Raw genomic sequence first — 57,671 nt, 5'->3', positions numbered from 1 at the left:
CGGGTTGCGGCAAGACCACCACGTTGCAGATGATCGCGGGCTTCGTCGAAACGACGCGCGGCCGCATCACGCTCGACGGCCGCGACATCACGCACATGAAGCCGAACAAGCGCGGCCTCGGCATCGTGTTCCAGAGTTACGCGCTGTTTCCGCATATGAGCGTCGCGGACAACGTCGGCTTCGGTCTGGAAATGCGCAACATCGACAAGGCCGAGCGCAAGGAACGTGTGCGCGACGCGCTGGCGCTGGTGCGACTCGATACGCTCGCGCACCGCTTTCCGCGCGAGTTATCCGGCGGTCAGCGGCAACGTGTAGCGATTGCTCGCGCGATCGTGATCGCGCCGCCCGTGCTGCTGCTCGACGAACCGATGTCGAACCTCGACGCCAAGCTGCGCGAAGACATGCAGTTCGAACTGCGCGCCATTCAACGCAAGATCGGCACGACCACCATCATGGTCACGCACGACCAGTCGGAGGCGCTGTCGATCAGCGACCGCGTGGTGGTGATGGAGGCCGGCCGCATTACGCAGATCGATACACCGTACGAAGCATACGAGCGGCCTGAAAACAGATTCGTCTCGCAGTTCATCGGCAAGGCAAACATGCTGGCGGGCACCGTGGTGGCACGCGACGGCGACGCGATCCGCATCGACCTTGGACATGATCTTGCCGAGACGGGCCACACCGAGCAACTACCGATGCGCGAACGCGTGATCGGCGTCGGCGACGCGGTCACGTTGTGCATTCGTCCGGAAAAGCTGCGCCTGTGCGCGCCGAACGCAGGACGTCTGGCGGCCACCGTGACAAGCCGCTTCTTCCTCGGCAGCCAATGGCTCTACCGCGTGGACAGTCGGCTCGGCGAAGTGCTGGTGTGCTGCCAGAACGAAGGCACCGAACCGCTGCCGGAAGGCGCGGCGGTTGGCGTCGACTGGAACAGCGAGGCGATCCGCTTCATTCAACGGGATGCGCATCATGGCTAGTACGCTGCCCGCTTCGAACAACGACAGCATGAAGACCGGCAATGCGCGCCGCGCGCCGTGGCATGCGTTCCTACCCTTGTGGCTGATGTGCGCACCGGCTTTCCTGCTGTTTGCGACGCTGGTGCTGGTGCCGCTCGTGATGACGCTGGTGCTGACGTTCTACCGCTTCGATCCGGCGAGCGGCCCGCTCGCCGCATTCCAGTTCGGCAACTATGCGGAAGTGCTGCAATCGTCGTATTTCCATACGATCTTCCTGCGCACCTTCGGCATCGCCTTTCTGACCACCCTGCTGTGCATCGTGATCGGCACGCCCGAAGCCTACGTGCTGTCGCGCATGCGCGATCCGTATCGCTCGATGTTCCTGCTGATCATTCTCGCGCCGCTGCTGGTCTCGGTCGTGGTGCGCGCGTTCGGCTGGAGCATGCTGCTCAATAGCAACGGCCTCGTGAATCAGGCGTTCGGTCTTATCGGGCTCGGACCGTACAAGCTCGAATACACCACGTTCGCAATCGTCATCGCACTGGTGCACGTGATGCTGCCATTCATGGTGATTCCCGTGTGGACCGCGTTGCAGAAGCTCGACCCGCAAACGGAAAATGCCGCGCTCTCGCTGATGGCGTCGCCCGCCACCACGCTGCGCCGCATCGTGTTACCGCAACTCACGCCTGGCATCCTGTCGGGCAGCCTGATGGTGTTCGGCCTGTCGGCAAGCGCGTTCGCGATTCCCGGTCTACTCGGCGGACGGCGCCTGAAAGTGGCCGCCACCGCCGTCTATGACGAATTCCTCGGCTCGCTGAACTGGCCGCTCGGCGCGACCATCGCGCTCCTGCTGCTGGTCGCGAATCTGATCGTGATGCTCACTTACTACCGGGTTCTGGAACGCAAGTACACCAGAAGCCTCGGCTGAACCTCGCGAGATCATCATGAGAAAAAACGGCCCCATTGCGCTGATTTTCCACACCCTCGTCATCGCGTTCGTGCTCGCGCCGCTCGTGATCGTGGTGCTGGTCGCCTTCACGCCCGACGAAACGCTCACGCTGCCCACGCACGGCGTATCGCTGCGCTGGTTCCGCGCGATCCTCAACTACCCGGACTTTATCTCCGCGTTTTTCAATAGCCTGAAGCTGGCGTTTGCCTCAGCGACGTTGTCTTTGATCGTCGCTTTGCCTGCTGCGTTGGCCATTGGTCGTGCGCGCTTTCCGGGGCGCGGGTTTCTTAACGGCTTGCTTCTGTCGCCGCTGGTGATTCCCGGTCTCGTGCTCGGCATCGCACTGCTGCGCTTCTTCGCGCTGATCGGCGCGACCGGTTCGTTCGCGTGGCTCGTGCTCGCACACATGATCATCATCACGCCGTTCGTGATGCGGCTCGTGCTGGCCTCCGTCAGCGGTCTCGACCGCAGCGTCGAACACGCCGCGCACTCGCTCGGCGCTGACGCATGGACCACGTTTCGCCGCATCACCTTCCCGATGATTCTGCCGGGCATTACCGGCGGCTGGTTGCTCGCGTTCATCAACAGCTTCGACGAACTGACCATGTCGATCTTCGTCACTTCGCCGCAAACCGTCACGCTGCCGGTGCGCATGTACATGTACGCGACCGAATCGATCGATCCGATGATGGCATCCGTCTCCGCGCTGGTGATTTTCATCACGGCCGGCGCGATGCTGCTGCTCGATCGCGTGTATGGGCTCAACCGGATTCTGATCGGTCAGCACTGATGTCTTCTACTGCTCTCTCTAACATGCCGTCGAATTTGCCGTCTTCCGAATCCGCCGCGCCGAAACGCGAAGCGCAATTCGTTCGCGTTGCGGAGACGCAGCGTGAACCGCTTAGCTTTTTCATTGATGGTCATGAAGTCACTGCGTTGCAGGGCGATACGCTGCTCACTGCCGTGCTGATGCAACAACGTCGCGTGCGCGAAAGCGAATTCAGCGGCGCGCCGCGCGCCGGCTTCTGCCTGATCGGCGCTTGCCAGGATTGTTGGATGCGTACAGAAGAGGGTCTGCGTTTGCGCGCGTGTTCGACACTGGTGACGCAGGGTATGCGTGTGGTCACACGGCTCGCTGAGGTTGCTTTCGTTGCCGGCCTTCCTTCCGCTGCCAGCTCCGCCGTGACGGCAAACGGAGACACGCAATGAGCAACGAACACCGCGTGGTGATCGTCGGCGCGGGACCGGCGGGCGTGCGCGCCGCCGAAACACTCGTTGCCGCGGGCATCAAGCCCATCGTGCTGGATGAAAACGCCCGCTGGGGTGGCCAGATTTATCGTCAACCGCCCGCGAACGGCGCGTTCCAACGCTCGAAGAAAACGCTCTATGGTTTTGAAGCGCACAAGGCCGAAGCGTTGCACACGACGATGGCCACACTGCTTCCGCACCTCGACTATCGTCCCGACACACTGGCCTGGGCTTGTGCACCAGGTCGCCTCGATACGTTGCACGCAGGACGCGAAATCAGCGTGCCGTTCTCGCATCTGATCATCGCGAGCGGCGCCACAGATCGCGTGCTACCGGTACCGGGCTGGACCCTACCCGGCGTCTACACGCTGGGCGCGGCGCAAGTCGCGTTGAAGGCGCAAGGCTGTGCGATCGGTCAGCGCGTGGTGCTCGCGGGTACCGGGCCATTGCTCTATCTCGTGGCCTATCAGTACGTAAAAGCAGGTGCACAGGTGGTAGCCGTACTCGACTCGAGCCCCCTATCGCAGCAGATTGCCGCGACGCCGAAGCTCGCGCGGCAACCTGCTACGTTCGCCAAAGGGCTGTACTACGTCGGCTGGCTAAAGATGCACGGCGTGCGGATCGAACGCGATGTGAACCTGATCGGCATTCATGGCGACCAAGGCGTGAGTGCGATTGAATGGCGCTCTTCAACCGTTGGCTCGAAGACCGAAACCCTCGCATGCGACGCCGTCGGCATCAGCTTCGGCCTCAAGCCTGAAACCCAACTCGCCGATCTTGCCGGGTGCCGCTTCCGCTTCGATACGCACAACCGTTGCTGGCTACCCGAACTCGACCCGGCCGGCCGCAGCACCGTGCGAGGCATCTATCTGGCTGGCGACGGTGCGGGCATCGCGGGCGCCGACGCTGCCGAACTCGCCGGGCGTCGCACGGCATTGGCGCTACTCGACGACCTCGGCATCGCGCATCCACGTAGTCCCGGCATGCGCGACGCAGCGGCCCTCGAGCGAAGCCTTCAACGTATCGCTGTGTTTCGCCAAGGTATCGAAGCGGCATTTGCGCCGCCCGCAAAATGCGCAGCGCAGTGGCCCGACGACATGACCGTGTGCCGCTGCGAGGAAATCGATGCAGGCACCTTGCGGCGCTGCATTCGCGGAGGCGAAGCGAACGAGATCAATCGACTGAAAGCGCTCACGCGTGTCGGCATGGGCCGTTGCCAGGGCCGCATGTGCGGTGAAGCAGCATTGACGCTGCTGGCCGAAGAAACCGGCAAACCCCTCGAAGCCGTTGGCCGTTTGCGCAGCCAGCCGCCTGTCAAACCGATTCCGCTATCGCCCGCTATGTATGCCGACGACGTCGCCGAGATTCCCGAGGAGGCGCGCGATGAGTGACACCCTGCACTACGACGTTGCGATTGCGGGCGGCGGACTGGTCGGCTCATCGGCAGCGTTGGCGCTCGCGCGACGCGGCTTGCGCGTGGGCCTGTTCGAGCGGCGCTATTGCGGCGCACAGGCAAGCGGCGTGAACTACGGCGGCGTGCGCGTCCAGGGACGGCCGGCCGAACAGATGCCTCTCGCCATGCGTGCACGGCGCATCTGGGACGGCCTGCCGGAGCTGATCGGCATCGACGGAGAATTCACCGTGTCGGGACATTTGCGGCTCGCGCGCAGCGAAGCCGATCTTGCCGCGCTCGAAGCATGGGCGGACATGGCGCGCGGCCACGGACTGCAAGCGCAGGTCATCAGCGGCGCTACGTTCCGGCAACGCTATCCATGGCTAGGTACTGCAGCGGTCGGCGGCTCGCTATGTGCGACCGATGGCCAAGCGAATCCACGTCTGGTCTCACCCGCGTTCGCCCGTGCCGCGCGCGCCGCAGGCGCGGACGTGCGCGAGCAAACCGAACTGACCGACATCCATCACGACGGCACGCGCTTCCAGCTACGTGCCGGCGACACGCGCATCAGCGCCGACTGGCTGATCAATTCCGCCGGCGCCTGGGCGAATACGGTTGCCGGGTACTTCGGCGAAACCGCGCCGATGAAACCGATCTACCCGAACATGTGGGTCACCGAGCCGCTGCCGCATTTCATCACGCACAACCTCGGCGTGTACGGCGGCGGCATCTACGCGCGGCAAGTGGCGCGCGGCAATTGCGTGATCGGCGGCGGGCGCGGACATGGCGACGGCGAATACGGTCAACCGTCGACGGAAACCACCCGCGCCGTGATGCGCGATGCGTGCGCCCTGCTGCCCCCGCTGCGCGAGGCGCTGCTGATCCGCACATGGAGCGGCGTGGAAGGCGAGACGCCCGACAGCAATCCGATCATCGGAGCGAGCCGCACGGTGCCGCGTTTGCTGCATGCGTTCGGCTTTTCGGGCGGCGGGTTTTTGCTGGCGCCGGGCGTCGGCGAAATACTTGCGGATCTTGTGATCGACGGCGCCACGGTCACACCGCTCGACGCGTTTTCGATCAATCGCTTCGCTGCTGTTGCTGCGCCATCTGTCGCCTAGCTATCGCTTATTGCTTATCGCTTTGCTATCGCCCAGTCATCGCCTCGTTATCGTTTAATGAAACTCAGGAGCCCCACAATGAAACTGTTCAAGACGATCGCGGCGCTGGCCGCATTGTGCGCATTCGGTGCGGCCGCGCCGGCATGGTCGGAGACCAAGACCATTTACATCGGCATGAACGGCGGTCCGATGGAAAAGGCCTATACGAGCCAGGTCCTGCCCGACTTCGAGAAAGCCAACAACGTCAAAGTCGTCGTGGTGCCCGGCACCTCGTCGGACATTCTCGCCAAGCTGCTCGCCAACAAGGCCAATCCGCAGATCCACGTGGTGTTTCTCGACGACGGCGTGATGGCGCGCGCGGTCAGCATGGGCGTGTGCAAGAAGCTCGACGACGCGCCGGTACTCAAAGAGCTCTATCCGTTCGCGCGCATGAAGGACGACATGGGCGCGGGCGTGCAGCTCGGCATGACCGGTATCGCGTACAACAAGAAGCTGTTTGCTGAAAAAGGCTGGGCGCCGCCGACTTCATGGATGGACTTTGCCGATCCGAAGTACAAGGGCAAGGTGGTGTTCCAGTCCGCTTCGAGCAGCACCTTCGGCCTGCACGGCTTTCTGGCGATCAACCGTCTGATGGGCGGCAGCGAGCAGAACGTCGAGCCGGGCTTCACGAAATGGGCCACGACAGTTGGCCCGAACGTGGTGGAGTACGTGCCGAACTCAGCGAAGATTTCCGAAATGGTCCAGACCGGCGAAGCGGGCCTGTTCCCGTTGACGCCGACTGCCGTCAGCGATCTGCAGGACAAGGGCATTCCGGTCGGCTATGTGAGTCCGAAGGAAGGTCCGGTGTTGCTGCTGGTCGATCTGTGCGTGGTCAACAACAACCCGGATCCGCAATTGGCGCAGAAACTCGCGCAGTTCCTGCTGTCCGCGCCGGCTCAGACCAAAGCCGCCGAGGCGGGCAAACAGATTCCGACCAATCGTCTCGCGAAGATGACACCGCCGATGCAGCAAAGCCTGGGTAACGTCGACGATCTGGTGAAGAAGGTGACCGTGGTGGATTGGGACACGATCAATGCGCACCGCGCGCAGTGGGATACGCGCTGGAACAGGCAGATCGAGCGTTAATCAAAAGATCACCGAAATCGCCACGCCCAGCCAGATTGACAGCACGCCGACAAGGAACATGTGCCGCGCAACCCGGATGCGGACGTCGCTGTTTTCCGGTTCAACGGGGCTCGTCGCCATCCAAGGCACGAGCCCGAGGCAGCCGAAGCCGATCATCGCAAACACGAAGACGAAAACGTCGGACACGTGCCATTTCGTTTGATCGTACAAGCCCCAGTAGCCGAGAAAGACGATGCCGATCGAGAAGATCGTCGCCGAAGCGGCACTGAGCGCGGGTACGGATCCGGTTGGACTCGGCATGCTTCACCTCCGAAACGTTAGGCTGCTGTTGCCGTCTCCGTCGCCCGCGTTCCCGTCATTCAGGATGTACGGGCCTGCCTTGCTTCATACGTCTTCAGATGACTATAGGCGATACGCAGCAACGATAGGCCGTGCTCGCCCTTCTGCGCATCGCCGCCGCGCGAGATCAGATCGCCAAGAATGTGATCCGCCTCGGTATGCGAGTGATTTTCGACGTCGCGCAACATCGAAGCTGTTAGCGGCGAAGGCGTGAAGAGCGTTTGGGTAGCCCGGGCATCGAAGTCCGCGCCCATCGTAAAGCTGTTGTGCTCCGCGACGCCACGGCACTCGCCGAGCAGGTTTTCGATGATGCGCTTGCCGTCCGGCGCAGCCAGAATATCGCCGACCGAACCGCGCATCAAGCACGTACTGGCCGCGAGTGTGGCCAGGAACACCCACTTTTCCCACATGCGCAGCAGGATGTTGTCGCTGACCACCGCATCGAAATTCGCGTCGGCCATCGCATCCGCAATCGCCTCCACGCGCTCGGACGTGCCGCCGTCCAGTTCACCGAATGTGATCGCGTGCGTTTCGTTCAGATGCATGATGTGCTGCTCGGGGCTGAGCGTCGCCGCAATCACGCATTGACCGCCCAGTACGCGTGACGCACCGAACTTTTCCTTGAGCACATCGATATGGCGCATGCCGTTGAGCATCGGCAGAATCAGCGTGGATTCGCCGACCAGCGGTGCAAACGAATCGATCGCGTCGTCGAGGCTGTAGGCTTTGCAACTGAGGAGCACCAGATCGAACGGCTCCGCGGCGACACCGGCGAGTATCGTCTTGACGTCGCGCAAGGCGAGATTGCCGCGCGCGCTGTTGATGACCAGACCGTCACGTGCAAGCTTTTCCGCGCGGCCAGGACGCACGAGGAAGGTCACGTCCTGTCCCGCCGCTGCGAGACGTCCGCCGAAGTAGCCGCCCACGGCGCCCGCCCCTACTACTAGAATTCGCATCTTTTGCCTCTTGATAGATTTGGGTCACGCGCGCCGGGTCGGTATGCCAAGGCCTCGAAGACCGCCTGCGCAGCACGTCTGCAGAAATGTAGCAAAGATTGACGATATGCATCGGCCACAATGACGGGCCGGTTTGCTGCATTGCACAGCGGCCTCGCCGTTTCCGCTTTATTCCTTACGTCAGATCAATCGCCGCGCCGCCGGCCGCCCGCTACGCGCCGGCTTGCGCAAAGAGCGGCACTGAAAAAGGCGACTCGCTTAGCAAACGGCGGCGGCGTCACACGATCCCCCTACAGCGTGCCGCAAATGGTGCGCTCGTAAAGCGCGAGCATCCCGGGCACATCCACGTTCAGGCAGACTGTACTGTCCGGCCGGCTGTCCCAGTCCGGCGCGGGCACCGGCATCGTAGAAGGCTTCTGGATGGTTTGGCCCACAGCAATACCCTCCGTCAGCACCCGTACGGGACCACTGCGAGTCGTATAAAGATGCGGCGCCAGCACATAAGTGACCGCCGACGAGTCGTGAACGTAAATGCCTTCAAGTTGCGCGCTCTGCTCATGAAAGGCTTCGTAGTGCCGCGACACGTCCCATACGAACTGTCCTGCCGCGCCGCCGCGCTCACGCAGCGACGCCAGATAATCCTGGCTCATGATGGTGCGCTGCGTGACGTCGAGTCCGACGATCGCAACTGGCCACGATGCGCCGAACACGATATCGGCGGCATCGGGGTCGCCGAGGATGTTCGCTTCGGCGGCCGGCGTCACGTTGCCGAGCACGCCGTCCGTGCCGAACGCACCGCCCATGATGACCACCTGTTTGACGAGCGGCGCGATCTGCGGATCGTCGGCCAGCGCCAATGCCAGGTTCGTGAGCGGGCCCACCGCGATCAACGTGACTTCGCCGGGATGGGCACGCACCGTGTCGATGATGAAACGGTGCGCGGGACGTACATCGAGCGCTGCTTCAACACCGGCTTCGATCGCGATGTTGCCAAGCCCGTTGTCGCCGTGAATCCATGCGAGCGGTTCGGGTGCCGCACGCTTGAGCGGTGCAGCGGCGCCCTGCGCAACCGGCACGCCCGGCGCGAACCGTCCAGCCAGGAACCGCGCATTGCGCGTAGTGGTTTCAATCGTGGCGTTGCCGAATACACTCGTCAGACCCAGCAATTCGATGTCCGGATGCAGCGCCTGAAAAACGAGCGCCATCGCATCGTCCACACCAGGATCGGTGTCGTAGATAACCTTGTGCTTGCTCATAGATAAAACGCGTCCGGCAATTGTTCACGCGCGGTGGTGTCGCGAGTGGCGCCATGCAGATTGCCGAGCCTGATCGGCAATTCGGGGCCGCCCAGTTCGATGATCACCTGGCGGCACGCGCCGCACGGTGCGATCGGTCCATCCGTATCGCCAATCACCGCAAGCGCGGCGAACTGGTCGCGCTGATAGCCCGCGGCAATCGCGCTGAAAAACGCCGTACGTTCAGCACAATTGCACAATCCGTACGAGGCATTCTCGACATTGCAGCCGTCGAATACGGTGCCGTCCTTGGTCAGGAGCGCAGCGCCGACCTTGAACTTCGAATAAGGCGCATAGGCTTTTTCTCGCGCGACGCCCGCGCGCTCCAGCAGTTGTTCCATGTTCATTCAACGATCCTCAATTCGATTCAATTCAGCGTCAGGAACATGCCCGCAATCGTGGCGCTCATCAGGTTCGAGAGCGTCGCGGCGAGCACGACACGCAGGCCGTAGCGCGCGACTTCGGCGCGGCGTTCCGGCGCGACGGCGCTAAAGCCGCCCGTCAGCACCGCGATCGACGCAAAGTTGGCGAAGCCGCACAACGCAAACGACAGAATAGCAAGGGTTCGCGGATCGAGCGCCTGCAGGCCGGCCGCGCTCACGCTGGCGGCGTCTTTCAGGTACGGCGACAGCGACGCATACGCGACGAATTCATTGAGAATGATCTTCTGGCCGAGGAAATTGCCGGCGATTGCGGCTTCGCTCCACGGCACACCGATCAGATACGCGAGCGGTGCGAACACCGTGCCGAGCACCGATTGCATCGACAGTTGCGGATGGCCGAACCAGCCGCCTATGCCACCCACAATGCCGTTGAGCAACGCGATCAGGCTGACGAACGCGATCAGCATCGCGCCGACCATTACGGCGATTTTCAGACCTACAGTCGCACCGGAACTCGCGGCTTCGATCACATTCGCGGGACGCTTTTCGTCGAAGCTGAGGTCCTCGAGATGCACGCGGCTCGGCTCGGTAGTCGGGTGAATGATCTTGGCAAACAGCAAGCCGCCGGGCACCGCCATGAACGACGCGGCCAGCAGATATTCAACCCGCACGCCAAGGCCCGCATAACCCGCCAGCACCGAACCGGCAACCGCCGCCATGCCGCTCGACATCACCGCGAACAGTTCGGCGCCGGTCATATCGCGCGTGAACGGTTTGACCACCGCAGGCATTTCGCTTTGCCCGAGGAAGATTGTGGTAACGGCCGAGAACGATTCGAGCTTCGATACGCCGAGCAGCTTCTGGAATATCGTGCCGAGCACAATCACGATCCAGCGCATCACGCCGAGGTAGTACAGCACGGAAATGAGTGCAGTCACGAAGATGATGGCCGGCAGCACCCGCACGGCGAAAACAAAACCGCCATCGCCGAAGACCTGGAACATCTTCGCTTGCACGAGGCCGCCGAACAGGAACTCGATGCCCGCGTTGCCATAGCCGAGTACGTGATTGACGCCGGACGCGGCGGCGGCGAGCACCGTCTTGCCGACCGGCACGAAGAGAATGAAAGCGCCAATCCCGACCTGCGCAAGCAGCGCCGCAATTACAGTCCGTAAGCGGATGGCGCGCCGGTTGGTTGAAAAGACGAAAGCGATGAGTAGCAGTACGGCAATACCGAGGATGTTTCGAGCGATCAGAGCCATGTCTCTTGGTGTTCTTGTGAAAGTGGCAATGATGCTAAACGAAACTGATGCTGGAGAAAAAACTTTCAGCATCGCGCGACGACTGTTTGCTGCGCGGCGCTGCGCGATTGATGCACGTTGCATCTAAACGGCATCAAAATGACTGCGACGCGATCGCAGTTCATGACACCGCCATCGCGTCACCGCCTCCGCAGCCGCTGACCTCAGATCACTTCCAACGCCAGCGCAATCCCCTGCCCGCCACCGATGCACAACGTGACGATGCCGCGTTTCAGGCCGTCGCGGCGCATCGAATGCAGCAGGCGCGTCGTCAATACCGCACCAGTCGCTCCGATCGGGTGACCATGCGCGATCGCGCCGCCCTGCACATTGATCAGTTCATCCGCGATACCAAGTCTGCGTGCTACGGCGATCGGCACGGCTGCGAAGGCTTCATTGATCTCGAAGCGTTCAACATCATTGAGTTGCCAACCCGCGCGAGCCAGGGCCATTTGCACAGCCGGCACCGGACCGAGACCGAACATGCCCGGCTCGACGGCCGCGACGCCAAACGCAACCAGCCGCGCAAACGGTTCGATGCCGCGCGCCTCAGCGAACCCGCGATCAGCGACCAGCATAGCTGCCGCGCCGCTGTTCAGGCCCGGCGCGTTGCCCGCGGTAATCGTGCCGTCCGGCCGGAATGCCGGACGCAGTTTGGCGAGCGTTTCGACGGTGGTATCCGGGCGCGGCTGTTCATCGCTCGCAAAATGCTGCGGGCCTTTGCGCCCCGGAATTTCCACGGCGACCAGTTCAGCGTCGAAATCGCCGCGCGCCTGCGCTGCGGCGAAACGCTGTTGCGAACGCGCGGCCCAACGGTCCTGCGTTTCGCGCGTGAGGTCGAACTGCGTGACGAGGTCTTCGGTATGCCAACCGGAATGCTCGCCGGAAAACGCGTCGTTCAGGCCGTCGCGCAGCAGGCTGTCGTGGATTTGCGCGTTGCCCATCCGGTAGCCCCAGCGGCCGCCGTCGAGCAGATACGGTGCGCGGTCCATGTTTTCCATACCACCGGCCACGGCGGCATCGCCGAGACCAAGCCAGATTTCCTGGGCCGCGGATGCGATCGCCTGCGCGCCCGAGCCACATACACGATTGACCGTCAACGCAGGCACTGCAACCGGCACGCCGCCGCCAATCGACGCCTGACGCGCCGGATTCATCCGGTTGCCGGCCTGAATCACGTTGCCCAGCACCACCGAGGCCAACGCGGCCGGATCGAGGCCGCTGCGCCGCAGCGTTTCACGCACGGCGACCGCGCCGAGTTCGGTTGCGGGTACTTCTTTCAACGATCCGCCGAATGCGCCGATCGGCGTTCTCACCGGATTGCAGATCACTACTTCTCGCGTACTCATCCTTCATCTCCAGTTGGACTACAACTTTCACCGCCCCATCCACGCACATCAATTCGCCGATGCGGCCGTGACCGTTTCGGGGACATCCCAGCCACCGCCGAGCGAGCGGTACAGTGCGACGGCTGCGAGCGCGTGCTCGCGTTTGGCCTGATTCAACGATTCCGCATCGCGCAGATATGCCTCTTGCGCGGTGAGCACATCGAGGAAGTCCGTCGCGCCGCCCTTGTAAAGCTCACTCGACAGACGCAGCGCGTGGTTCGACGCATCGAGCGCGCCGCCCAGGCGTTGCACCTGCACCGCGCCGCTCACCAGGTCGCTGCGGTTGTCCTCGATTTCCTTGAGCGCTTGCAGCATGGTTTGCTGCAAGCCGAGTTGCGACTCACGCATCCGGCTTTCGCTCGCATCGATATTTGCGGTGATGCGGCCGGCGTTGAAGATCGGACTCGTTGCGTTCAGAGCGGCGCTGAAGAGGTTATCGGTCAGCGTCGGCAAGCCGAGATACGACGAGGCCAGCAGACCGTCGGCGAGATTGAGCCTGAACTGCGGATAGCGCTGCGCTTTTGACACGCCCACTTCCGCCGCGCGCTGTTCGACCGTGGCGTAGGCATTGCGCACGTCCGGGCGCTGCAACAGCGCTTCCGACGGCAGCATCTGCGGCACGCTTTGCGCGGGCACTGGAATATCGCGTGCATTGGCAAGCAGCAAGCCGTCGACGCTCTCCGGCGTGCGCCCCGAATACACCGCGATCAGGCTCAGTTGATGCTGCACGGCCGACTGGATGCGCGGGATCTGTGCCTGCAAATCTTCCAACTGATTCTGCGCACGCGCGACGTCGAGTTGCGTCGACAGTCCGAAATGCAAACGTTCCTGCGTGAGTTTCAGGGCGCGGGCGCGGATCTGTTCGTTGTCGCTGAGAATCTGCAATTGCGATTGCGCCCAGCGCAGATCGATATACGCCGCGGCTGTGTTCGCTGCGAGTGCCAGGCGCAGTTGATTCAAGGCCGCCTGCCGACCCGACACTTGCGCCTCGGCTGCGAGAACGGCGAGACGTTCGCCGCCGAAAACGTCCGGCGTCCAGCTCGCCGTCACGCCGACGCCGGCCTGACGCACATAGCCGAGCGGTGGCGGCGTGTTCTGGCGGGAGTCGGATGCAGTCGCGCTAGCGTTCAACTCCGGCAGCAAGGCCGCGCGATTTTGCTTCGCTAGATCCTGCGCCTGCTTGACGCGTTCCACCGCAGCCTGCACGTCGAGATTGCCCGTCAGCACCGATTCCACCAGCTGATGCATGACCGGATCACCGAATTGCGCCCACCACGTGTTGGCGCTGATGCTGTCTTGAGGCGCATCGACATTCCACGCGGTCGGGGCAACGGTCTGAACCGTATGCTGCAGGTCCGCATGCGTTTCAGGCTGCACCACGCAAGCCGCTAGTGTCAGCAGCGCCGCGCTCGCGAGTACTTTCATAACGATTGGTTTCATGCTGAGTTCCTCAATGAGCATCGGGCGGTGGCGCGGAATTGCCAAATGGGCGCGAGAACAGCACGCTCAGCAAGCCCACGACGAAACAGAGCGACAGCGCAAAGAACGTGTCGGAGAACGTGAGCACGAGCGCTTCGCGCATCAGCAGCGAATGCAACGCCCCGAGGCCCGCATTGGCCGCGTTCAGCGCATCGCCGCCGACTGCGGCGAAGTGCGCGCTTTGCTGCTGCAAGACCGACTCGATCACCGGACGGCCCGCGCTCAAATGTTCGTCAAGCCGCTCGTAGTGGAGATTCAAACGATCGTTGAGCATGGTGCTGCTCACGGCAATGCCAATCGCGCCGCCGAGATTGCGCATCAGGTTGAAGAGCCCGCTGGCGGATCGAAGCCTCGACATCGGCAATGAACCAAGCGCCATCGTGACGATGGGCGGAATGCAGAATTGCTGGCCAATGCCGCGCAACGCCTGCGGGATCAGCAATTCCTGCCAACCCCACTGATTGGTCAGCGGCACATACAGATAACAGCCGACGCCGAACAGCACCAGCCCGAACACCAGCAACACGCGCATATCGATGAAACGCGCGACTATCGAATACGCGACCATCGCGACCAGTTGAAAACATCCCACGGACAGCAACGCCACGCCGATCTGCAACGAATCGAAGCCGCGCACGCGCGACAGGAACACCGGTGTGAGGAACACCGCGCAGAAAATCCCGATCCCCGTGATGAAGGACAGCAGACTGCCAATGCCGAAGTTGCGGATCGCCAGCGCGCGCAAATCGACGATCGGCTCTTTTGCGGTGAACGCATGCACGATGAACAGGAATCCGCAGATCGCCGCGATCCAGGCACACGTCACGATCACGTCGTCGCCGAACCAGTTCTTGCGTGGCCCTTCCTCCAGGACGTATTCAAGGCAACCGAGAAATCCGGACATCAACAGGATGCCGAGATAGTCGCCCTTTTTCAGCAGTGAGAGATCGACGTTGTCGAAGTGCACGTACTTCGGCACCAACAGCGTGACGGCGAGACCCGGCACGAGGTTCAGATAGAACAGCCAGTGCCACGACCATTGCGATGTGATCCAGCCGCCGATCACCGGGCCGATCGTCGGTGCGAGCGTGGCGAGCGCGCTGATGGTGGTAGACGCAATCAGGCGCTGCTTGCCTGGGAAAAGCACGAATGCCGTCGTGAACACCGTCGGAATCATCGCGGCGCCGAGCGCGCCCTGCAAACCGCGAAACAGGATCATCGAGTTGATGTCCCATGCAAGGCCGCACAACATACTGGTGACCGTAAAGCCCAGCGCGGAAAACGCGAACACCCAGCGCGTCGAGAACACACGCGTGAGCCAACCGGACATCGGGATCACGAGAATCTCCGCGATCAGATACGCGGTCTGCACCCACGAGAGCTCATCCTGACTCGCGGACAAGCCGCCGCCGATATCCTTGAGCGAAGACGCCACGATCTGGATATCGAGCGTCGCCATGAAAAAACCGAGGCACATCAGCACGAACGCGAACACCTTGGTGCGCGTCGGCAGGTCGGCGGGATTGGCAAGAACCTGAGTCATGATCGTTTAACCGTGAGCTGCGTCGAGGTGCACTTTCACCGTCGCCGACAGGCCCGGGCGCAGCACGCCCTCCATGTCCTTCGGCACCTCGAGACGCACGCGAACCGGCACGCGCTGCACGATCTTCGTAAAGTTGCCGGTCGCGTTTTCCGCCGGCAGCACGCTGAAGGTCGCGCCGGTCGCAGGAGCTAGACTCTCAACCACACCGTGAATCCGTTTGCTCGACGCATCCAGATCGACGTCGACACCATCGCCAACGTGCATCTTCTTCAACTGGTCTTCCTTGAAGTTGGCGTCGATCCACAGTCCGCTCGACGGCACTACGGTCAGCAGCGACACGCCGACGTTCGCCAGCAAGCCGACACGCGCGGTGCGATTGCCGACGTAACCGTCGATCGGCGAGCGGATCGTGGTGTACTCCACATTCAATGCCGCGACCCGTTGCGCCGCCTGCGCGGTGGCGATGCGCGCCTCGGCGTCACCGATCTGCGCGTCGAGCACAGCGATCTGCCGTTGCGCCGCGATCAAGGCCGCGCTGCTGCGGTCGACCGCGGCATGCGCCTTGGTCAGATCGGCGTCCGCGCGTTCCACGACCTGGTTCGATACCGCATCGTCCTTCACCAGTTCGCGATAGCGCGTCTGATCGGCAGTGCTGCGCGTCAACTCGGCGCCGGACGCGCGAACTTCGGCGGCCTGCTCGTTGATGGTGGCAAGCTGCAGGGACTTCTTCGCCTGCAACTCGGTGACCGCCGCCTGCGCACTCTCCACCTCGGCACTGGCCTGCGCGAGACGGGCGTCGTAATCGCGTGCATCGAGCCGGATCAGCACCTGATTCGCATGGACGAACTGGTTGTCGCGCACCAGCACGTCCGTGACGAAGCCGTTCACTTTCGGCGACATCACGGTCACATCACCACCGACGTAGGCATCGTCCGTCGTTTCGACAAAACGGCCGACGAAGAACCAGTACGACGCCGCCAGCGCCAACACCGCGAGCACGGTGATGACCGCAAGCAGCATCCACGGAATGCGCCGTGCCGGTTTGGCGGCGTTCGCCGCGCTGGGCGGAGCAATAGTCGAGGGTGTAGTGGACATGATGGCTGTATGTGTGTATGCACTCGTTAAGCTTAAAAAAAAGCGCGTTACGCTGCGCCGGCTTGACCCGCTTCACGCGGGGCAGATTCAAACGGGGTCTTTTGTAATGGCGAACAACTCCGTACGCAATGCCGCCGCGCGCTGCTCGCCGAAGCGATCTTCGAATTCGGCTTGTGCCGCATACCAATGCTTGCGCCCGGCTTGCAAACGTTCCTCGCCGGCGGCCGTCAGTGCAATCGACAACGCTCGTACGTCCACCCCAAGCGTCTCGCTCGAGACCAGCCCGTTACGCCGCAGCGGCTGGATCGTGCGGACCAGCGTGGTGCGCTGCATGCGCATGGCTTCGGCCAGTTGTTTCATGGTCATCGGACCCACGCGCTTCAAGCGCCCCATCAGCGAAAACTGCGTGATGGTCAAGCCGACATTCTCCAGGTGACGATCGTAGATCTGCGACACATAGCGTGCGGCCTGGCGGATCGCAAAGCAGTCGTCGTCGAAAAGCCCGTCCATCGCTACGCTTCCTTTTCGTGAGTGCGTATGCACATAATCAGGCGTAAAAAAGCTCGTCGAAACGAGCTCATACGCTTTGTTTATCCGGTGATGCCGAAGAGCTCGGAGCGCAGCGCCTTGGCACGTGCGTGGCCGAATTTTTCCTCGAATTCGTCCTGCGCGGCACGCCATGCGATTGCCGCCTGATCGAAGGTTGTTTCGCCCTTCTCCGTGAGACTGAACAGAAACGTGCGGCCGTCATGCTCCGCCGATTCGGCGACCACCAGCCCGTCACGCTGCAACGGTTTCATGGCGCGGACCAGCGTGGTGCGCTCCATGACCATGGCGTCTGCGAGGTCCACCATCGGCAGGTTCGGCGTGCGCGCGAGCTTGGCGAGAATCGTGAACTGCGCAGCCGTCAACCCTACTTCGCCGAGATGGCGTTCGTAGATTTGCGTGACGTGCCGGGCCGCCTGGCGCAGCGCGAAACAGTTGCATTCGTCGTAAGAGAGAGGACGGGTCATGTTGCGGAGTGTATATGTGCATACGCACTATGTCAAGATCACATTCGCTCAGAACGTACCTCGGAGGGCTCGACAGGCCGGTTTGCGGTCTGCTGCTGAAAGGGACGAATCAGCCAGGCATGACCTACGATCCGGCGAACCATGGCGGCAAAGTGCATCCGTTCCTGTCGATTGGGGCGTTGGTGGAGCGAGGGAGCGCTAAAGCAACCGATACGCCAACCTAGCCGCTGCCCTCGCCGTGCGCTTGTCCTGATCGAGCGACGGGTTGTACTCCGCGATATCCGCCGCGCGCAGCTTGCCGGACGCACGCACGCTCTGCACCATCGCTTCGACTACCGACAAGGGCACACCCAATGCGGCAGGCGCCGATACACCCGGCGCGGTGGCGGCCGGGAGCACGTCGAGATCGATGGTCAGATAGACGTCGTCCGCTGAATCCAGCAATTGCCGGAGGTCGTCCAGACGTTGCGGCAATTGCGGTTCCTGCATGTCGACGTCGAGCACGTAGCGCACGCCGAGTTCCTCGGCGTGCGCAAACAGCGCAGCGGTGTTGCCCAGATCGCTAATGCCGAAGCAGGCGTAGTTGAACGGCACGCCCCGCTCGGCGCAGTCGTTCGCGATCTGATCGAACGGCGTGCCTGAATTGGCTGGCCGCTTCTGACGCAGATCGAAGTGGGCGTCGAAGTTGATGATGAGTAGCTTGCGGGTTGCGGCTGCCGCGATCTCAGCTCGAGCCTCAACTACGCAATCCTGATGCAAGCGCAAACCGCCATACGTCCCCCACGCAACCTCGTGACCGCCGCCGAACACCAACGGCCGCCCGCCGCTCGCGAGCACGTCGCTCACCACATTCGCGAGTTCCGCCTGCGCGCCTTCGAGGTCGCCGTCGTCGCACACCACATCTCCCGCGTCGGCGAGCGTCGCCATCGACGTTTTCGCCGGCAGACCGGCCAGCACACGGCGCAATTCCTTAGGCGCATGCGCCGCGCCAACACGTCCCTGATTGCGCCGCACACCTTCGTCAGAACCAAAGCCGACGATCACCGTCGCATCGCTTTCAGCGAACGGCGCGGCGCGTAAAACATCCTCACGCTGCCGCGCGCCGCCGAACGGCACCACCTGATTGAAAATGCGCCGGGTGTCGCCCGGCTCACCCTCATCGGAACGGCCGCTCCACACCTTGTCGTCGAATGGAACTCTCATGCGCGCGACAACACCGCCTGCAGGAAGGCCCGCGTGCGCGGCTGCGACGGCGCCGAGAAAATTTCAGCAGGGGGTCCCGCCTCGACGATCACGCCGCCGTCCATCACCACCACCACGTCGGCGACTTCCTTCGCGAAACCCATTTCGTGCGTGACGACCACCATCGTCATGCCTTCGCTCGCGAGCAGCTTCATCACTTGCAGCACTTCACCGACCAGTTCGGGATCGAGCGCGGAGGTCGGCTCGTCGAACAACATCACGCGTGGTTGCATCGCCAACGCGCGAGCAATGGCAACGCGCTGCTTCTGACCACCCGACAGGCTCGCCGGCATCACATGCGCCTTGTGAGCCAGACCGACTTTCTCCAGCAACGCGGTTGCAGCCGCTTCGGCTTCGGCCTTGCTGGCGCCACGCAACATCCGCGGACCGACCGTGATGTTATGCAGCACCGACAGATGCGGAAACAGATTGAACGACTGAAACACCATGCCCACTTCGGTGCGCAGCGCATTCAGCGAGCGCTCCTTGAGCATCGCCCCATGATCCACCAGCCGATGCCCGCAGATATCGATCGTGCCGCCTTCGGCCTGTTCAAGCCCGTTGCAGCACCGCAGGAACGTACTCTTGCCCGAGCCGCTCGGCCCGATCACGACCACCACCTGCTGCGGCTGAATGTCGAAGTCGATGCCGTTGAGCACGGTATGCGAACCGAACGATTTGGTCAGCCCACGAATGCTGACGATAGGTTCATCTACTTTGGCCACGGTATTCATTGCACCATCCCTCCTGCACGCAAGCGGCGCTCCACACGATGCAGCGCGTAATTCGTCACCTGCGTCAACACCAGATACACCAGCGCGATGGCCAGATACACTTCGAGCGAACGGTACGACACGCTGATGATCTTCTGGCCTTCATGCATCAGATCGTCGATCGTCAGCAGCGACACCAGCGCCGAATTCTTGATCAACGCGATGAACTCGTTGCCGAGCGGCGGGATCATCCGCACGATCGCCTGCGGCAGAATGATTGCGCGCATGGCCTGACCGGACGACATGCCGATCGAACGTGCCGCTTCCATTTGCCCGCGATCCACCGACTGAATCGCACCGCGCACGATCTCCGACACATAGGCCGCCGAATACAGGCCAAGCCCCAGCATCCCGCACACGAAAGCCGGCAACAGAATGCCGAATTGCGGCAAGCCGAAGAACAGCAGGAAAAGTTGCACGAGCAACGGCGTGCCGCGGAAAAACGTGAGGTACGCCGTACAGAAGGCGTACACGATGCGCCGCTTCGGCGTGAGCCGGCCGATACCGATCAGCAGGCCCAGCACACAGCTCAGCGCGAGCGCGGCGGCGGTCACTTCGACCGTCACCAGCGCGCCATGCATGATGTCCGGCCAGCCGGCAATCACCGGCGAAAAATCGAGTTCCATTGTGTCTGCTCAGCCGGTTATTGCGCGGTGGCGCCGAACCACTTCTTGACGATCGCCGCATACGTGCCGTCGGCCTTGATCTTCGCCAGCGCTGTGTTGAATGCGGCCTTCAGTTGCGGTTCGTCTTTGCGCACGGCGATACCGTAGGCTTCGGTCGTCAGCGGCTTCTCGAGCACGCGGAAACCGCCGCGCGTCTTCACCAGCTGATAGGCGGCCGGCTTGCCGGTCACGGCCGCGTCAGCACGGCCAATACCCACCAGGTCGAACATTTCCTGATTCTTTTCGACTTCGACGCGGTTGATCTGCGGGAAGTTGTCGCGCAGGAAGTTGACTGACTTCGTGCCCACCTGGACCGAGACTTTCTTGCCGTTCAGGTCAGCCACTGACTTGATCGGCGAATCGCTTTTCACCAACGCGACAAGGCCGCCCGCGTAGTACGAATCGGTGAAGTCGACCACTTTCGCACGCTCGTCGGTGATGTAGATGCCGGAGATCGCCGCGTCGAAACGATGCGCGATCAAGCCCGGAATCAGGCCTTTAAAGTCGATATCCGTCCATTGCACGCGCTTGCCCATGGCTTTCGCGAGCGCATTCATCATGTCGACGTCGAAGCCGACGCGCGCGCCGTTTTCGGTATATTCCATCGGCGGGAAGGTCGCGTCCGTGGCGACGTTCAGCACGTCCGGCGTCTGTGCGGATGCCGCGCCGGAAAAGCCGGCGAACGTCACCGCAAACGTGACGCATGCGAGGGACAACAGTCGATTCAGTTTCATGGGAGGGCTCCTTGTGGTTCGTTCGGTTCGTTCAGTTCGTTCGGTATCCAGATCGAATACGGCCGCGAGCGGCCCTGCCCGATCAATCGGTTTGCATATGCTCGGAAATAGCGCGGGCCGTACGTAGCGTCCCGTCGATGAATTGGCTTTCGCGGCCGATGGCGCGCGTGGACGGCGCCATCAGCGTGATCGACGCGCTGCTTCCGGCGCCGCGTCCGCTGCGATGAAATATCGGGGCGCTCACGCCCCACACGCCCGGATCGACTTCGCTTTCGCTGACAGCGTAGCCCTGAGCGCGAATCTGTTCGAGTTCGGCTTCGATCGCGGCACGGCCGGCGGGGTCGTTGTCGAACAGGTTGTCGAGCACTTCGGTGCGCGCCTTGTCGGCCATGAACGCCAGCAGCGATTTCGCAGAGGCGCCGGCTTTCAGCGGCACCGCGCGGCCTTTTTCGAACGAGCAGCGCAACGAGTGCTGGCTGTCGACCATTTCAAGGCACATCACCTGATGCTTGACCGCGACCACCAACCCGATGCTTTCCTGCGACGCTCGCGCCAGTTGCTGCATCTCCGCACGGCTCGCTTCGACGAGCAGCGAATTCACATCGAAGCCGAGCGCGAGTTGCAGGCTGATCGGACCCGGCGCGTAATGGCCCGCGTTTTCAGCGACGAAACCCCAGCGCTTGAGCAGCGCGATTTGCCGGTACAGCGTGCTTTGCGCGAGACCGGTGACGGCGAGCAGATCCTTGACCGACATGGCCTTGCCATGACTGGCGAGTGCCGCCAGTACCAGCAGCACCCGTTCAGCCCCTGTCACACCCTGTTCCGCGTTCACGATGAAAACTACCCACAATGAATAACGGAATCAGAATGCCAGAACATTCTCGGATTTCAAAAAATGGATTCCCGACAAATGGGAATGAGGAGAGAGGGTTTTCCCCGAAAGCGGGATAAAGAACGTGCCGCAACGGATGCGCGGCACGCGTCGAACAGATTCGCCTGACCAGAATGTGGTTTGCTGAAGGGGTAAAGCAGGTAAAAGCGGCCGATAAAAGCAGAAGCTTAGAGCGCGAGCACCGTCACGCCCACTTCAACCCGGTGCGCCCCGCCCCCAAGAATCATCCCGCGCAGCAAGGACACGTCGCTGTAATCGCGCCCAATTGCGAGCGTCACGTGATCCATGTCGGCGAGCACATCATTGGTGGGGTCGAGATCGATCCAGCCACTCTGCGGGCAATAAACGGACACCCACGCATGCGAGGCATCCGCGCCGATCAACCGCGGCTGCCCAGGCGGCGGATCGTTGCGCAGATAACCGCTCACGTAGCGCGCCGGCAAACCTAGCGAGCGCAAACAGCCGATCATCACCTGCGCGAAGTCCTGGCATACCCCGCTCTTCAATTCGAAGGCACGCTCGGCGGGCGTGTCGAACATCGTCGCCGAAGGTTTGTACGCGAAGTCTTTGTGAATCCGGTGCATCAGATCGATCGCACCCGCCACGATCGGCATGCCGGGAGGAAAGCTCGGCAGCGCATAAGCGCGCAACGACGGCCGCGGCACGATGTTCGGCGATGCAAAGCAGAACTCCACCTCAGGCCGGAACTCGCCGCCGACCCAGAAACGCAACTCATCCGCCACGTCTTCCCATTCGGGCGTTTCCTCGGGATCGAGGTCGGTCCAACGCGGCATAAGCGCGACGGTGGTTTCGCTGACGAGTTGCAGGCGCTCGTGCGGCGCATCCAGCGCGAAGTACAGGACGTCGTTGCCGAATGCGTCGATACGGCTCGTCTGATACGACGGCTCCGGTTCGATCTTTTCGCTGTGCGAGACCACGCGCTGCCACGCGCAGGCGATCGGGCGGATCGTCGCGAGATGCTGGGCGGTCTCCACATACGTGGAGTAATGGTAGGTCGTGCGATGCGAGACGGACAACACGGTCGGCGCGATCTTCATGACCAGACCTGCGAAGCCACCGTACTGGCATGACTGAAATAGCGCGCACTGATCTCATGCGCCGCCGCGCCGACATAGCCGCCAATCTGATCGCACACCGCAATCAGGTCGGCGTATGAATCGTCTTCGTCGATGGCGCACAGCGATTCGAGCGCCGGCAGGGAAGCGGCGGGCGGCATCAATTCCGCAAACGGACGATGCCGCATGCTGCCCGCAGCCACGGCAATCTCGTCGAGCTTCTTGCGCAGACGCTCATAAACGCCATAGACGCCGCGCGGATTAGTGGGCTCGATCACCAGCAGATCGAGCAAGGCGGGCACTTCGAAACGGCCCGGATACAGCGAGCGATAGGTCAGCGTGCTGTCGAACAATTGCAGCAACAGATCGAACCCGGCCGGTGTCGAGAGCTGGCCATTGTCGGCGACCACCCGCAAAAACGACGTCATCGCCGACACGCGCTCGATGTGCCGCCCGACGAATAGCAGACGCCACGCTTCGTCGCGTGTCATGCGGTCGCCTTGCGCGCCGCTGATCGCCGATAGCTGCACCGACAAACGTTCAAGCGCGTTCATCAGCGTCACGCGGTCATAACGATCGTAGCGTTCGCTGCGCTCAGCGCGACCGTTGCCGTTCGCGCCGGCCTGCGATGAACCACTGCCGCTACTACCGTTACCACCACCATTGCCATTCAACCCCGCAGCCGGCATCAACGTCTGCAATGCATCGCGGAAGTCGTTGCGCGCCGCGAGAATCGTGCGCCAGTGGTCGTTCGACAAACGCCCACGCACTTCGCCGTTCGAACGTGCTTGCCACGCGAGGTTCTGGCCAATGCTCGTGGGGCCGGTGCTCTCACTCAGATTCGCGACCAATGCGCGCTCGAACACTTGCGGCGAGTTCGGCGCAAACATGTCGCCGGACTGCACGAGACCGCAATGCATGGCGAGCTCGACCAGTGTGGGGAACATTGCGTCGGCGTCGTTGCCTTCCAGCGAGCCGAGAATCAGGCGCAACAGCCGCACGTTATTTTCCGCGCGTTCGCCATAACGTCCGGCCCAGAACAGGTTTTCCGCCGCACGGCTCGACACGGTGCGATGCTTGCGCGCGAGGTCAGCGGGTTGCATCGGCGAAGGCAGCAGCGTGAAGGTGGACGTCGGCTGGCTCGACAGCACCCACGTGTCGACGCTACTGCCGCCGTACTGCATCGACACCGTTGCCTGGCGCTCGGCGGCCATCCGCGTGAAGCCGCCTGGCATCACATGCCAACCACCGTTGACATCGGCAATCGCATAGACGCGCAGCACCGACGGACGGCGGCCAATGGTGCCGTCCTCGTAACGCGGCGTGCAGGAAAAGCGCTGCGCCTGCTGGATCGTATAGGCGTCCGGCATCGCTTCGATGCGTTCACGCCACGTCGACAGCCGCTGCCTGCCCTGTTCGATCCCGGGTGGCGCATCGCGTGCCGCGACCGGCCACGTCGGCACGATGAACGCTTCGTCCAGACGCCCGAATGCGTGGACGCGCGCCGCCTTTTCGCCGCACCACCAGGTGGCCACGCTCGGCAGCACGAGGTCTTCGTCGAGTAAAACTTCGGCGATACCTGGCAAAAATCCGTGCAAGGCAGGCGATTCGACAAAGCCCGAACCCGGCACGTTCGACACGATCACATTGCCCGCGCGCATCACCTGCAACAGGCCGGGCACGCCGATGCTCGAATCCGCGCGCAGTTCGACCGGATCGCAGAAAGCATCGTCCAGACGGCGCAACACGACGTGCACGCGTTCGAGACCGGCGAGCGTCTTCAGATACAGCATGTCGTCACGCACGGTCAGGTCTTTGCCTTCAACCAGCGTGACGCCGAGATAGCGCGCGAGAAACACGTGCTCGAAGTAGGTTTCGCTAAACGGACCAGGCGTGAGCAACGCGATATGCGGTAAACCATCGGCACCCGAACTGTCGTGCTGCATCGTGGCCTGAGCGGCCTGCGCAAGCGTCGCGATCAGTTGCGAATAGGTCGGCGCGAGACGGCTCACGCGCATCGCGCGGAACGGTTCGGCGAACAGCGTCGACACGATCAGCCGGTTTTCCAGCGCATAACCCAGCCCGGATGGCGCCTCGGTGCGATGCGCCATGACGGTCCAGTTACCGGCAGGCGTACGCGCCAGATCGACGGCGACCACCTGCAGATATTGGCCGCCAGGCGGTGTGAAGCCCTTCACGGAACGCAGATAACCTGGATGCCCAAACACCAGCGCAGGCGGCAACTGCCCGCGCTCGAGCAAGGTCTGCGGCCCATAAATATCGGCGACGATGGCATTGAGCAGATGCGCGCGCTGCGTCACGCCACGCTCGATATGCGCCCACTCGGCCTCGCTGATCAGGAACGGCAGCAGGTCGAGCGCCCACGGCCGCGGCTCGCCGTTATCCGCGTAGACGTTGTAGCTGATGTCGTTGTCGCGGATCTGCTGCGCGATCGACGCGCGGTGATCTTCCAATCGCGCGATGCCGTCTTCGCCAAGCCGCTCGAAAAATTGCCGCCACGGCTCGCGCAATGCGCCCGAGGCATCGCGTAACTCGTCCCAATGTCCTTCATAGGCCGGCAACAGCCGCAATAAGGACGAAGCGTCCGCGCGCGCCGCGGACGCTTCGAAGGGAAAAGTCGATTGAAAGGCCAAGGTCGTGTCGTTCTTAAAAGTATGCTGCCGCTTTCAGTCTACCAGGTTACCAGTAGCGCAGGTCCAACGTAAACGGAAACTCGAGGCTGCGCTGCGGTTCACCGACCGTGAGCGGCCCCGGCGTATGACCGGATGCGAAGAAGCGTGCGCGCCGCCGGCTTTCGGCCTCGTAGGCGTTGACCGGGAAGGTCTGATAGTTGCGCCCGCCCGGATGTGCGACATGATACTGGCATCCGCCGACCGAGCGGCCAGTCCATGTGTCGACCAGGTCGAAGGTGAGCGGCGCATCCACGCCGATGGTCGGATGCAGCGCCGACGGTTGCGCCCAGGCGCGAAAGCGCACGCCGGCCACATATTCGCTGACACGGCCCGTCGGCTGAAGCGGCACCGGCACACCGTTGACCGTCACCACATGACGGTTGTCGTTCAAACCGAGCGCGCGCACTTCGAGCCTTTCCACCGACGAATCCACATAGCGCACCGTGCCGCCCGGCGAGCCCTCCTCGCCCATCACGTGCCACGGTTCGAGCGCGTTGCGGATCGTCAGCGAGACGCCGTTCACCGTGGTCGCGCCGACCAGCGGGAAGCGGAATTCGAAGTGCGGCGCGAACCAGCTGCTCTCGAAGGCGAAGCCCGCCTGGTTGAGTTCGCCGAGTACGTCGTCGAAGTCCATCTTCGCGAAGGTGCCGAGCAGGAAGCGGTCATGCAGTTCCGTGCCCCAGCGCGTGAGCCGCTGCGTGTACGGCGTGTGCCAGAAGCGCGCCACCAGCGCGCGCAGCAGCAACTGCTGGACGAGACTCATGCGTGCATGCGGCGGCATTTCGAAGCCGCGCAACTCGAGCAGGCCAAGGCGGCCAGTCGGACCATCGGGCGAATAGAGTTTGTCGATGCAGAACTCGGCGCGGTGCGTGTTGCCCGTCACGTCGATCAGAATGTTACGCAACGAGCGGTCGATCATCCACGCCGGCAGGTTCGCGCTGTCGCGGCCGCCGAGCAGATCGATCTGCCGCTGCAACTCGCGGAACGCCACCTCCAACTCGTACACCTGGTCGTTGCGTGCTTCGTCGACACGCGGCGCCTGGCTCGTCGGCCCGATAAAGAGCCCGGAAAACAGATACGACAGCGACGGATGGTTGTGCCAATACGCGATCAGGCTGGCCAGCAGATCAGGACGGCGCAGGAACGGACTATCGGCAGGCGTCGCGCCCCCGAGCACGAAGTGATTGCCGCCGCCGGTCCCCGTGTGCCGGCCGTCGGTCATGAACTTCTCGCTGCTCAGATAGCTCTCGGCCGCGGACTGATACAGGTACTCCGTGTTGTCGACCAGTTGCTCCCAGCTCGAAGCCGGATGAATGTTCACCTCGATCACACCCGGGTCCGGCGTCACCTGCAGGACCTTCAGGCGCGCATCGCGCGGCGGCGGATAGCCTTCGAGCACCACCTGCATCTGCAATTCGGCGGCCGTTGCTTCGATCGCCGCGAGCAGGTCGAGATAATCGTCGAGTTCGGTGAGCGGCGGCATGAACACATGCAGCAGCGAGCGGCCGCTGCCGAACGCTTCGGTTTCCGCCTTCGGACCGGCGGCACGTTTCGGATCGCGGGCTTCGACGCAGATCGCCGTACGCAACGTTTCCTTCGACGACTGCCCGCGCTCCGGCGGCCGCTGGTCGCCTGACTGCGGCGCAAAGGCCAGCACGCCGCTGCCCGCCATGCCGCTCAACAAATCCGCCGCTGACGACGACAACGCTGCCGCACGCCGCGCATCGGCGACGCTCAAGGTGCGCTGTTCGCCGTCGTATTGCATGCGCAATTGCGCGGCCGGGCGCAACGGCACCGGCGGTGCAAACGGATCGTGCGCGTGCTGATACGGATAGTCGGTCTTCGACACCCACGGCAGCGAATCGAGCGGCAAGCGATAACCCATCGGCGAATCGCCGGGGATCAGGAACATGCGTTGGTCGCGGAAGAACCAGCGGCCGCTCACCCACTTCGGCGGCTCGTTCGGCACGTCGCGTTCGCGTGCGAGCGGCAGGACAAAACCGGTCGTGCCGCCAAGGCCCGCATCGAACACGCGCCGCAGGCGCACACGCTCCAGCTCGTCGTCGAGACGCGCGTCGAGCGGATCGACGTTGACCGGCAGACGGCGCTCGCGCCACAGGTAGTACCAGACGTCTTCGAAGCCGGGCTGGATGCAGTCCGTGTCGAGCGCTAGCTTGGTCGCCAGATGAGCGAGGAAACGCTGGGCGTCGGCGGCCGTGTAGGTGCCCGGCTCGCGTTCGTCGGCGAACAGCGTGGGGTCTTGCCAGCACGGCTCGCCGTCGGCGCGCCAGTAGAGCGACATGGCCCAGCGCGGCAACTGCTCGCCCGGATACCACTTGCCCTGGCCGATATGCAGGAAGCCGTTTGCGCCGTAGCGCGAGCGCAGCTTGTCCATCAGCGCGACCGCGTAGCCGCGTTTGGTGGGGCCGAGGGCGTCGGTGTTCCATTCGGCCGCGTCGCGATCGCGCACCGACACGAAGGTCGGCTCGCCGCCCATCGTCAGGCGCACGTCCATTTCGGTCAGGCGCTGGTCGACCTGCTCGCCCATTTTAAGGACGTCGTTCCACACTTCCTCGGTGAAGGGCTTGGTGACGCGCGGCGTCTCCAGGACCCGTTCGATCGACATGGTGTGCTCGAACTCGACTTCGGATTCGTCGACCGCGCCGGAGATCGGTGCCGCGCTGCCGGGTTCGGGCGTGCAGGCGACCGGAATATGGCCCTCGCCAGCGAGCAGGCCGGAGGTCGGGTCGAGACCGATCCAACCCGCGCCCGGCAGGTAGACCTCGCACCATGCGTGCAGATCGGTGAAGTCGATTTCGGTGCCGCTTGGGCCGTCGATGGATTTGACGTCGGGCGCGAGTTGCAGCAGATAGCCGGAGACAAAGCGCGCCGCCAGCCCAAGTTGCCGCAACGTTTCGACCAGCAGCCAGCCCGAATCACGGCAGGAACCCGCGGCGCTCACCAGCGTTTCCTCGGGCGTCTGCACGCCGGGTTCCATGCGGATCAGGTAGCGGATCTCGCGTTGCAGCCGCTGATTCAGTGCGACGAGGAAGTCGGCGGTCACCATCGGCGCGCGGTCGATACTCGCGACAAACTCGGCGAAGCGCGGCGTCATCGGCCGCTTGACGAGGTACGGGGCAAGCTCCAGCGCGAGGCCGGGCGCATACTCGAACGGAAACCGTTCCGCCGACGGTTCGAGAAAGAAGTCGAACGGGTTGTAGACCGCCATCTCGGCGACCAGATCCACGGTCACCTTGAATTCGCGGGTCTTCTCGGGGAAGACGAGGCGCGCCTGATAGTTGGCAAACGCGTCCTGCTGCCAGTTGATGAAGTGTTCAGCCGGTTCGACCCGCATCGAATAAGACAGAATGGGGGTCCGGCAATGCGGCGCAGGCCTGAGACGCACGACCTGGGGCGACAGCGCAACCAGCCTGTCGTAGCGGTAATGTGTGACATGATTCAACGCGACGCGTATGGACACACCGGACTCCTGGACAAGGGATGGCAGCCCGCCAAAAAGCAAGCTTCATGCCGTTTATAGAACAAGCGCGAAAAACCGCGTGAACTGCCTGTACCGCCCGGATTGCCGCCTGCTGCAAAGTTTGCCGCATCTGTGGACCGTCCGGTCGATCGATCAGCGCGCCTTTCCACTACCTTTTCGGCGATCGCGCACCAAAGCGGCGCAGCGCCGATGCACGATCATGCACGTAATGTGCGTTAAACCAGTGACGTCTGGCAAATGCGGCATGAAGATTGCGCGTTGGCTTCGCTCCACGACTGCTCCCTACCACCCAGGCCCGATCGATGAAAACCTTCCACTGCAATCGCTGCTTGCACCTTGTGTTCTATGAAAACGTTCGTTGCGAACGGTGCGAGGCATTGCTCGGATATGTGCCTGAACTGGCCGAAATCAGCGCCTTCGAAGACGCCGGTGAAGGCCGCTGGCGCAGTCTGCATCCGCGTGGCGAGGGTGCATTGTTCCGGCAATGCCACAACTACGCGGTCGAAAATGTCTGCAATTGGATGATCCCCGCCGACTCGCCCGACACACTGTGCCGCGCCTGCCAGCTCACGCGCACGATTCCGAATCTGAGCGCGCCGGACAACCGGCTCTACTGGTACCGGCTGGAAATGGCGAAGCGGCGTCTGCTGTACACGCTGGCCGCGCTCGGCCTCGACGTGCCTTCGCGCAAGGACGATCCCGAATCCGGCCTGGCATTCGAATTCCTCGAGGACGGCGGCGACGGCGAGCGCGTCATGACCGGCCACGACAACGGCCTGATCACGCTGAACATCGCCGAAGCCGAGGACGCCTACCGCGAAAAGGTGCGCAGCGCGATGGGTGAGCCCTACCGCACGCTGCTCGGGCATTTCCGCCATGAGACGGGTCACTACTACTTCAGCCAGCTGGTCGAGAACGACCCGCGCTGGCTCGAGCCCTACCGCAAGCTGTTCGGCGACGAGCGTGCCGATTACGGCGAAGCGCTGACGGCCTACTACCGCGACGGCGCGCCGAAAGACTGGCAGGGCTCGTTTATCAGCGCCTATGCGACGATGCATCCCTGGGAAGATTGGGCCGAGACGTGGGCGCATTACCTGCTGATCGTCGACGTGCTGGATACGTCGACCTCGTACGGCCTCGCCTTGTTGCCCGACGACCCGAGCGAGCCGACGCTGACCGACCGCACGCCCGTCGAAGACGCGAGCTTCGAGAATCTGATGAAACGCTGGTTTCCGCTCACGTATGCGTTGAACAGCCTGAACCGCAGTCTCGGCATGCCCGACGGGTATCCGTTCACGCTGGCCTCGCCGGTGGTGGATAAGCTGCGCTTCGTGCATCGGGTGATTGCGGCAGCCGGCGATAAAACGCAACCGCGTGAAGCGGCGAAGCCGGCGGGTAACGCCGCTACGGGGCAGGCGCCTTTAAAGACGGCACAGGCTGGCGCGTTGCAAGCGGAAGCGGCGCAACCGGTCGCGCAACCGGCGCCACTGTCTGCGCCGCAACCCGCCGCTCAACCTCTTATGTCACAAGAACCCGTGCAGACACCCGTCATGGAGACAATCGCGCCGTCACCGCCGCCCTTGCAATCCGAACCCGCCGCCGCCAAAGCAGCACCCGCCAAGCGGGCCGCACGCCGGCGTTAGTCCAGCCGCAATACTGCACGCGGAACGCTTCGGGAACCCATAAAAAAACCCGCTGCCGGTTGATTCGGCAGCGGGTTTTTTCCTATCGGAGCCAAACCTGGCGATCACTCAATACGCGACATAAGGTCCCGTACCGCCAGGCGTCGTCTGCTGCTCGACGGCGGCGTACACGTTACGCCCGTAGAAGAACGGCAGGCCCCAGTCGAAAATCGACGACGTCACAAAGGCCGGTCCCGCCAGCAGCGGCAACGCTGAATCGCCGCTGTACGTCTGCGAGATCGTCGTAGCATTGCCGACACTGAAGTTCACCGCGCTCGTCGTGCCGTTCACCCCCTGGATCATCGCACTCAGCGATTGAGTCGACACCGGGCAGTAGTACGCGCTATTGGGGCTCGCGCATGTCGGCAATGCACTCGTCTGGAAGAACAGGCCCGTCGAGCCGCTGTCCAGAATACTGCTCGAGTACGTCGTGCCGTTCTGCACCGTCGTAAAGGTACCGTTCGACGGGCTCACGCCGATCACCTGCGCGCTGCCCAGCGTATTGTTGGTCTGCGTGCCGATGCCGAACACCAGTTGCCCGCTGACCGACTGCGCGCCGCCCGACACCGTCGGCAGGCTCAGCATCGAACCGTTGTTGTCGGTCGCGAAGTATGGAATCGGATTGGCGACCTGCAGCGCTTCGGCAAGCGGAATCGACGTGCAGGTCGTGCCGCTGCAGCCGTAATACGTGCCAGCCACCGCCTGTTGCACACAGTTCGCGCCGCAGTCGTGCTTGAACACGCCGATACCCAGAATGCCGTTGGCCTGCAACGTACCCGGCGTGTTGCGCGACGCGCCGACGCTCGCGCAATCCGACGGCACCGAAGCGTAGTTCGGGTCGATCACCTGGATCGGCAGCGAGGCCGCTTTTTCACCGGCGATCTGCAGGTCCGCGAGCTTTACCGAACCCCATGTGTAGCCGTCGAAGAACTGCATGCATTCGGCGACCAGATGGCCCGAGGCGTCCTTCTGTTGCGGCAGCGCCATCGAGGCGGGCAGTTGCGACGCGAACACGCGCACGCCCCACGAACCGGTATCCACCAGGATGTGATCGATGGTTTGACACTGGCTGGTGCCGGGCACGCAAATCGTGATGCTGACGAACGGCATGTTCGGCACGTTGCTCACGCCGGCATCGACCGTGACGCGCACCGCGTTGGCGGCCACCACTTGCGGCGAAGGCGAGGTATTGGTGACGGTGGGACCGGCCGAAAGGCTCGTCGTGCCGGAACTCGATGAAGAGCCCGAGCCACCGCCGCCGCCTCCACCGCCGCAGGCACTGACGAGCAACGCGAGCAGTGCCGCGCACAGGAGGGTAGCGAACGAAGACGTATGACGCATGATTCGCTCCGTTATTGAATGACGCCGACGTCGACGCCCGCAGGCACCGCTTGCGGCAGATAGGCGTAGCCGGCAAACGCGCGCAGGTGCCCGCCGGAGAACACCACCAGATCGCTGCCGGACACCGCGAGCGGCGTGCCACGCCGGGTTGCGGTGGCGGCGACGTACTGGTCGAACGACGCGCCCAGCATGGTTTTCAGATCCGGCAGCGTCGGGCCCTGCCACGCGACACCGAAGACGGTGCCGTTGGGCGCGACGTACTCGCGCACCAGCGTGCCGGACGGCATCGTCATCAGGTGCACCGAATACGCGCTTTGCGTAGTGACCGTCTGAGCCACTGCGTGAAGGCTCGTCTGATCGCTGTCGACAGAACTGACGTTCTGGCCGAGCGTGGCGTGCGCGGCAAACGACAGCGCGCAGCCTGCCCCGAGCATTGCGCGAGCAATGCTTGTAGAAAGCATCGGTTTCAAGAGATTTCCTTCGAGGTGAAACGCTCGTGGCCGGCGGGTGAGCCGATCACGAACGGGAATCCAGGGGCGCACTCCTGACCGGCGGTGCCGGTTCTGCATTCACACCGGTTGGGTTGCGTGAATGCGTCTACGGAGTGGCAGCGCGAAACTTTAGCGATCGCGCGAGGGCATAGCAATCGTTTGCGGGACGATTTAAACCTTCTGCATACTTGACGTCGTTTGAACCTGTTTGATATTTGAGGACAGGATCACCAAGGGGCGTCGCTTGAGCGCAGATTTTGCCGACACGTCCTGTTTAAAGCGAACACACGCATTAAATAACGGGGCCACAGTAGAAAAATTTCAATGCGCGTCGCATGTCACGAGCGATGTAAGCGTCCGCTGAATAATTCACGTCTACAGGCCTATTTCATCTGATCATTACGGCGCGTGCGGACTGCTTTTGTGTGAAGAGAAAATCGCCTGCGTGTGTGGTTCGAAGCGGCAAAAAAAATGCCGCGGATAACCTGTGGTCATCCGCGGCATCGGGTACTTCACTGCTAATTCATTGCGGCTTCATTGCGGCTTCCGCAAGCCGCGTCCGCTACTTTTTCTGCTGTTGCAAGAGCGATTTAAGCTCCTGCACATTTTCTTCTACGCGTTTTGCGATCACCGCATACGACTCGGCCTGCGTCTGATACGCGGCTTGCGCCAACTGCTGCATGTCGGCGAGCGACTTATGCAGGCTTTGCTGGATCAGTTCGGCGGCTTTCGCCGGAGGCGCGGCGCCGCCAGCCGACAATTGCCCGGTGAGCGACTGCAATTCGCCCAACGTGGTACGCAGCATTTCGGTCTGTTTCTGCGCGAGCGACTGCATACCCTGGAATGCCGTCTGATTCGCCTGAACCAGTGCTTCCATGTCCTTGCGTCGCGCGTCCATGATGGCGGGTACGTCGAAGCCGGGAAGCTTGAACTGCTCCAGCATTTTGGTGAAATCGCCAAACGGATTGGCGGCGTCAGGTTGGCTCATGCGAAATCCTCCTTAACGATTGAATACTCGCCCGCAGTGCATCGCCGCGATGGGTTCTCCGGCATAGGCAGCAGTGGCGTCGCGTGTGCCGCGCTTTCCGCAGAGGCGTGCTGCTTCTGGGGTCGGACGGCACATTGCGTCAATCATGCGCCATCCGGCCACATTGCGCCAGCGGGCACACCCTGGCGTCAGGCGTCTCTTTGCCGGAACGTTTTACGCCTTCGGCCACCAAGCATGCAAGGCGCTGTAAGTTACAAGATAGCTTCAGTAACCCGACAAAACGGCATGTCGACTATCGTTTCCAATGCACCGGCGCACGTTGCGCCGGTGCTGTCTCACTGGGAGCGACATCATGAAAAAAGGATTGCTGAGCGCGGCACTGGCCGCCGTTTTGACCGTGGCCGCCACGGGCGCGCTGGCACAGGAAGCGGCCGCGCCGCCGCCCGCTTCGGGCCCCGCGCATGGCGAGCCGCATCACGGCGACGGGCCATCTTTTCCGCATGGGCCGATGGGTCCGGGTTTCGCGGTGGTCAACGACCTGGAACAGTTGCGCCGTCTGTATGCGATGAGCGGACGTGAAGGCGAAATCGTCGCCGTGTATCACGAGGTGTTGAGCAAGACGCAAGATCCGATGCTGCGCCACTACGTGTACGACTCGCTGGCCCGCGAGCAGTTGAAGCCGGCCAATCCAGACCAGGCGATTGCTACGCTACGCACCAGTCTGTCGGAAGATCTCGTGGCGACGAACAGGCAGCCGCGCGGCATGCCGGCAGAGGTGCAAGCGCCCGCTGCGCAATAAAGCGCGGACCCGATCATCACGCCGTCGAACGGCCGGCAATTCCAACCCAGAACAAGGGACACGGCAATTCGTCCCGACACAAAATCGGTTGGAAGCGCTCCCGTCGAAAAGCAGCGCAGCCGTTCGGCGCGCTGCGTTAGCTGTCGCACATTGCCGCCTCACTGCCCACTTTTCATCTTCCCTCAGGTGATTAGGATGAGAGCATCGTAACGCTAGTGCCTGGTGAACAATGCGCTATCCGCTCAATCTGGCCGTCGCCGCCGCCCTGCTCGTCCTCGTTCTTTGCTGCATCGTCAAACTTGCCTTGAGTTGACACTCTGCCGTCGCATTCACCCCATGCCAAACCTGCCCCACAGCCGCATGTTTCGCCGTGACATTGCGCGAAATAATTGTTGAATGGAGTTCGGGAAGTGACTCGCCCATACTTCGTTTCGCTGCCGGTGCGTACGAAAAAAGACGCATGAGATCAAGGGTGCTTTGCGTGAAAACGCGTGTGCGAATGCAACCCCGATGATCAACGATCCCACGGTTGCCCGATCATCGGAAGATGCATTCGACGCTAACGGCACCGCGTGCCGACGACAGGATGAACATGTTCACTTCAGTGAGTTTCCTCAAAAAGAATGCCGCCCGTTTTGCATGCGTCGCCATGGTCTGCGGCAGCGCGCTCCTGACCGGTTGCGCCGGCGGCAGCATCAACAACGCGACCCAGACCAGCGCACAGCCGCAAGTGCGCCCGGACAATATTTATGTCTACACCTTCGACACCAATCCGGATCAGGTCAAACTGGACAACGGCGGCATGCTTAAGAAATTGAAGTCGCAACTCGACGGTTCGTCCGCTGCGGAAAAGCAATCGGCCGATGCGATCGCCGTGCGTGAGCAGGTGGCCAACGAAATCGTGCATCAATTGCAATCGATGGGGCTGCGCGCGATTCGCTCGGACATTCCCGCCCCGGCCGACCAGAACGTCCTGCTCGTGCAAGGCAGCTTCGACACGATCGACGCGGGCAATCGCCGCCGCCGCGTGCTGATCGGTCTGGGCGCAGGCAAGAGCGAAGTGAGCAGCTCCGTGCAGATTCTCTACAAGCCGGCTGGCGGCACCGCGCGGCTGGTGCAAAGTTTCAATGCTACCGGCGACAGCGGCAAAGCACCCGGCATGGTCGAAACAGCCGGCGTGGGAGCGGCAGCCGGAAGCATCGCGACTTCGGCTGCTGTGGGCGGCGGCTTGCACGCAGTCTCCGAAACCAAGAAGGCTGGCGTTTCAGCGGACGCCAAGCGGCTCGCCGACGCGGTGGCAAAACAGGTGGCGCAGATCGGTGTAAGCGGCGGCTGGCTCTCGACGGAGCACGTCAAAGGATAAGCAATCCGCAGCAGGCCTGAACGACAAAAAGCGCGTGGCAGAGTGAATGAAATTCACACCCTGCCACGCGCTTTTTACGTTTTCAGAGCCTTCGCTTAGCGTACGCGTCCTGCAACGTTCAAGCGACGGCGTAACGCTCGAGCCAATGCGCGTACGGCGCCGGCAGCGTCCACGACGGACGCTCAATCCCCAGCTTGCGCGCCGCATGATACGGCCAGTGCGGATCGGCCAGATGCGCGCGGCCGACCATCACCAGGTCCAGTTGCCCGTTCTTGACGGAGCGGTCGGCCAGTTCCGGCGTATCGATGCCCCACGCCGACGAAACGGCGATACCGGCTTCGCGGCGCACACGCTCTGCGATCGGCGCGAGAAACGCCGGCGCCCATGGAATACGTGCGGCAGGCGTGGAGAAGCCCACGCTGACGCTCAGCATATCCAGCCCTTCGCGCTTGAAGTTCTTCGCCAGTTCGATCGACTCGGCGAGCGTTTCCTCGTCACGTCCGTCGTACTCGATCACGCCAAAACGCGCCGTCAACGGCAGATGCTCAGGCCATACCTTGCGCACCGCGGCCAGGGTTTCCAGCAGGAAGCGGCTGCGGTTTTCGAGGCTGCCGCCGTACGCGTCATCGCGTTGATTGGAGTGCGTCGAGAAAAAGCTTTGACCGAGGTAGCCGTGTGCGAAGTGCAGCTCAAGCCATTCAAAACCCGCATCACGGGCCCGTTTAGCGGCGGCGACGAAATCTTCGCGCACGCGGGCGATGTCGTCGAGCGTCATCGCTTTCGGTACTTTCGGCAGGCCGCCGCCAAACGCAATCGCGGACGGCGCGAGGGTCTGCCAGCCACGAGGATCGTTGTCGGCGATGTGGTCGTCGCCTTCCCACGGACGGTTGGCGCTGGCTTTGCGGCCCGCGTGGCCGATCTGGATGCCCGGCACGGCGCCCGCTGCCTTGATCGACGCGACGACCGGCGCGAAAGCCTGCGCCTGCTCGTCGGTCCAGATGCCCGCGCAGCCCGGCGTGATACGGCCCTCGGGCGACACGGCGGTCGCCTCGACGATCACCAGCCCCGCACCGCCACGCGCCAGACCGGCGAGGTGGACGCGGTGCCAATCGTTGATCAGGCCGTCTTCGGCGGTGTACTGGCACATCGGCGGAATGGCGATACGGTTGCGCAAGGAAACGTCCTTGAGCTTGTAGGGCTGAAATAATGCTGACATCGGGCTACACTCCTGTGAACATGCTTGTACGGTAGTTCGACAAACATCGAACTATGGAGTATGGCAGAAACCTTTATCATTTGCACAATGCGCACCTATACCCATCCCGCCGCCGAGGATTTCACGCTCGGACGGCTCTTTCATGCTCTTAGCGACCCCGTGCGCCTCGAGATCGTCCGTCAGCTTTCAACGGTCGACGAGGCCACTTGCGGCGACCTCGACGGCGGTCGTCCCAAGTCGAGCGTCTCCCATCACTTCCGGATCCTGCGTGAAGCGGGGCTGGTGCGCACGCGCGTTGCCGGTACCGTGCATCAGAATTCGCTGCGGCGTGACGAGTTGGACGCCCGGTTTCCAGGCTTGATGGAGGCGATCATCAAACAGATCGCCAATGAACCGGCCTTGAGCGAACCGGCTTGATGGCCGGTTGCAGCAGACTTACGCGCCGCCCTTCTCCATCGCACGCTGGTACGCGGGGCGCGCTTCGATGCGATCGACAAACGCTGTGATATTCGGGAACGCGTCGCGTCCGCAAAACTTGAGGCACGTCTGCGCGACGAACGAGAGCTGGATATCGACGCCCGTTAATTCATCGCCCATCAGGTAATCGCGGCCGGCCAATTCCTGATTCAGAAAGCCGAAGTGATTCTGCAACTCACTTTCGATTCTCGGTTGCAACGGAGCCGCACCGTCGCCAAGACGCGCCGTGTACACCTTCAGCATCAGCGGCAGCATGGCGCTGCCTTCCGCATAGTGCAGAAACTGCGCGTAACGGTCGTACTCGTCGGTTCCGTATGCGGGGGCGAGGCGGCCGTTGCCATAGCGGCGAATCAGATAGTCCACGATCGCACCCGACTCGAAAATCACTTTCTCGCCGTCGCGAATCACAGGGGCCTTGCCCAACGGATGGATCGCCGTCAGCTCCGGCGGAGCGAGACGGGTCTGCGGATTCCGCTGGTATTGAACGAGCGTGTAGTCGAGGCCGAGTTCTTCCAGCAACCAGGTAATGCGGCGCGAACGGGATTCGTTGAGATGATGGACTTCGATCATGGAGTAGGTTGTTGAGTCGATGAGAGAAAGTGCGGCCAACGCCTGCCCCGAAACCGTTCGACGGCTCATGTGGGCAGGCATTGGGGAGCCTTGCGAACGGGCATCAGCATGACACTGCGCGGCACACCTTGGTGCACCGACGCAGCGACACGCTGCTCGTTAGAACCGCAACAGCACCTTGCCCTTGCGCGCGCTCTTCCCGCTCGCCGCTGCCGCTTGCGCCACGTTCTCGACATCGAAGACGGCTTCCACCGGCAGCTTCAGTTCGCCCGACGCAGCGAGCCTCAGCAATTCGCCGATCATTCGCGCTTTATCCGCGCCCGAAGTGACCTCGAAAATCTTGCTTGCCCAGAAACCCTTGACGGTCGCCTGTTTGAAGATCGCATCGCCGGAGCTAAGGCGCATCGGTTCATTGGACATCGCGCCGAACGACACCAGGGTGCCGTTTTCGCCAAGCAGACCGAAGATGTCACCGCTGGCGTCGCCGCCCACTGAATCGACACCGGCCAGAATCGGCGCATCGCCGACGATCTCACGAACCTGCTTCTTCCAGCCCTCGGTTTCGGTCGACACTGCATTGCCGATGCCGACCTCGGCCAATTCCGCAATGCCCGCCTCGCGCCGGACCAGATTGACCCCGTTGATGCCGCGCGCGTTGGCCAGCATCGCCAGAGTCTTACCGACCGCACCGTTCGCCGTGTTCTGGATGAACCACTGACCGGGCTCGAGATGCAGATATTCGAGCAACATGACCGCGCTCAGCGGCATGGCGATCAGTTGGCAACCTACTTCGTCGCTGATCGCGTCAGGCAGCGGGACCACCGCTGCCGCCGGCGCCAGAACGTAATCGGCCCAGCCCTCATAGATGCCGGCCACCACTACGCGCTGACCGGGCTTCAGGTGTTCGACACCTTCGCCGATCGCGTCGATCACGCCGGCGACTTCAGTGCCGCCCACGGCCGGCAGTTTCGGCTTGTAGCCGTACTGACCGCGAATCGTCCACAGGTCGTGATTGTGAATCGGCGACAAGGTCGATTTGATGCGCACCTGGCCCGCGCCGGGATTCGGCGTGGGACGTTCCGCAACCTGCAGCACCTCGGCGGGATTGCCGAAAGAGGAATAGATAACGCTACGCAAAGTCGATCTCCTGGAATGTGCAACGATGAGGACTCCGTTCTGCGCGGAGTGAGGGGTTCTGCGAGTGCTTCTCTGGGTGCTTCTGTAGATGGTTTTCTGAGTGCTTCGGCTGATGCTTCTGTTCGAGGAAACTCATCAGCATCACAGCCGCCGCCATGTCACGCCGCGCGCAGGACGCTCTGTGTGACCGCCATGGCTTGCGCCATCGCGCTTCCGTCCTGTCGCAGCTTGGTGATGAGCGCCGCGCCTAGCCACATGTGGTACAGGAGTTCGGCCGCCTCCCGAGCCCGGATCTCCGGCGAAAGCGAGCCGTCCGCCTGACCTTCTTCGATTACGGAAGCGAGACGCACCATCAAGCGGTCGACGCCGTCGCGCAGCACCACGCGCATCTCATCGGACAAGTCGCCGACTTCCGCGCTCAGCTTCACCACCAGGCACTTTTCGTCGCCGTCCTGATCGAGTTGCTCCTGCTGCCAGGCAGCCCAATAGCTCAGCAGCTTGTCGCGGCCGTTGACACCGGGCCGACCGAACAGTTCGTCGAGACGCACCGCGTAGTCGGCAACGTATTGCTGCAGCAACTCGCTGCCGAACGATTCCTTCGAGCCGAAGTAGTGATAGAAGGAGCCCTTGGGGATCTCGGCGGTTGTCAGGATCTCGTTCAGCCCGACCGCGACAAAGCCTTTGCGTGCGATCAGCGCGCGCCCAGCGTCGAGGATGTGCCGGCGAATGTGGGGATGGCTAGCTCTCATAGGAAGCGGATTATGGCCTCAATTAGACCAGTCGTCTAGAGCGCAGATGTGTGACCCGATCGTGACCGCGTTGCGGGACGGACACACTGTTGTCATGGCCACGCCATAACAACGCGTCACGCTGGGCATGAGCTGTTCCGTCCTCACCCTGGAGACATGCCATGTTGACCGCCCGCGTTGGAATCGTGTCGCAATCCGCCGCCGTACCTTACACCGATGTCGTCCGTGTCGCGCAGGCCCTCAACCTGCAGATCAGCCGCGATCTCGCCCCGATCTGGAACGTGTCGGGCACCGTCGTCGCGCTCGAATCCATCGACCATCTCGACCCAGGCGTCTGGCCAGTTTACGTGGTGGACGAGGTTCAAACGGGAGCCGCCGGCTTTCACCTGACCGAGCACAACCAGCCGTTCGCGGTTGTCCTGGCCGGCAATACGTGGTCGCTGTCGGCGAGTCACGAGATACTCGAAATGCTGGTCGATCCGGGCGGCAACCGCCTCACCGCGGCCAATGCAGTAACGATCATCGACAATGAAGTGCAGGACGGTGACGGCAAGGTCGAATACCTGGTCGAGATTTGCGATCCGCCCGAAGACGCAACCTGCGCCTATCTGATCGACGACGTGCTGGTCTCGGACTTCTACACGCCTAACTATTTCGACCCTGCCGGCACGTCAGGCGCACGCTACAGTTTCAGTGGCAAGATCTCGCGGCCCCGTCAGGTGCTGCCTAATGGCTATCTCACCTGGTTCAACCCGCAGAACAACAAGTTGCAGCAGGTCAGGCATTTCGGCGCGCCCGAAATTATCGATCTCGCATCCGGGCAACCCGGTGGCGGATCGCTGACGGGCGGACGGTCGTTGCGCAGCTTCGTCGACGGCTTGACGCAATTGCCTCAGCCGCTCTCGCAATTGAAAGCCAGCGCGCCGGCGGTGGAACGGCGGGACGCGCGCCGCATGATATTCGCCAGTGCGTTGCCAACCGGCGCGGCTCTTTTCTCGGCGGCGCTCGCTCGCCTCAAGACGGACCCTGCCGACACCGCCGTTTCTGCACGGGAAACTCCAGCGATCAACATCCGGACCGTGCTCGACACGCACGCCGAGTCGTTCCGGCAAGCAGGCGTGCTGTCCGTGCGTAGCGGCTTGCAATGGCCGGCGCCTGGACGCGCTGTGATGCGTGCCATTGTCGTCACCGTGGCGGTGGACAGGCTCACAGCGCTGCAAGCCGCATTGCCGAAGCAGATCGACGGCGTACCCGTCGATGTACGCGCCGCCGACGCCATGGAGTCGATGCAAGCGCTAGACCCCTCGCGCTATTGCGCACTGGCTGAAGCACGCCATGAACTGCGCCAACCCGATTTCGCGGACCAGGTGTTCTTCGACGGACAAGGCAACGCACTCGCGAGTCCGCCTGCGCCTCTCCAGGCGTTCGTCGCTGCCCGTGCGCGCAAGGAGGAGATTCCGTACGTCCCGGCGCCCGGCGCGAGTCTCGATGCGGTGACGGAACAGGTCTCGCTGGTACTGCACGTGAGTCCCGATGCCGGATGGGCGGAGCTATCGAATTTCATCGCCGGCGTTCGCGAAGAACTGGTGGTGGGAATATACGACTTCACATCGGAGCACATTCTCACCGCAGTCGAGTCCGCGTTCGCCGGAGATCAGAAGCTGACGCTCACGCTCGACCATCCCGCCAAGAACCCCACGGCCGACCAGACCGACGAGCAAACCCAGGCCGATCTCTCGGCCAAGCTCGGCGCGCGCTTCGCCGGCACCTGGGCGCTCACCAATGCTGATCCGAAGGCACCCGTCTGGATCTATCCGAACGCGTATCACATCAAGGTCGCCGTGCGCGAAGACGATACCTTCTGGCTCTCTTCGGGCAACTGGAACAACAGCAATCAGCCGGAGATCGATCTGTCGGACGTGGCAGCCGCGCGCAAGCTCGCCGAGAAGAGCGATCGGGACTGGCATGTGATTGTCACGAGCAAGGCGTTGGCCAGCACGTTTCGCGCGTTCCTGCAGAACGACTACACCGTCTCTCACGACGCGATAACTCAAGCCAAGGCCATGGGGCTGGATATTCCGGGAGCCGGGACCGCCGCTCTCGACGTTCCGATCGACGCGTTTGCAGCCGGCAAAGCCCCGCGCCAGTTCTTCGCGCCCAGGACGTTGAGCGATACCGTACAGATCCAGCCGCTACTCACGCCCGACAACTATCAGCCGCATGTTCAGGCGCTCATCGAATCCACCCAGCAGCGCTTCTACATGCAGACCCAATATATCCATCCGAGCGGACGCCCGGACGATGCACAACATGACGCGTTGATTGCGGCGGTGAAGGCGCTGATCGACCGTGGCCTCGACGTGCGTCTCATCACCAGTCAGTTCCAGAATGACGCATGGGTCGAAAAGCTGGTCGCGGCGGGCGTGCCGTCGTCCGTGCTGCGCCGGCAGGCGAACGTTCACAACAAGGGAATCGTGGTCGACGGAAATGTCGTCATGGTCAGCAGTCAGAACTGGTCAGCAGACGGCACGCTGCGCAATCGCGATGCGGGCCTGATCATCCATAGCGCCGACGCCGCGGCTTACTTCGAGCAGATTTTCCTGCACGACTGGAATTATCTGGCTTCGCCGGTGGGGAGCTGAGGAGGCTGGCGAAGCTCGCCTGTGCGGATCTGGCAACCTGCCCTGCAAAACGGCAGCGGCACAACGTGCCAGGCGGATCCACAGGGAAGTTGCTGGCGGTGCGGCGTAATTTGTCCGTCACCTACCAACAATTTGGCGATGGCATGATGATGCTTCGTACCCGCCCCTGCGGCTCGAGAACTTGCAGCCGGATGTGCTGCAGTCCGACACCGCCCGGGCGGGCACGCTTTCTTCTAAACCCTGCATCGGCAGGGTTTAACCCTTCGCGGGACGCCCCGTCTTCACTGTCTCGAGCGACGACACCGCGGCCAGCAGGCGCTGCGGCGCGGCCGACTCCAGCATCATCAGGCCTGCTCGCAACAGCTCGCTCTTCTTCACCGGCACGCCGGCGTCGAGGCACTTCTGCTTGAGCGACGCGATCATGTCGTAGTCCGACTTCGGCATCGTGAAGCTGTCGCGCACGACTTTCTCTTTCTTCGGCTGCTTGGCTTTCTTGGCTTCCGGAGCGCTGACAGGCGCGGCTTCCGCAGTTGCGGAACGCTTCGGCTTGGCTGCCTTCCTGGTGGTTTGCGCCGCTTCGGCAGTTGCCGCGGGCTTGGTTTTGGCTGCTTTTTCGACGACAGGCTTTGCTTCCGCTGCTGCCGAGGACTTCGCCTTAGCTGCCTTCTTGACGACAGGGGCCGCTTCCGCGGTTGCCGAGCGCTTTGCTTTGGCCGGCTTCTTGACAGTGGGCTTCGCTTCCGCAGTCGCCGCGCGTTTCACTTTTTTAGCTGCTTTCTTGACGACGGGCTTTACTTCCGCGGCGGCCGCTCGCTTCGCTTTGGACGCTTTTTCGACGGCAGGCGCCGTTTCCGCCGGCTGCTCCGCCGCGACTACCGGCTCGGCGCCATCTACTGCGCGCTTGGACGAGCTCTTGGGGAAGTGGAACGCCTTCTTGGTGTGCTCTTTCGTAACGGGTGTTGTCATGTGGTCTCTCCGTGTTGATAACCGTATAAACAGTATATACCGTTTATTTTGCTATCGGACATGGAGCGCCATAGGCTGTCGGTTCGGTAATCGGCTTACATACGGAAGGAAATAATGCTGGCCACCGCGGCGCGACGCTGTCATGCAGCGCGCCGCGGTCAAGGCGGTACAGCTTACTTAAGACGCGCCTGCAATTCGTTGGCAAGCTGTCTCGTTGCGGCCTTGGTCGGCGCATCGTTGGCGAGCGCGTTAAGCAAGCCGAAGTCGTGAATCGTGCCGTTGTAGCGGACCGCGGTGACTTCGTCGCCTGCGGCGTCGAGCTTGCGGCCATAGGCCTCGCCTTCATCGCGCAGCACGTCGAACTGCGCGACCTGGATCAGCGCTGGCGGCAGGCCCTTCAGCTGCTCCACTGAAGCGCGCAGCGGCGACGCGTAGATCTCATTGCGCTGCTTCGGATCCTTGGTGTACGCGTCCCAGAACCACTTCATCATCGGCCGGGTCAGGAAGTGGCCTTCCGGATAGGCGTTGTACGAGCCGTCGTTGAAATTGTTGTCCGTCACCGGCCACATCAGGCCTTGAAAGCGGATTGCGGGACCCTGCTTGTTCTTCGCCATCAGGGATACAACCGCGGCCATATTGCCGCCGACGCTGTTGCCCACGACTGCGAGGCGGCTGCCGTCCACACCGATTTCGTTGCCATGTTCCGCGACCCATTTGGTGGCCGCATACGCCTGATTGATCGCCACCGGGTAACGCGCTTCGGGCGACGGCGTGTAATTGACGAACACCGCCACAGCCCCGGATTGCACGACGAGGTCGCGCACCAGCCTCTCGTGCGTCTGGAAGTCCCCGAGGATCCAACCGCCGCCATGGAAAAACATGAACACCGGCAGCGTGCCCGTTGCGCCTTGCGGCCGTACGATCGTGATCGGCACGCTGATACCGTCCTGCTCGATGGTTTTGTTCGACGCATCGATGCCGGACAGATCAACCTTCACGCTGTTCTGCGCGCCGACCAGCACCTGACGCGCCTCTGCCGGTGTCAGCGTGTTGATTGCCGGTCCTGTGCCGCTGTTCAACGCATGCAGGAACTGGCTGGTCACCAGATCGGGCGAGGCGGATGTTGCCGGGCTCGCGGCGATGGCGAGAGTCGCGCTGGTTGCAAGTACGGCGGCCAGCAGCAAAGGCTTGAGGGTCTTCATGATTTTTTCCAGGTTCGTGACGGTGAGAGGCTGAGGCTTAGACGATCGTCAGGGTGACGTCGATGTTGCCGCGTGTCGCGTTCGAGTACGGGCAAACGATGTGCGCCTTGTCGACCAGCGTTTGCGCCGCTTCGCGCGGCATGCCGGGCAGCGAGATCTTCAGTTCCACTTCAATGCCAAAGCCATTCGGGATCGCGCCGATGCCCACGCTGCCGTCAATCGCGACGTCTGCGGGGATGGCGATCTTGTCGCGTGCGGCGACGAATTTCATCGCGCCGAGGAAACAGGCGCTATAGCCGGCCGCGAAGAGCTGTTCCGGATTGGCGCCCTCGCCGCCCGCGCCGCCCAGTTCTTTCGGCGTGGTCAGCTTGAAATCGAGGTTGCCTGCGGGCACCACGGCGCGGCCATCGCGGCCACCGGTGGCATGAGCTTGAGCGCGGTAGAGGACTTTTTCGAGTGACATGGTGAGGCTCCTTACAAGAGTGATTGACTGGATTTGCTATCTACTACTAGATAGATTTATCCGCAAAATTAAACAGACAAACCAGGCTCTTCCTGGCTACTTCACATTTCCTGCTTTACTCCCCACTTATCTATTTACTCAAAGATAGATAAGTGGGCCAAACAAAGAGGCGGCGTACCGCCCCATACCTGACTACCCGACTACAGCGATGCGAGCTTCACTTCGCGATCCGCACCGTTGCCTCGACGTCTTCGAGCCGGGCCTTGGTGTGGAACAGACGGCTTGCCAGCACACTTCCCTGAAAAGCCGCGTACAACGCCCGCGCCGCGTTTTCCGGTTTGCCGTTCACCGCCAGTGTCCCTTCCTGCACGCCTTGCGCGAGAACCTTGGCGAGCCAGTTTTCGTTCGCTTTGAAAAACGCCTGCACGGCCTGGCGGATGTTGTCGGGCAGTGATTCGATGTCTGCAGCCAGCATGCCGCACAGGCAGATCTGATTGCCGTCACCGAGGGTCCTGCCGAACAGCTTCGCGTACTTGCTCAGCTTTGTGTCCGCGGCCAACGAAGCGTTAATACCATGGAGCGCACCCAATACCTCGTTGCTGTACGCATTCACCGCCTCCAGAACCAGATCGTCTTTCGACGGAAAGTAGTAATGGATGCTCGAGGTTTTTACGCCCACCAGACTGGACAGATCACGGTAACTGAACCCGTTGTAACCACGCAGCATGATGAGCGTGATTGCGTGGTCGAGGATCTGTTCGCGCACTGTCGTTGTCGGTTCCATGGAGTGAAATATATCTACTCATAGATAGACTGTCAAGCGGCTTCACGATTTTTTAACCGCGGCGACGTGGTTATCGGACATGAAGGCAGAGCCGCTGTGGCATAGACTGTTTTCTGTCGCCGGCTCAGCCGTTGCCTATCCTGCGAAATACCATGGGAGACAGGGTTCGCAACTGGAACGTCCGGTGACGCTGAAAACGGCATTCCGTCCATCCTTTGTTCCCGTTGGTCGACGAGATCTCATCATGGAATATATCGAAAGCCTACGCATTTTCCGCTCGGTGGTCGAACTGAAGAGTTTCACCCGCGCGGCGGATATTCATGGGCTGGCCCGGCCGGCGGTGTCGCGGGCGATCGCGGGGCTGGAAGAGCGGATCGGATGCCGGCTGTTAAACCGGACGACCCGGCAGGTCTCACTCACCGAAGCCGCGGAACGATTCTACGAAGGCTGCGTGCGTATCCTGGACGATCTGGATCTACTCGAAGCGGACGTAGCCAACCAGACACGTGAAGCGGGTGGCGTCTTGCGCCTTGTCGCCCATACGACGGTGACAGTAAGCCGGCTGGTTCCCCTGATCGCCGGATTCAAGCGGGCCCATCCGAAGGTCACGCTCGACGTGACGCTGACGGAGCGACCGGTCGATCTGGTCGGCGACGGGTTCGACCTTGGCCTCATTCTTCCGTACATGCTAACGAGCGAAACGACGGTCGTGCGTCTGCTCGAACGCATTCCGGTTGTCATCGTCGCGACGCCGCAGTATCTGCAGGCGTCGTCAACGCCGGGAGATCCGTCGGAACTGGCCAGCCACCTTTTTGTGCCGATGTCGCCGTCCATTCGTCGCCCCGCCATCGGCTTCCGGCTTGGCGAGGACGAGCTGAGCGTTCCGCTTCGCTTCGATGTTTCGTCGAACAGCCCCGCCTTCAACCTGGAAATGGTGCTGCAGGGTTTCGGAATCGGTGTCGTGCCAGCAGCCCTTGTCGAGAACGAATTGGCCTCGGGGAAGCTCGTCCAGCTGCTCACCGGCTCGCAGCTTGTCGACGATAGCGTCGAAATCCAGCTCGCTTATAGCAACCGGACCCTGCTGCCTGCCAAAGTGCGTGCGTTTATTGACTATGCGGCTGCCTTCTTCGAAACGCTGGCGACATCGCGCTAGTCGAGCAAAGACGACCTGTGAAGCGCGCCGGAAACAAAAAAGGGCGGGATGAGTCGATTGGTGCACGAAACGACAACAAACTGATAATCCAGCCGGCATCGCTTCCCGGCGGGGGCCGCATTACTCTGTGCGTATGCACTCAAACGATCTTCCGGACGACGACTGTTTTGCTCTCCGTCAGGCATCCAGACATATTTCAAAGCTTTACGAGCGTCATTTGTCTGAGGTCGGCATCACGCCAACGCAGTTCAGCGTCCTCAGAACACTGAGTCGCTGTACGAATCTGACGATGGCCGAGTTGGCCAAAGCGATGGTGATGGACAGAACGACCCTCGTTCGAGCGCTTAAACCCCTGCTCCGGCGCGGCCTCGTGCTTGCTCCTGCCGAACCGCAAAGCAATCGGCGGCTGCGAGTCGTACTCACCCGAAGAGGACTGACGAAGCTCGACGAAGCGGCTGCTCATTGGGCAACAGCACAGGCCAGTTTCGAACGCAGTTTTGGCCAGCAACAGGCAGCGCATCTGCGAAGTGAACTGTTTCGCATGACGAGCTACCTGTCCGAAAGATAACCCCAACGCAACAGACTTATTCACCTCGTAGATCGATAAGCAAATAGTTGAACCCTATTGTGTGCATATGCACTTCAAGCAATGCAAAGCCATACAACCCAGATCAGCCAAAGGAAAACGGAAACCATCATGAACCACGACCGACCCCAACTCCGAGCGAGCGCATGGGTGGCCTCGATAGCCGCGGCGGTAGCGGCGCTCGGCCTGGCCGGCTGCGTCAACTATGCCGGCATCAAGAGCGACAAGCAGATCGAGCCTCCCGCGAAGTTTGAGACGAAGCAAAGTTTGCCCGCCGAAGGCGGACAGTGGCCCGCAATGGATTGGGCCAAACAGTTCGGCGATCCACAACTGCCGGCATTGATCGACGAGGCGTTACAGGGCAATCCAACCATCGAACAGGCCCGCGCCCGCATCGAGAAAGCAACGTCATATGTGGGCAGTGCCAACTCGACCCTCTACCCAAACGTAACGGGCAGCTACGCGTGGACGCGACAGCTTTATACCGGCAACGGCATCGTTCCGCCTCCGTACAACGGCACGTGGCAGAGCGAGAACAATGTGCTCGCCAGTGCTTCGTTCGACCTCGACCTGTGGGGCAAGAATCGGGAGAAGCTGCGTCAGGCCGTCTCGCAGGAAAAGGTGGCCGACGCCGAAGCCGAGGAGGTGCGCATCTCCGTGGCCGCGTCGGTGGCAAGCGCCTACAACCATCTTGCGCAGCTCTATGCGCTGCGTGATATCGAACTGCGCGAAGTGAAGAATCGCGAGGACATCGGGCGAATCACAGATGGGCGCGTGGGCGCAGGACTCGACACCAACGTTGAACGGCAGACCGCCTATGGCGAAACCGCGACGAGCCGCTCCAGTGTCAGCGACCTCGATGGCCAGATTACGACCGTCCGCTACCAACTAGCCGCCCTGCTTGGCGAAGGCCCGGACCGCGGTCTCAGCATCGCCAATCCATCGCTTGGCGACGGTGCGAGCGTCGCGCTTCCCGACAACCTGCCCGCCGACCTGCTCTCGCGTCGCCCGGACATCGTTGCGGCCTACTGGCAAGTTGATGCCGCCATTCACGATGTGAAGGAAGCGAAGGCTGAGTTTTACCCGGACGTCAATCTCTCCCTGGCGGCAGGACTGGACGCGTTTGGCTGGGGCCGGCTCCTTACGGCCGGCAGCCGTCAGCTTCAGGCAGGACCGGCGATCCATCTTCCTATCTTTGATGCCGGCGCCCTGCGCTCACAACTGAAGGGCCGCTATGCGGACTTCGATTACGACGTCGCGACCTACAACCAGACGTTGATCAACGCCTTATCCGATGTCGCCACGCAGGTCACGCAGATCCATTCGACCGACCGCCAACTGATCGACGCGCAGCAGGCACTGGATGCGCAGACCAATGCCTATCAATTGGCGCTCGTTCGATACAAGGCGGGCTTGAACCAGCAACTGCAGGTGCTGAACGCCGACGACAACCGGCTCGCCGCCGAAACGGCCGTCGTGAACCTCGAAATGAATCGCCGCGGCATGCAGATCGGACTGATCAAGGCAATGGGCGGTGGATTCGATGCTTCTCACGCTGGCCTTGCTGCGAACACGGAGACGCCGATTCCTGCGCGATCCAACACCACGACCACTCAATGAACGACCAGATCGACCGTCAAGCGCAGCAGCAGGACGGCGCACCTCAAACCTTATTGGAGCTACCCATGAACGCACCTCAGTCACCGTCGGATAAAGAGCCGGAAAAGAAGCCCGGCAAACGCAAACTCCTGCTCTCGCTGCTTGCCGCTTCGCTCGCGATCGCAGGCGCTGCGTATGGCGCTTTCTATTTCGTCGAAGCGCGTCATCACGTGGATACGGACGACGCCTACGTCAACGGCAACGTCGTGCAAATTACGCCGCAGGTCACGGGAACCGTCATCGGCGTCAATGCGGATAACACGCAAATCGTCAGGAAGGGCGAACCGATCGTCCAGATCGATCCAGCGGACGCCAGGATTGCGTTGCAACAGGCCGAGGCCAATCTGGGCCAAACCGTTCGCAGAGTCCATGGCCTGTATGCCGACGACGACAGATACCGTGCAGATATCGCTGAACGCCAGTCGGATCTTTCGAAGGCGCAGGACGATCTGAAGCGCCGGCTTGCCACTGGCATGACGGGGGCGGTGTCGGACGAGGAAATCTCACATGCACGTGACGCGGTCCGCTCGGCTCAGGCTTCGCTTGAGGCAGCCCGGCAGCAGCTTGGCGCCAATCGCGCGCTGACGGCCAACACGTCGGTCGAGAAGCATCCGGACGTACTGGCAAGCGCCGCCCACGTTCGCGACGCCTACCTGGCTTACGCGCGCACCACGTTGCCGGCTCCCGTGACCGGATATATCGCACAGCGCTCGGTTCAGGTCGGGCAGCGCGTGTCACCCGGCGCGGCGCTGATGTCGGTGGTGCCGCTAGAGCAGGTCTGGGTCGATGCGAACTTCAAGGAATGGCAGCTTCGTCACATCCGGGTTGGCCAGCCTGTTGAGCTGACAGCCGATGTCTACGGCTCCTCCGTCGTTTATCACGGCAAGGTGGTGGGCTTTACGCCGGGCACCGGATCGGCACTAGCGCTGTTGCCTGCGCAGAACGCGACCGGTAACTGGATCAAGGTGGTGCAGCGGCTGCCGGTGCGCATCGAGATTCCACCTGCGGAACTGGAAAAGCATCCGCTGCGTGTGGGTCTTTCAATGAACGTGGATGTCAACGTCAAGGACCCTGCCGGCGCCCAACTCGGTACGCAGTCCACGTCGTCCTATAAGACCGACGTTTTCGCCAAGTACGGCGACGAGGCCGATGCCGCGATCGCGCGAATCATCGCCGAAAACGAATGACCCCCGCTCATCGGACCGCGGCACGTGAAGGATGCCGCGTCTTTCTTGCCAGACACAGGACAGCCGTATCACCATGACCACCAACCATCCCAATCACCCGCCGCTGACCGGGGCGACACTCGCTCTGGGTTCCCTGAGCGTTGGTCTCGCGGGTTTCATGACCGTGCTCGATTCGTCGATCGCCAACGTCGCCATTCCAACCATTTCCGGCAACCTCGGCGTCTCGGTCGACGAAGGCACGTGGGTCATCACTGTCTTTGCCGCTGCGAATGCAATCGCGATTCCCCTGACCGGCTGGCTGACGCAGAGGCTGGGACAGGTCCGGCTGTTCGTCGGTTCGATATTGTTGTTCGTGTTCGCATCCTGGCTGTGCGGCATTGCGCCGACGTTGCCGATCCTGTTGCTTGCGCGCGCGCTGCAGGGAGCCTTTGCCGGGCCGCTCATCCCGATGTCACAGGCATTGCTGCTCAGTTCGTGGCCAAAGGCGAAATCCTCGCTGGCACTCGCGCTGTTCTCGATGATCGTGGTGACCGGGCCGATTGTCGGGCCGTCGCTCGGCGGCTGGGTAACGGATAGCTATAGCTGGTCGTGGATCTTCTATATCAACATCCCGGTCGGGCTGTTCGCAGCCGCGATGGTCTGGCTTCTTTATCGCAAGCGCGATACGCCGGCCAGAAAGCTGCCAATCGACGTTGTCGGGCTAGTGCTGCTCATTGTTTGGGTCGCGTCGCTTCAGGTGATGCTGGACAAGGGCAAGGATCTCGACTGGTTCTCGTCGAGCACGATCGTCGTGCTGGCTATCGTTGCCGCAGTCGGTCTCGCGGCATTCATTATCTGGGAGCTGACGGAAAAGAATCCGATCGTCGACCTGACGCTGTTCAAGCAGCGCAACTTCCTTGGCGGCACCGTTTCGATTGCCGTGGCGTATGGGATCTTCTTCGGAACGCTGGTGCTGCTTCCGCAGTGGATGCAGGAGTACCTGGGATACCGGGCTGTCGACGCAGGGCTTGCTACGGCACCGCTGGGCATTTTCGCGGTGATCGGCGCCCCCATCATGGGCAAGATTCTGCCGCGTTCCGATGCGCGCATTATCGGCACGTTCGCGTTTATCGGATTCGCGATTGTCTACTTCATGCGCACGTTTTTCTATACCGACATCAGCGAGGGGTACATCATCCTGCCGACCCTGTTGCAGGGTATTCCGATGGCGCTGTTCTTTGCTCCGCTCACCGTGATCATCCTGTCAGGACAGCCGCCCGAAAAGGTGCCGGCCGCGGCCGGGCTGTCCACCTTCGGACGCGTGTTCTTTGGCGGCATTGGTACGTCGCTGGCGAACGTCGTATGGAACAACCGGACGATCATGCATCATGAGATTCTGACGCAGCAGTCGAGTCCGACCAACCCGATATTCAATGCGCAAATGAACACCTACCACTCGGCGCTTGGCCTGAGCCAGCAAGCTTCGTATGCGTTGTTCGATCATACGGTGCAGTCGCAGGCCGCCATGTTGGGGCTGAATGACGTGTTCTATGGAGCCGCGATCATCATGATCATCATCATTCCGCTCATCTGGATCACGAAGCCAGGCAAGGCTGGCGGTTCGAGCGACGCGGCCGCGGCTGCGCATTGAAAGGCGGTCCGGTACCGTCGTCCGTACCGGACACCATCCCACAAACCGTATAGGTACTGTACCGGCGTGGTTCGCTAGAATGCTCCGAGGGTCTTATCGACCAACCTCGGAGCCACCCATGTCCATGTCCTACCTCAGCCTCAGCGCGCTGCCCGCCGGTATTCTGTTCGCGCTCGTCACCACGATCACGCCTGGTCCGAACAACACGATGTTGCTGGCTTCGGGTGTCAACTTCGGCTTTCGCCGCACGCTGCCGCATCTTTCAGGGATTAGCGCCGGGGTCGTGCTGTTGATGCTGTCGGTGGGGATTGGTCTGGGCGAAGCCTTCGTGCACTTTCCCGTGCTGTACACCGTGCTCGAAGTCGCGAGCGTCGCGTATCTGCTGTACCTCGCGTGGAAAATCGGCACGTCGGGCGAGCTGAAGGTCAAGAAAGGCGAGCGCCGGCCCATGAAGTTTCATGAAGCCATTGCGTTCCAGTGGGTCAATCCGAAAGCGTGGATGATGGTCCTGACCGCCGCCACGACGATCCACCTTAGCGAGAGCGCCAGCGTGAACGCCATCGCGATGGCGGTGATCTTCTACGTGATCGGCTTTCCGTGCATCTGCCTGTGGGCGGGCTTCGGCACCGCGATGCGCAAAGTGCTGTCGGACCCGAAGCGGCTGCGCATCTTCAATGTCGCCATGGCGCTGCTGCTGGTGCTCTCGCTGTATCCGATCGCGCTCAAGCTGCTCGGCCAGTCAGTTTAAGATCGAGCCCGGCTAGATCGCACCCTGCCCGACTCGCTCGATGAAGCGCCACAACGCGTCGTCGGTCGAGTACGGCGCGTTGAAGCGGAACCACGCGCTCGGGGCGTCGTCGGGACGGAAATAGGAGCCAGGTGCGAGCCAGATGCCGTGCTGGAGCGCGGCCGTCGCCACCTCGCCCGCGCGCTCCGCTTCGATCGGCAGGCGAGCCCACAGGAACAGACCGGCTCGCGGCCGGTGAAACAGTTCCAGACCAAGCGAGTCGAGCCGCTCTTCGACGGTCGCATGCGCGAGCTTGAGCCGCTCGTTCACGGCTTCCACGTGACGCGCGTACCGCCCTTCGAGCAACACCTTGTCGACGATCCGTTCGATCGCTTCCGACGAGGTCAAGCCCACCGCCATCTTCGTGCGCGCCAGTTCGCGCAAGACCGCCCGTTCGGCGACCACGTAGCCGCAACGCAACCCCGGCGTCACCGTCTTCGAAAAACCGCCCACGTAGAGCACGCGCTGCAAGCCTTCCATGGCGGCAAACAAAGGCGCGCCCGACGGCGCCAGTTCGCGGCTGACGTCGTCTTCGATCACCCACATGCGTTGACGCTCGGCGATCTGCAACAGACGGAACGCCGCCGACATGCCGAAGGTCGCGCCGGTCGGATTCTGCAGCGTGGTGTTGACGAAAATCGCTTTCGGCTTGTGCTGCGCGACCAACGCTTCGAGCACGTCCGTATCGACGCCGGCCGGGGTGCGCGGCACGCCATGCACCACCAGCCCCGCCAGCTTGAGAATCTGCAGCAGATTGCAGTAACCGGGATCTTCGACGATCACGGCGTCGCCCGCGCGCAGCAACGTGCGGACGATCAGATCCAGCCCTTGCGTCGCGCCTTGCGTGAGCAGTACGTTGGAGACATCCACCGGCAAACCGCGCCGGTCGAGTTGCTCGGCGATCCGTTCGCGCAGCGGCGCGAAGCCGTATGGATGCCCGTAGTCGCCGAGTCGCGCCGCCGGCACGCGGCTCATTGCACGCAGCGCGTGCTGCAAACCCGTCTCGTTGATCCACTCGTTCGGCAGCCAGCCGCCGCCCGCCTTGATCGGCACCGAATGGTCGGCGAACACGTCGGACAGCAGCCAGGTCGCGGTCAGGCTCGGCGGCTGCCAGTCGGTCGGGGCCGCCCGCGCGGACTGCGCGCGCGCCGCCACTCGATAACCGGAACCGCGCCGCGCTACCACGAGCCCCATCGAAACGAGACGGTTGTAGGCCTCGGTCACCGTGAAAGTACTCAGTTCGTGGCTTTGCGCCAACTGCCGCACTGAGGGCAGCAGCGCGCCGGCTCGCAGCGACTGCGCCTCGATGGCACGCGCGAAGCCCTGCACGACCTGCTCGACGAGCGTGGGAGCGGCGCGTCGGTCGCGCTCAAGTTGTAGTTCGATCATGGTTCGGACTGAAAAGCCGGTCGCGAGGGCCGGCTGCGTTGCCAGAAAGATGGCCCGGAAGGCGCCAGATAAAGCGTCAAGTTAAGTCACCGCGGCATCGTCGCGCGATCGACACAGTTAGCGCAAATCCACCAACACAGTTAGCACCACACTGCGTCAACTGTTTATGCCGCCATTAAACCGCGGACGCTACAGTTTCGCTATCACTTCGAGGAGAAAATCATGACTTCGCGCCCCGTCATCGACGACCTGTCGTCTTTCTGGATGCCCTTTACCGCCAACCGCCAGTTCAAGGCCGCGCCGCGCCTGCTGGAATCGGCCAAGGGTATGTACTACCGCACCACGGACGGGCGTGAAGTGCTCGACGGCTGCGCGGGTCTCTGGTGCGTGAACGCCGGCCACGGCCGCGACGAAATCGTCGCCGCGATCACCGAACAACTGTCCACGCTCGACTTCGCACCGACATTCCAGATGGGCCACCCGTTGGCGTTCGAAGCGGCCACCAAAGTCGCCGAACTGATGCCGAATGGCCTCGACCGCATCTTCTTCACGAACTCCGGCTCCGAATCGGTCGACACCGCCCTGAAAATCGCGCTGGCGTATCACCGTTCGCGGGGCGAAGGCCAGCGCACGCGTCTGATCGGCCGCGAGCGCGGCTATCACGGCGTGGGCTTTGGCGGCATTTCGGTTGGCGGCATCGCGCCGAACCGCAAGACCTTCTCCGGCGCGCTGCTGCCGGCGGTCGATCATCTGCCGCACACGCATAACCTCGAACACAACGCATTTTCGAAGGGCCAGCCCGCCTGGGGCGCGCATCTCGCCGACGAACTCGAACGCATCGTCACGTTGCACGATGCATCGACGATCGCCGCCGTGATCGTCGAACCGGTGGCCGGCTCGACGGGCGTGCTGATTCCGCCGCAAGGCTATCTGCAGAAGCTGCGCGAGATCTGCACGAAGCACGGCATCCTGCTGATTTTCGACGAAGTGATTACCGCATTCGGCCGCGTCGGCAAGGCAACCGCGAGCGAATACTTCGGCGTGACGCCGGACCTGATCACGATGGCCAAGGCGATCAACAACGCTGCGATCCCGATGGGCGCAGTGGCTGCGAGCCGCACGATCCACGACACGATCGTCAACGCCGGCGCACAGGGCGCGATCGAACTGTTCCACGGCTACACCTATTCGGCCCACCCGGCTGCGGCGGCGGCCGCCGTTGCAACGCTCGACCTGTATCGCCGCGAAGGCCTGTTCGAGCGCGCGGCGACGCTGGCGCCGAAGTTCGAAGCCGCTGCTCACTCGCTGCGCGGCGCGAAGCATGTGAAGGACGTTCGCAACCTCGGCATGATCGCGGGCGTCGAACTCGAGCCGCGCGACGGCGCGCCGGGCGCGCGTGCTTACGAAGCGTTCGTGAAGTGTTTCGAGGCGGGTGTGCTGGTGCGCTTTACCGGCGATATCCTTGCGTTCTCGCCGCCGCTCATCATCGATGAAGAGCAGATCGCGCATATCTTCAAGACGGTGGGCGACGTGCTGGCGACGGTGCAGTAAGACTGAGAGATGTGGCGCGCGTGGGTGGCGCGCGCCGCGTTTTGGTTGCCCGTGTCACGCCCGCTCAGGCGATAGCGTCAGCGATGCGCGCGCGAAACCCTCGTGTGCGCAGCCTTTTTAGCTGCGGCCGAGCGCCCTGAAGCACCCTTAGTCGCTGCGGCCTTCTTCGCCGCGGCGGAACGGCTGGCCGCCGGCCGTTTGGCCGCTGCCGATTTCGTTTGTTTCGACAAAGCCTTGTGCGATGCCCCCTCGGTGCTTTCGCGCTTCAATGCATTGGTCGCGGCACGTGAACGCATGGCTGTCGATTCGCTGCTCGCGCTCTTCTTCGCCGTGCTCTTGTGCTGGCCCGCGCCGTTGTCCTTCTGCGCTTTCTTGCGGGTCGCCTCACTCGCGGTACCCTTTTTCGGCGACTTCACGGCGACGCCTGCGCGCCGCGCTTCCGACAGGCCGATTGCAATCGCCTGCTTGGCCGACCTGACACCGTGCTTGCCGGCGCGCACCTTATCGATCTGTTCCTTGACGAATTCCCCTGCCTGGGTGCTCGATGCCTTGGCGGCACGCTTGTCGGCTTGGGCACGCTTGATGGTTTTCTGTTCGGGCATGACGGTCCTCCGGTTAGCTGTTGGCTTTGGACATGCAGCAACGCGTGTGCCGGGGGACGTTCGCTGCGGCGCAGCGAAACTTCAGGAAATTGGGTGACAAGGCTCGCGCCTGGCAACTGGACGGCGTATGGTGAGAGCAAGGGTTGGCGCCTTGGTCCGACCCGACGGGAGACGTCCATGAAGATACCTACCGTTCGCGCAGGCGCGCATATCGAAGGCGTGCATTGGGTTGCCGAGTACGCCGAAGACGTTCACGAGATTCGCGTGTTTCGCGAAGGCCAGGAAGTGGATGTGCATAATGCGCCGTCCTCGTTGTTTGGCGATGAGGAAAATGCGGGGTCTAAGAGCACCGCTGATCATCGAGCGGTGGAAGCCGCTGTGCTGGCTTATTTGCGGCGGTTTGTGATTGAGCATGATGCGGAGGAGTGAGTTTTTTTGCCTGCGCGGCGCTTGTTTGGCCGTGTTCCTGGGGCTTTGGCCTTTCCTTGATTTGTTAGTGGTCTATTAGCGTTGCCCCTGTGCGGGGCGGCACCTACTTCTCTTTGCCGGCTGCAAAGAGAAGTAGGCAAGAGAAAGCAGCTCAAACCGCTAATGCTAAGCGGGGCCTGTGGTCTGCAACGGGTAGTGGTGCATCTGGAATCTGGGTTCGTGCCACTGCATATGCCTGTGACAAGGGCGTCATACTTCCGGCGGCGCTGCGCGCGCCGAAGAGCCGCTCATAAAACCAATCGCTACGTTTCGGCGCTCGCGCCTCGCCGAGGCGAAGCCGACGGCCCGCACAAACCTCAACCGAACCCCGTGGTTTCCCAAGCATACCCGTCCGCGACGCACGCAGTGCGGAGTGGGAGCTGATGAGTCCTTTGTCACTAACGCGGAGTGTGCGAGAACACGGATTCCAGTCGCACCACTGCCCTGAGCGAGCTGCGGGACCCGCTTAGCAGGGGCTTCTAGCCGCTTTCTTTTGCCTACTTTTCTTTGCGGCGGCCGGTGTGTGTCAAGGTAGTTGTCGCGTGAACCGTTACGCTGCGTGCTTATACATTTCGACCGACGCGTTAGTTCGCTCCGGGTTCAGATAGACCACGTCTGCCAGGTGCCA

51 protein-coding genes and 1 pseudogene (1 of these 52 running past the window's edge) are annotated in these 57,671 nt (G+C 62.3%); 20 read left to right on the top strand and 32 right to left on the bottom strand.

Annotated features, from left to right (window positions below; all coding sequences use genetic code 11):
- The 7 genes from KHO33_RS22095 to KHO33_RS22065 all read left to right on the top strand — a co-directional run.
- Positions 1-980: the 3' portion of an ABC transporter ATP-binding protein gene (locus KHO33_RS22095; RefSeq protein WP_200567263.1), read on the top strand. The gene continues 112 nt to the left of window position 1, outside the view; only the last 980 of its 1,092 coding nucleotides appear in the window; its start codon lies beyond the left edge, outside the window; the stop codon is at positions 978-980.
- A complete protein-coding gene (locus KHO33_RS22090) occupies positions 973-1,887 on the top strand; it encodes an ABC transporter permease (protein WP_200567264.1) in 915 nt (304 codons plus the stop codon). The genes KHO33_RS22095 and KHO33_RS22090 overlap by 8 nt, the downstream gene beginning before the upstream one ends.
- A gap of 16 nt (positions 1,888-1,903) precedes the next feature.
- On the top strand, positions 1,904-2,698 hold the full coding sequence (locus KHO33_RS22085; RefSeq protein ID WP_054040373.1) for an ABC transporter permease: 795 nt from the start codon (positions 1,904-1,906) through the stop codon (positions 2,696-2,698).
- Between the two features lie 23 nt (positions 2,699-2,721).
- Positions 2,722-3,117 (top strand): (2Fe-2S)-binding protein, encoded by a 396-nt coding sequence (locus KHO33_RS22080; protein WP_200567292.1) that lies wholly within the window; start codon positions 2,722-2,724, stop codon positions 3,115-3,117.
- Positions 3,114-4,547, top strand: a complete 1,434-nt coding sequence (locus KHO33_RS22075) for an FAD/NAD(P)-dependent oxidoreductase (protein ID WP_200567265.1) — start codon at positions 3,114-3,116, stop codon at positions 4,545-4,547. Before KHO33_RS22080 ends, KHO33_RS22075 begins: the two co-directional genes overlap by 4 nt.
- The gene (locus KHO33_RS22070) at positions 4,540-5,667 is read left to right on the top strand and encodes an NAD(P)/FAD-dependent oxidoreductase (RefSeq protein ID WP_200567266.1); all 1,128 of its coding nucleotides are present in this window, start codon (positions 4,540-4,542) and stop codon (positions 5,665-5,667) included. The genes KHO33_RS22075 and KHO33_RS22070 overlap by 8 nt, the downstream gene beginning before the upstream one ends.
- A gap of 78 nt (positions 5,668-5,745) precedes the next feature.
- Positions 5,746-6,792 carry an ABC transporter substrate-binding protein gene (locus tag KHO33_RS22065; RefSeq protein WP_200567267.1) on the top strand — a complete coding sequence of 349 codons (1,047 nt, stop codon included), beginning with the start codon at positions 5,746-5,748 and terminating at the stop codon, positions 6,790-6,792.
- Here KHO33_RS22065 and KHO33_RS22060 read toward each other — a convergent pair whose 3' ends face one another.
- The 19 genes from KHO33_RS22060 to KHO33_RS21970 form a co-directional block, all read right to left on the bottom strand.
- Positions 6,793-7,092, bottom strand: coding sequence for a hypothetical protein (locus KHO33_RS22060; protein ID WP_054040369.1), 300 nt, complete (start codon positions 7,090-7,092; stop codon positions 6,793-6,795). It abuts the gene before it with no gap.
- 59 nt (positions 7,093-7,151) lie between these two features.
- Positions 7,152-8,087 carry a 2-dehydropantoate 2-reductase gene (panE, locus tag KHO33_RS22055; RefSeq protein ID WP_200567268.1) on the bottom strand — a complete coding sequence of 312 codons (936 nt, stop codon included), beginning with the start codon at positions 8,085-8,087 and terminating at the stop codon, positions 7,152-7,154.
- Positions 8,088-8,377: 290 nt separating this feature from the next.
- Positions 8,378-9,343: a nucleoside hydrolase gene (locus tag KHO33_RS22050; RefSeq protein WP_200567269.1), complete on the bottom strand. Its 966-nt coding sequence runs from the start codon at positions 9,341-9,343 to the stop codon at positions 8,378-8,380.
- Positions 9,340-9,729 carry a cytidine deaminase gene (locus tag KHO33_RS22045; protein ID WP_054040364.1) on the bottom strand — a complete coding sequence of 130 codons (390 nt, stop codon included), beginning with the start codon at positions 9,727-9,729 and terminating at the stop codon, positions 9,340-9,342. The genes KHO33_RS22050 and KHO33_RS22045 overlap by 4 nt, the downstream gene beginning before the upstream one ends.
- A gap of 20 nt (positions 9,730-9,749) precedes the next feature.
- Positions 9,750-11,027 carry a NupC/NupG family nucleoside CNT transporter gene (locus KHO33_RS22040; RefSeq protein WP_200567270.1) on the bottom strand — a complete coding sequence of 426 codons (1,278 nt, stop codon included), beginning with the start codon at positions 11,025-11,027 and terminating at the stop codon, positions 9,750-9,752.
- 203 nt (positions 11,028-11,230) lie between these two features.
- Entirely contained in the window at positions 11,231-12,415 is a 1,185-nt protein-coding gene (locus KHO33_RS22035) for a thiolase family protein (protein WP_200567271.1), read from the bottom strand.
- A 48-nt stretch (positions 12,416-12,463) separates the two neighbouring features.
- On the bottom strand, positions 12,464-13,894 hold the full coding sequence (locus tag KHO33_RS22030; RefSeq protein WP_200567272.1) for an efflux transporter outer membrane subunit: 1,431 nt from the start codon (positions 13,892-13,894) through the stop codon (positions 12,464-12,466).
- Between the two features lie 10 nt (positions 13,895-13,904).
- On the bottom strand, positions 13,905-15,476 hold the full coding sequence (locus tag KHO33_RS22025; protein WP_200567273.1) for a DHA2 family efflux MFS transporter permease subunit: 1,572 nt from the start codon (positions 15,474-15,476) through the stop codon (positions 13,905-13,907).
- Between the two features lie 6 nt (positions 15,477-15,482).
- Complete coding sequence (locus KHO33_RS22020) at positions 15,483-16,571, bottom strand: HlyD family secretion protein (RefSeq protein WP_200567274.1); 1,089 nt, start codon at positions 16,569-16,571, stop codon at positions 15,483-15,485.
- 87 nt (positions 16,572-16,658) lie between these two features.
- Entirely contained in the window at positions 16,659-17,081 is a 423-nt protein-coding gene (locus KHO33_RS22015) for a MarR family winged helix-turn-helix transcriptional regulator (protein WP_054040362.1), read from the bottom strand.
- An 80-nt stretch (positions 17,082-17,161) separates the two neighbouring features.
- Positions 17,162-17,584, bottom strand: a complete 423-nt coding sequence (locus KHO33_RS22010) for a MarR family winged helix-turn-helix transcriptional regulator (RefSeq protein ID WP_054040360.1) — start codon at positions 17,582-17,584, stop codon at positions 17,162-17,164.
- A 198-nt stretch (positions 17,585-17,782) separates the two neighbouring features.
- A complete protein-coding gene (hutG, locus tag KHO33_RS22005) occupies positions 17,783-18,787 on the bottom strand; it encodes a formimidoylglutamase (protein ID WP_200567275.1) in 1,005 nt (334 codons plus the stop codon).
- Positions 18,784-19,560, bottom strand: coding sequence for an amino acid ABC transporter ATP-binding protein (locus KHO33_RS22000; RefSeq protein ID WP_054040357.1), 777 nt, complete (start codon positions 19,558-19,560; stop codon positions 18,784-18,786). Before KHO33_RS22000 ends, hutG begins: the two co-directional genes overlap by 4 nt.
- Positions 19,557-20,225, bottom strand: coding sequence for an amino acid ABC transporter permease (locus KHO33_RS21995; RefSeq protein WP_175048863.1), 669 nt, complete (start codon positions 20,223-20,225; stop codon positions 19,557-19,559). The genes KHO33_RS22000 and KHO33_RS21995 overlap by 4 nt, the downstream gene beginning before the upstream one ends.
- A gap of 17 nt (positions 20,226-20,242) precedes the next feature.
- Entirely contained in the window at positions 20,243-20,998 is a 756-nt protein-coding gene (locus KHO33_RS21990; RefSeq protein WP_200567276.1) for a transporter substrate-binding domain-containing protein, read from the bottom strand.
- Between the two features lie 82 nt (positions 20,999-21,080).
- Positions 21,081-21,830, bottom strand: coding sequence for an IclR family transcriptional regulator (locus KHO33_RS21985; RefSeq protein ID WP_200567277.1), 750 nt, complete (start codon positions 21,828-21,830; stop codon positions 21,081-21,083).
- A gap of 227 nt (positions 21,831-22,057) precedes the next feature.
- Positions 22,058-22,948, bottom strand: coding sequence for a transglutaminase family protein (locus KHO33_RS21980; protein ID WP_054040353.1), 891 nt, complete (start codon positions 22,946-22,948; stop codon positions 22,058-22,060).
- On the bottom strand, positions 22,945-25,620 hold the full coding sequence (locus tag KHO33_RS21975; RefSeq protein WP_200567278.1) for a circularly permuted type 2 ATP-grasp protein: 2,676 nt from the start codon (positions 25,618-25,620) through the stop codon (positions 22,945-22,947). The genes KHO33_RS21980 and KHO33_RS21975 overlap by 4 nt, the downstream gene beginning before the upstream one ends.
- 46 nt (positions 25,621-25,666) lie before the next feature.
- Complete coding sequence (locus tag KHO33_RS21970; protein ID WP_200567279.1) at positions 25,667-29,140, bottom strand: transglutaminase family protein; 3,474 nt, start codon at positions 29,138-29,140, stop codon at positions 25,667-25,669.
- Between the two features lie 323 nt (positions 29,141-29,463).
- Here KHO33_RS21970 and KHO33_RS21965 point away from each other — a divergent pair.
- Positions 29,464-30,528 (top strand): annotated as a pseudogene (locus KHO33_RS21965) (zinc-binding metallopeptidase family protein); the annotation flags it as partial.
- A gap of 384 nt (positions 30,529-30,912) precedes the next feature.
- Here KHO33_RS21965 and KHO33_RS21960 read toward each other — a convergent pair.
- The 3 genes from KHO33_RS21960 to phaP all read right to left on the bottom strand — a co-directional run bounded on the left by KHO33_RS21960 (position 30,913) and on the right by phaP (position 33,663).
- Entirely contained in the window at positions 30,913-32,184 is a 1,272-nt protein-coding gene (locus KHO33_RS21960) for a DUF3443 domain-containing protein (protein WP_200567281.1), read from the bottom strand.
- 11 nt (positions 32,185-32,195) lie between these two features.
- Positions 32,196-32,645, bottom strand: a complete 450-nt coding sequence (locus KHO33_RS21955; RefSeq protein ID WP_200567293.1) for a DUF2844 domain-containing protein — start codon at positions 32,643-32,645, stop codon at positions 32,196-32,198.
- Between the two features lie 592 nt (positions 32,646-33,237).
- Positions 33,238-33,663, bottom strand: coding sequence for a phasin family protein (gene phaP, locus KHO33_RS21950; protein WP_054040347.1), 426 nt, complete (start codon positions 33,661-33,663; stop codon positions 33,238-33,240).
- Between the two features lie 352 nt (positions 33,664-34,015).
- Here phaP and KHO33_RS21945 point away from each other — a divergent pair, with 352 nt between their 5' ends.
- Positions 34,016-34,462: a hypothetical protein gene (locus KHO33_RS21945; RefSeq protein WP_200567282.1), complete on the top strand. Its 447-nt coding sequence runs from the start codon at positions 34,016-34,018 to the stop codon at positions 34,460-34,462.
- 592 nt (positions 34,463-35,054) lie between these two features.
- A complete protein-coding gene (locus KHO33_RS21940) occupies positions 35,055-35,825 on the top strand; it encodes a DUF4410 domain-containing protein (protein WP_200567283.1) in 771 nt (256 codons plus the stop codon).
- A 118-nt stretch (positions 35,826-35,943) separates the two neighbouring features.
- On the opposite strand, the gene KHO33_RS21935 is transcribed toward KHO33_RS21940, so the two are convergent.
- A complete protein-coding gene (locus KHO33_RS21935) occupies positions 35,944-37,041 on the bottom strand; it encodes an NADH:flavin oxidoreductase/NADH oxidase (protein WP_200567284.1) in 1,098 nt (365 codons plus the stop codon).
- 87 nt (positions 37,042-37,128) lie between these two features.
- On the opposite strand from KHO33_RS21935, the gene KHO33_RS21930 reads away from it, so the two are divergent.
- Positions 37,129-37,458: an ArsR/SmtB family transcription factor gene (locus tag KHO33_RS21930; RefSeq protein WP_054040413.1), complete on the top strand. Its 330-nt coding sequence runs from the start codon at positions 37,129-37,131 to the stop codon at positions 37,456-37,458.
- 18 nt (positions 37,459-37,476) lie between these two features.
- Here the strand turns inward: KHO33_RS21930 and KHO33_RS21925 are convergent, their stop codons facing one another.
- The 3 genes from KHO33_RS21925 to KHO33_RS21915 form a co-directional block, all read right to left on the bottom strand.
- On the bottom strand, positions 37,477-38,157 hold the full coding sequence (locus KHO33_RS21925; RefSeq protein WP_321207610.1) for a glutathione S-transferase family protein: 681 nt from the start codon (positions 38,155-38,157) through the stop codon (positions 37,477-37,479).
- A 90-nt stretch (positions 38,158-38,247) separates the two neighbouring features.
- Positions 38,248-39,225, bottom strand: a complete 978-nt coding sequence (locus KHO33_RS21920) for a zinc-binding dehydrogenase (protein ID WP_054040338.1) — start codon at positions 39,223-39,225, stop codon at positions 38,248-38,250.
- Between the two features lie 158 nt (positions 39,226-39,383).
- Positions 39,384-39,974 carry a TetR/AcrR family transcriptional regulator gene (locus KHO33_RS21915; protein WP_054040336.1) on the bottom strand — a complete coding sequence of 197 codons (591 nt, stop codon included), beginning with the start codon at positions 39,972-39,974 and terminating at the stop codon, positions 39,384-39,386.
- A 161-nt stretch (positions 39,975-40,135) separates the two neighbouring features.
- On the opposite strand from KHO33_RS21915, the gene KHO33_RS21910 reads away from it, so the two are divergent.
- Positions 40,136-42,616 carry a phospholipase D-like domain-containing protein gene (locus tag KHO33_RS21910; protein WP_200567285.1) on the top strand — a complete coding sequence of 827 codons (2,481 nt, stop codon included), beginning with the start codon at positions 40,136-40,138 and terminating at the stop codon, positions 42,614-42,616.
- A gap of 255 nt (positions 42,617-42,871) precedes the next feature.
- Here KHO33_RS21910 and KHO33_RS21905 read toward each other — a convergent pair whose 3' ends face one another.
- The 4 genes from KHO33_RS21905 to KHO33_RS21890 all read right to left on the bottom strand — a co-directional run bounded on the left by KHO33_RS21905 (position 42,872) and on the right by KHO33_RS21890 (position 46,031).
- Positions 42,872-43,582, bottom strand: coding sequence for a hypothetical protein (locus KHO33_RS21905; protein WP_200567286.1), 711 nt, complete (start codon positions 43,580-43,582; stop codon positions 42,872-42,874).
- A 173-nt stretch (positions 43,583-43,755) separates the two neighbouring features.
- Positions 43,756-44,784 carry an alpha/beta hydrolase gene (locus KHO33_RS21900; protein WP_200567287.1) on the bottom strand — a complete coding sequence of 343 codons (1,029 nt, stop codon included), beginning with the start codon at positions 44,782-44,784 and terminating at the stop codon, positions 43,756-43,758.
- A 37-nt stretch (positions 44,785-44,821) separates the two neighbouring features.
- A complete protein-coding gene (locus KHO33_RS21895) occupies positions 44,822-45,247 on the bottom strand; it encodes an organic hydroperoxide resistance protein (protein ID WP_054040331.1) in 426 nt (141 codons plus the stop codon).
- Positions 45,248-45,464: 217 nt separating this feature from the next.
- Positions 45,465-46,031: a TetR/AcrR family transcriptional regulator gene (locus KHO33_RS21890; protein WP_054040330.1), complete on the bottom strand. Its 567-nt coding sequence runs from the start codon at positions 46,029-46,031 to the stop codon at positions 45,465-45,467.
- A 244-nt stretch (positions 46,032-46,275) separates the two neighbouring features.
- Between KHO33_RS21890 and KHO33_RS21885 the strand changes: the two genes are divergently transcribed.
- The 6 genes from KHO33_RS21885 (at position 46,276) to KHO33_RS21860 (ending at position 52,994) form a co-directional block, all read left to right on the top strand.
- Positions 46,276-47,184, top strand: coding sequence for a LysR family transcriptional regulator (locus KHO33_RS21885; RefSeq protein WP_200567294.1), 909 nt, complete (start codon positions 46,276-46,278; stop codon positions 47,182-47,184).
- 133 nt (positions 47,185-47,317) lie between these two features.
- Positions 47,318-47,752 (top strand): MarR family winged helix-turn-helix transcriptional regulator, encoded by a 435-nt coding sequence (locus KHO33_RS21880; protein ID WP_054040328.1) that lies wholly within the window; start codon positions 47,318-47,320, stop codon positions 47,750-47,752.
- A 129-nt stretch (positions 47,753-47,881) separates the two neighbouring features.
- Positions 47,882-49,390, top strand: coding sequence for an efflux transporter outer membrane subunit (locus KHO33_RS21875; protein ID WP_200567288.1), 1,509 nt, complete (start codon positions 47,882-47,884; stop codon positions 49,388-49,390).
- A gap of 65 nt (positions 49,391-49,455) precedes the next feature.
- Positions 49,456-50,616: an HlyD family secretion protein gene (locus KHO33_RS21870; protein WP_054040402.1), complete on the top strand. Its 1,161-nt coding sequence runs from the start codon at positions 49,456-49,458 to the stop codon at positions 50,614-50,616.
- A gap of 73 nt (positions 50,617-50,689) precedes the next feature.
- Entirely contained in the window at positions 50,690-52,246 is a 1,557-nt protein-coding gene (locus KHO33_RS21865; protein WP_200567289.1) for a DHA2 family efflux MFS transporter permease subunit, read from the top strand.
- A gap of 124 nt (positions 52,247-52,370) precedes the next feature.
- Positions 52,371-52,994, top strand: coding sequence for a LysE family translocator (locus KHO33_RS21860; protein WP_054040326.1), 624 nt, complete (start codon positions 52,371-52,373; stop codon positions 52,992-52,994).
- Positions 52,995-53,006: 12 nt separating this feature from the next.
- Here KHO33_RS21860 and KHO33_RS21855 read toward each other — a convergent pair whose 3' ends face one another.
- Positions 53,007-54,422, bottom strand: coding sequence for an aminotransferase-like domain-containing protein (locus tag KHO33_RS21855; RefSeq protein ID WP_054040324.1), 1,416 nt, complete (start codon positions 54,420-54,422; stop codon positions 53,007-53,009).
- A gap of 222 nt (positions 54,423-54,644) precedes the next feature.
- Between KHO33_RS21855 and KHO33_RS21850 the strand changes: the two genes are divergently transcribed.
- On the top strand, positions 54,645-55,973 hold the full coding sequence (locus tag KHO33_RS21850) for an aspartate aminotransferase family protein (RefSeq protein ID WP_054040322.1): 1,329 nt from the start codon (positions 54,645-54,647) through the stop codon (positions 55,971-55,973).
- Positions 55,974-56,050: 77 nt separating this feature from the next.
- Here the strand turns inward: KHO33_RS21850 and KHO33_RS21845 are convergent, their stop codons facing one another.
- The gene (locus KHO33_RS21845) at positions 56,051-56,575 is read right to left on the bottom strand and encodes a DUF6496 domain-containing protein (RefSeq protein ID WP_200567290.1); all 525 of its coding nucleotides are present in this window, start codon (positions 56,573-56,575) and stop codon (positions 56,051-56,053) included.
- A gap of 177 nt (positions 56,576-56,752) precedes the next feature.
- Between KHO33_RS21845 and KHO33_RS21840 the strand changes: the two genes are divergently transcribed.
- Complete coding sequence (locus tag KHO33_RS21840) at positions 56,753-57,004, top strand: hypothetical protein (protein ID WP_054040320.1); 252 nt, start codon at positions 56,753-56,755, stop codon at positions 57,002-57,004.
- Positions 57,005-57,671 lie beyond the last annotated feature (667 nt).

The sequence above is a fragment of the Paraburkholderia nemoris genome (assembly GCF_905221015.1).
GTDB classification, from domain to species: Bacteria; Pseudomonadota; Gammaproteobacteria; order Burkholderiales; family Burkholderiaceae; genus Paraburkholderia; species Paraburkholderia nemoris.
This window is presented reverse-complemented; position numbering and strand designations above follow the sequence as displayed.

Coding starts and splice junctions, on each gene's coding strand:
- KHO33_RS22090 (WP_200567264.1), top strand. CDS start 973: ATGGCTAGTACGCTGCCCGCTTCGAACAACGACAGCATGAAGACCGGC.
- KHO33_RS22085 (WP_054040373.1), top strand. CDS start 1,904: ATGAGAAAAAACGGCCCCATTGCGCTGATTTTCCACACCCTCGTCATC.
- KHO33_RS22080 (WP_200567292.1), top strand. CDS start 2,722: ATGCCGTCGAATTTGCCGTCTTCCGAATCCGCCGCGCCGAAACGCGAA.
- KHO33_RS22075 (WP_200567265.1), top strand. CDS start 3,114: ATGAGCAACGAACACCGCGTGGTGATCGTCGGCGCGGGACCGGCGGGC.
- KHO33_RS22070 (WP_200567266.1), top strand. CDS start 4,540: ATGAGTGACACCCTGCACTACGACGTTGCGATTGCGGGCGGCGGACTG.
- KHO33_RS22065 (WP_200567267.1), top strand. CDS start 5,746: ATGAAACTGTTCAAGACGATCGCGGCGCTGGCCGCATTGTGCGCATTC.
- KHO33_RS22060 (WP_054040369.1), bottom strand. CDS start 7,092: ATGCCGAGTCCAACCGGATCCGTACCCGCGCTCAGTGCCGCTTCGGCG.
- panE (WP_200567268.1), bottom strand. CDS start 8,087: ATGCGAATTCTAGTAGTAGGGGCGGGCGCCGTGGGCGGCTACTTCGGC.
- KHO33_RS22050 (WP_200567269.1), bottom strand. CDS start 9,343: ATGAGCAAGCACAAGGTTATCTACGACACCGATCCTGGTGTGGACGAT.
- KHO33_RS22045 (WP_054040364.1), bottom strand. CDS start 9,729: ATGAACATGGAACAACTGCTGGAGCGCGCGGGCGTCGCGCGAGAAAAA.
- KHO33_RS22040 (WP_200567270.1), bottom strand. CDS start 11,027: ATGGCTCTGATCGCTCGAAACATCCTCGGTATTGCCGTACTGCTACTC.
- KHO33_RS22035 (WP_200567271.1), bottom strand. CDS start 12,415: ATGAGTACGCGAGAAGTAGTGATCTGCAATCCGGTGAGAACGCCGATC.
- KHO33_RS22030 (WP_200567272.1), bottom strand. CDS start 13,894: ATGAAACCAATCGTTATGAAAGTACTCGCGAGCGCGGCGCTGCTGACA.
- KHO33_RS22025 (WP_200567273.1), bottom strand. CDS start 15,476: ATGACTCAGGTTCTTGCCAATCCCGCCGACCTGCCGACGCGCACCAAG.
- KHO33_RS22020 (WP_200567274.1), bottom strand. CDS start 16,571: ATGTCCACTACACCCTCGACTATTGCTCCGCCCAGCGCGGCGAACGCC.
- KHO33_RS22015 (WP_054040362.1), bottom strand. CDS start 17,081: ATGGACGGGCTTTTCGACGACGACTGCTTTGCGATCCGCCAGGCCGCA.
- KHO33_RS22010 (WP_054040360.1), bottom strand. CDS start 17,584: ATGACCCGTCCTCTCTCTTACGACGAATGCAACTGTTTCGCGCTGCGC.
- hutG (WP_200567275.1), bottom strand. CDS start 18,787: ATGAGAGTTCCATTCGACGACAAGGTGTGGAGCGGCCGTTCCGATGAG.
- KHO33_RS22000 (WP_054040357.1), bottom strand. CDS start 19,560: ATGAATACCGTGGCCAAAGTAGATGAACCTATCGTCAGCATTCGTGGG.
- KHO33_RS21995 (WP_175048863.1), bottom strand. CDS start 20,225: ATGGAACTCGATTTTTCGCCGGTGATTGCCGGCTGGCCGGACATCATG.
- KHO33_RS21990 (WP_200567276.1), bottom strand. CDS start 20,998: ATGAAACTGAATCGACTGTTGTCCCTCGCATGCGTCACGTTTGCGGTG.
- KHO33_RS21980 (WP_054040353.1), bottom strand. CDS start 22,948: ATGAAGATCGCGCCGACCGTGTTGTCCGTCTCGCATCGCACGACCTAC.
- KHO33_RS21960 (WP_200567281.1), bottom strand. CDS start 32,184: ATGCGTCATACGTCTTCGTTCGCTACCCTCCTGTGCGCGGCACTGCTC.
- KHO33_RS21955 (WP_200567293.1), bottom strand. CDS start 32,645: ATGCTTTCTACAAGCATTGCTCGCGCAATGCTCGGGGCAGGCTGCGCG.
- phaP (WP_054040347.1), bottom strand. CDS start 33,663: ATGAGCCAACCTGACGCCGCCAATCCGTTTGGCGATTTCACCAAAATG.
- KHO33_RS21945 (WP_200567282.1), top strand. CDS start 34,016: ATGAAAAAAGGATTGCTGAGCGCGGCACTGGCCGCCGTTTTGACCGTG.
- KHO33_RS21940 (WP_200567283.1), top strand. CDS start 35,055: ATGTTCACTTCAGTGAGTTTCCTCAAAAAGAATGCCGCCCGTTTTGCA.
- KHO33_RS21935 (WP_200567284.1), bottom strand. CDS start 37,041: ATGTCAGCATTATTTCAGCCCTACAAGCTCAAGGACGTTTCCTTGCGC.
- KHO33_RS21930 (WP_054040413.1), top strand. CDS start 37,129: ATGCGCACCTATACCCATCCCGCCGCCGAGGATTTCACGCTCGGACGG.
- KHO33_RS21925 (WP_321207610.1), bottom strand. CDS start 38,157: ATGAGCCGTCGAACGGTTTCGGGGCAGGCGTTGGCCGCACTTTCTCTC.
- KHO33_RS21915 (WP_054040336.1), bottom strand. CDS start 39,974: ATGAGAGCTAGCCATCCCCACATTCGCCGGCACATCCTCGACGCTGGG.
- KHO33_RS21910 (WP_200567285.1), top strand. CDS start 40,136: ATGTTGACCGCCCGCGTTGGAATCGTGTCGCAATCCGCCGCCGTACCT.
- KHO33_RS21905 (WP_200567286.1), bottom strand. CDS start 43,582: ATGACAACACCCGTTACGAAAGAGCACACCAAGAAGGCGTTCCACTTC.
- KHO33_RS21900 (WP_200567287.1), bottom strand. CDS start 44,784: ATGAAGACCCTCAAGCCTTTGCTGCTGGCCGCCGTACTTGCAACCAGC.
- KHO33_RS21895 (WP_054040331.1), bottom strand. CDS start 45,247: ATGTCACTCGAAAAAGTCCTCTACCGCGCTCAAGCTCATGCCACCGGT.
- KHO33_RS21890 (WP_054040330.1), bottom strand. CDS start 46,031: ATGGAACCGACAACGACAGTGCGCGAACAGATCCTCGACCACGCAATC.
- KHO33_RS21885 (WP_200567294.1), top strand. CDS start 46,276: ATGGAATATATCGAAAGCCTACGCATTTTCCGCTCGGTGGTCGAACTG.
- KHO33_RS21880 (WP_054040328.1), top strand. CDS start 47,318: ATGCACTCAAACGATCTTCCGGACGACGACTGTTTTGCTCTCCGTCAG.
- KHO33_RS21875 (WP_200567288.1), top strand. CDS start 47,882: ATGAACCACGACCGACCCCAACTCCGAGCGAGCGCATGGGTGGCCTCG.
- KHO33_RS21870 (WP_054040402.1), top strand. CDS start 49,456: ATGAACGCACCTCAGTCACCGTCGGATAAAGAGCCGGAAAAGAAGCCC.
- KHO33_RS21865 (WP_200567289.1), top strand. CDS start 50,690: ATGACCACCAACCATCCCAATCACCCGCCGCTGACCGGGGCGACACTC.
- KHO33_RS21860 (WP_054040326.1), top strand. CDS start 52,371: ATGTCCTACCTCAGCCTCAGCGCGCTGCCCGCCGGTATTCTGTTCGCG.
- KHO33_RS21855 (WP_054040324.1), bottom strand. CDS start 54,422: ATGATCGAACTACAACTTGAGCGCGACCGACGCGCCGCTCCCACGCTC.
- KHO33_RS21850 (WP_054040322.1), top strand. CDS start 54,645: ATGACTTCGCGCCCCGTCATCGACGACCTGTCGTCTTTCTGGATGCCC.
- KHO33_RS21845 (WP_200567290.1), bottom strand. CDS start 56,575: ATGCCCGAACAGAAAACCATCAAGCGTGCCCAAGCCGACAAGCGTGCC.
- KHO33_RS21840 (WP_054040320.1), top strand. CDS start 56,753: ATGAAGATACCTACCGTTCGCGCAGGCGCGCATATCGAAGGCGTGCAT.